The sequence below is a fragment of the Providencia sp. PROV267 genome (assembly GCF_028477825.1).
GTDB lineage: Bacteria > Pseudomonadota > Gammaproteobacteria > Enterobacterales > Enterobacteriaceae > Providencia > Providencia stuartii.
The window spans coordinates 1-57671 of record NZ_JAMPLX010000011.1 but is presented as its reverse complement, the minus strand read 5'-3'; the positions used below and the strand labels follow the sequence as shown (position 1 = coordinate 57671).

The window sequence follows — 57671 nt, the reverse complement described above, 5'->3', positions numbered from 1 at the left end:
CCATTACTAAGGTACGAGTTATCTTAGCGTTTTTTATAATCTTAATAGTTTCTCCGCAACTTCCTGTCGTTAACATTCCCTTATTTTCAGCGATGGGGTTATGGGTCATCGTACAACAGATCGTGATTGGCGTGGCTATTGGACTGACCATGCAGATGGCATTTGCGGCTGTGCGCCATGCCGGTGAAGTGATTGGTTTACAGATGGGGTTATCTTTTGCAACGTTCTTCGACCCAACCGGTGGGCCAAATATGCCTATTTTGGGGCGTATTCTAAATTTAATTATGTTGCTGCTTTTTCTCTCATTTGATGGGCATTTATGGTTAATTTATATTCTTATTCACTCATTTGAATTGATCCCAATTCAAGTTTCCCCTCTTAGTCGAGATGGCTTTTGGTCATTGGCTCAATTTGCGAGTAGCATTTTTATTAATGGATTGATGTTGGCATTACCATTTATCACGCTGTTTCTGATACTTAACCTTGCTCTCGGTATTCTTAACCGAATGACTCCGCAGTTATCGGTGTTTGTGGTCGGTTTTCCACTGACTCTAACTATCGGTATCAGTATGCTTGGGTTAATTATTTCGATTCTTCCTCGTTACAGTGAACGACTGATTCATCAAGCTTTTGAGCAGCTATCCTTGATGTTTGGGTTACTTGGGGGGTGATTCAGAAGATGCGAATTATTGAAATATTCATGGTCATGAATAATTAAGTAGGATAGAAACATCCTACTTATGTTCTTTTATTGAGTTATCAAAAAATACATTTTCAAAAGAATGATAACATTATCCGCAATAACATCTCTTTTAAATAAAATATTATAAAAATTTCAATCATCATAATTATCCCTCGTTTTATACACTGCACCAGACAAGGGAAAATAGTAACAGTAAAATTACCGAGGTATTATTCACAAAAAATAACACACAGAGATAAAAATCATAATTGAATTTTAACTAGTCTTAAATACTATTAAGACAATAAAAATCTAATAATGGTTATTCTAAAAGCTGCTCATATAGCAGTGAACATATATAAATAACAGTAAAATCACCGATTTCTAAGCTGACCTACGTCAGTAACTATGTTATTCCCCAATAATTCAACCTAAGCATCAAAATGTATATTTATGGCTATCTCAGTCTATTCTCTAATTTAGTATTAAAAACAAAAAAGTAAAATCTTTATTTAAAAAAAACTCATCAGAGAATTATCATAATTTGTTAATCTATATTTAGGATATATTTAATTTTCAAACCACCTATACAACAATATAGGTAGCCTACTGACTTGTAATCAAAAAAAGTGAAGCGACAGCGTCTGCTTTTCTCCGAGGTCAGTTATCGATGATGGCTTTTTAGCCCATTAACTTAGCTAAGCCTGGTTAGGTTGGGCTTCTTTTGACGGTGCAATCCAAAATATCCCTAGTCCATTGATTGGTGCTCTTATCAGGTACACGTTGTAATCTTTCGATACTACAGTGTGATTCAGAGGCTGAGTCGAAAAACGCTAATGGCGATATTGAGGTGTTTCGAGTTAATTCGAAAAAAGAGCTCCGCTTAAAAGGCGGAATTTTGCCCTATTCTATTTATGATCAGCTGTCCGAGGTTGACCAAGGGCTATCGTTGATAATAAACGCTTAGGCCGCACATTAGAATTGATAAAATTGGTTCAGGATAAATGGTAATACGCGTTCTCAAGGCGTTCCTCCGGATAATGGGCCATCTAACGGACGGAAAAGAAGCCTAAACGCACACTCAATCATGATGATATACTTGAAGCCTTAACTCAACTTCAAACTCGCACTGAGGAAATATTTGTTTTATTTCAGTAGGATGCTTATCTCAGAACTCAATTGATAATCGTTATCAAATTGGTCATAAAGATGAAGTCTAAGTGATTGGGGCTAACTAATATGGTTCTTTTCGTGAGCAAAGTACCTCATATAAACCAGTTGTATTTACAAAGTCGATTAATAAATCCTCGCCTTTATTATCGGTGACTTTGGACGAAAATAAAGAATTAGAAGCGACCTTTGTATTTTATAGAACAAGCCAAAATGGTCACCTTGAAAAATATTATAAAATCAGTCAGATGTTTCATTTTTCTAAGCTGCCTATACGGCAGTGAACAACACATTGACTCGGGGGCTCGTATTGATGAAATTTCTAAGCTGCCTATACGGCAGTGAACCAATATGAAAGATTTTAACTTCAAAATATTCTTTTCTAAGCTGCCTATACGGCAGTGAACACTTTTCAACGCTTGCTGATGTGATGGCATATTTTCTAAGCTGCCTATACGGCAGTGAACAAGGCTTACTTCAATGAAATTACACCTATTGATTTCTAAGCTGCCTATACGGCAGTGAACGCCACTGATTTGGGGAGATTTTGAAGTGCTTGATTTCTAAGCTGCCTATACGGCAGTGAACAAGTAAAGAGCTATACGCTTCAACTGGCGCGTTTTCTAAGCTGCCTATGCGGCAGTGAACTCAACGTTGCGGATAAAAACGGTAATATCAAATTTCTAAGCTGCCTATGCGGCAGTGAACTACCTGATAAAGATTCCCCCTTTGCGGTGGAATTTCTAAGCTGCCTATGCGGCAGTGAACATTTCTTTGGATTTGCAAGTGGTGGCTATACTTTTCTAAGCTGCCTATGCGGCAGTGAACCCACGGTTCCAGCACGTAAAGCGGGGATTAATTTTCTAAGCTGCCTATGCGGCAGTGAACTTCGTAGACCTTCAATGACAATGAAATCGACATTTCTAAGCTGCCTATGCGGCAGTGAACATTTCACACCTTTTAATCGTTCTGTTTTACTTTTTCTAAGCTGCCTATGCGGCAGTGAACATTGGCGAACCGCGATATTTTCCGCACTCAATTTTCTAAGCTGCCTATGCGGCAGTGAACAATTTTTGTGGTCATCGCCATAACCTGCATCTTTTCTAAGCTGCCTATGCGGCAGTGAACTTCATAAAATCTAAGATAGAGAAGCATCTAGCTTTCTAAGCTGCCTATGCGGCAGTGAACTATAGCGTATCAAATAAAAAATAAGTCACAACAAACAGTTAAAGCTATTTTTATCAAAATACCTTCTTTTTTACAGTCTGCTGCAACTTATTGTTTTTATGTTTAATTTTTAAAGAGCAAAAAAACAAGGGTAAAAAAGGTCAAAAATGTGGAACGGTGGCAACCTCTTCGCCTTTCCCCATAGACTGACTTAACCCATAACAATTAAACGTGCCTGCCTTTGCTTCCTTCGCAGCAACACACCGAATAAAGAGTGGAAATGGACGATGCCCATCGCCTTCTGTTTTAGACTTTGTTTGCTGACTTTCCATCCAAATAAAAGGTAAACGACTACGCGTTTGAGGCTCTTTTATTGCGCTTAAACAGACCTCAATAGGCTGCCCTGATTTTACTGAATACAATTGAGCTTTCTTATACCTATCCAGTTCAAGACGCTTTGCACCTTTTACATGTTGACGCACATAACTAATTGGCGTGGCATGCTCTGGCACCGCTTGAATCGACTTAATATGCACATAATCCGCTAGCCTCATTAGCCAGTGACTGATATTTAACTGAGTCAGCGTTTTTTCAGTCTTTGCGAGCAAACGCAATTTTTTTCCTAACCGGAAGCCAACACTTCCATATTCAGGAAATGCAACCGCAACTTCGCTATCACCGGCCTCAGACTTATTTTCTACCAACGCAATATGTATTTGCTGATAGACCTTTTGCCATAAAAAGTCCAACGGTATCGTCGAATCAGGCAGTAATGTGATCTCCTGATAATAGTCCATAGTTCACCTTATTTGTCACTTTCCCCAAAGACACCACCACGCACCAAGACCGCCATAACATAGTGTTCATCTTCGAGTCGTGCCAATTTTTCACCACGAGCCCATTTATCAAAATGCGTATAAAAGTCCTGTTTATCGCTAGGAGTTCGATATGCACGACCAAGGTTAGTCACGGCCCCATAAGGTTCAATAGCAATTGCCCCCGCACTATTAACTTCATCGTTATAATCAGGATACCAAGTATCGATAGAGCGTAGAGCATTGCCTATTTTTTGTGAATGCATCGCCGCATGACCGTTCACATGATAAAGGATCTTACTTTTATCACCTTTACCTTTATCCAATACCAACTCTTCACTAGGATAAACTTCCTGAGACTGCCCGAGTTGGGCATAGGTGGTAATTTCAAGAAGTAGTGCCCCTTCACTGTTTGCCAGTGCAGCAGCAATTTTAGCACCTAACTCATTCACTTTATCATCTTGCTTTTCAAAACTACGAATGCTGTATTGTGTCGCATCAAATGTCCATTGCTGCTCTTGCCCTTTATTTAATACTTTCACTTCAACTTCAATTTTTTCAGCGCCCACGCGGTTGCGCCATAAGAAGCGTGCATTAGCAATATTATGCGCATAACGGCGACCAAGCTCACGGAAACCTTCCCTAGCAATATATTCTTTTGCCGCTTTAGTATAACTTTCTTTAAAAGAGGCATTATTACAAGCAGATGGCGTCTCTACACCCCCCAAAATTTTGAGTGTAAATTGATGCTTTAACGTATCTTGTTGAGTGCCTAATGCACAAGCATCAACTGTTTGTAAGTTGGCTTTTTCTACTTCAGCGTTCAATTTTAATGGGTCGTTTTTAACCGGACCTTTTAAACGATTTGAAATGGTACCTCGGACTGACTTTTCTTGTAGCACGAGCGGTGTACATTGTGATTTATGATCCCAACTCGTACCATAAAAATAACCATCTGAAGGAACTAATTTTTTTTCAAATGCCAGTACTGATGCTACATCATTATTCTTCGCCATTGTTACTCTCCGCTCGTAAAATATTTTGATTCAACTTGTTGGCATAAATAGAGACTATTTTCTAAGTTATTACTGTATTTCCATAATATTTCATTGGGATGGCCTATCTTATTGACCATGACAAATTGACCAAGCGTCACAAGACTTTCCGCAAACCGATGGGGAACGTTTGGGTCTCGTTGATTTTTAGCCTGACCTAATGGGGAAATACCTTGGTAACCTGTCGCTATTGGTACAATCCAGCCCGCTGTTTTACGCTGAACTTTCCACTCATAGTGTTTGTTTTTTGATTCATTTTGAATGTCTACTTCAACGCATTGATTATGGACAGTCACATAGTCTAAAAGCGCATCCATAGCATCTTGACCATCTTCCATTGCAGATACCATTAAGTCTCTACGCTCAATCAAAGCGTAGCCGGGCATTAAACTATTGAATAAGCTACGTCTATATTTCCCCATATCATCATTGGCAGGCAAATAATGCATCTGAGGCAGATCCACAGACAAAATATCGCCACCAGCCAGTTTCATCATTGGGATTAGCTCATAAATCCGGTCAACGATTGATTTATCCGTTAACACATTACCGTACTCATCATTTCTATCTGAAAATTCAATCAGTAATGAAACGTCTAAATGACACCGGGCTTCTTCAATAAACGCTGAACGGTTACCCTCTTTATCGAGTGGGTTACCCGTACCGACGATTGAACTTACAAAATCACTAGGACCTTTATACGTTTGTAAATTACATTCGTGGCTGATAACCGCGATTGACTCGAGTTGTAATTCTAAAAAGCCTATCTTTCTTAATTTAAGCTCTAGCGCATGCATAAACCCTAGCCATGCTGTCATGGCAGGAAAACCAATAGTGAATGGACTTGATAGTGCATTAGCATTATGTACTTTCAGATGTGAGAGCTTTATTAGATTCATTGAATTGTTCATCTCAATAATTCCTTATATCTCGCAACAACATCAACAATGGCATTAAACTCATCGTTACCTAAAAATAATGCTTTTTTGCCATTAACTACCTTGTAGCCTGCAATAAATTGACGAGCAATTTCTGGAATTAATATTTCGAGCCAGTCATCCGTATTATCTCGTTGTTCTTGATTATCTGGAAATAACCATGTTTTTTGATAGTTGGAAATCTTATTTGGTAATGTGATATTTTCCTGTTCCAAAGCACGGCGAACTTTCCACATCATGACGATAATATAATCCACATATTCTTGAATTCGGTTATCTCGGTATTCAATAAAGCGGTTACCTCGTTTATCTTTCGGTAAATTAATTAATCCATGGAAAGCTTGAAATGTTTCCTTGGTGTGCCATGGATTTATCGCGTCAGTAAAAAAATTCGTTTTTGGTAAACGTGTTTCTCGAATATTCAACACTGGGGGCAAAGAAAGCAATAAATGGGCTTTCCCTGCATTTTGATTATTTAAAACTGAAATATTTTGTGGTTTAGTGCCACCAAAACCAATGGTTGTGAGCCCATAAATCTCTTTAAAACCTACCTCGCTATATTCCCCTTTACGTTTTAGATCACGTAATGTCTTAGTCTGTTCAGAAAAACGAATATCATCAATGCGGCGGCGCATTTCAAACAACAATCCTGAAGGGGTTAAAATAGACAATAAGTGATAGTCTTCGTCATCAAGCCACACCGGAAAATAGACTTGTTTGATTTTTGAACTCGTCACCACCGAATCATCCGTTGCGCTCATTGCCAAAAAACCATTTCTTATCTCTTGATAAGACTCGTTATTCAGAGTTAATAACGTTTTTGCAAGTTGCGTTTCCGCTTCAATATGCGCTAATAACGTTGCCCCATCTTGCACCTGTAATGTAAGAAATTTATAGACATCTAATGCCGCTGCATTACCTAATGCATCAGGCTCTACAGCAACATTGCTTGAGCGTAAAAAGCCATCATTCGCTTGCTTTGCATTAGCGATAATTGCACTAACATAGCCATTTTTATTTTTACGTGCGCTAGGATGGCTAAAGGTACACGGGTGAGTCGAAAGCGATATTTGCCCTGCTCGTTTTGCCGCATTCGGTAACCATTGCGATAAAGCAAAAGTATCTTCACACTGTTGCTCTATTTGTTGCACTTCTGCTTCACTCATAGAAGCTTTTAGATTCTTTTTAAGCCAGCCTTCTTTGCGCTCAGCAAAAAAGGCTTCTATTGCTGGATCTAACATATTTTGGCCCTTGTGACTTAACTTATCTATTAATCTAGCTTATACACAGATAGTTCCCCACTTATCTCAAGCTATATCCTATTTCCCCATCTGATAAACATCACGTTCAAAAATAAGTATAAATACTCATTTTTTACTAAGTGATGCAAACTACCTTTTTATTGGGTATACCCCCATCTGGTCATCATAACGATATCCATCATGTACATTTAAACATTTTAAAAACGTTATCTCGCCATAAAACCGTGAAAGTGAAGTGATTTGTTCCGCTTCCTCTGTCTGGGATTCGAGAGATTTCGCATAATCCCGAACTAACCAAAGCCTCTTTTTCATTGACTCAGGGAACTCTATGAAATGAATTCCATTCTGAGCCCCCACATTAACCCAACCATTTTCGCGATGATATTCACTAAATTGCATTTCCCCTCTTGGTAAGATTTCCAACACCAATCGAAAAGAAGGGGCGCCGCTACGAAAAGATGCTATCTGTTGAGATATTGCTGTCATCCACCAATTACCATGGGTATAACCCCAAATATGAGATGCTGCATTACTGGGTATTGTTTGATGATTTGAACGTCGAGTGGTTCTTCTTGATGATGTTGCTGAATTTTCTGCCCGTTTAGGCGGGAAAATATGCTCAATTTTAAATGTATACTTTATCGCTGCATGCTCTAAACAGGCCAAATTAGTGTGTTTTTTACTTTCATAATTTGCTTGCTTTTGTATTCGAGGGATCGCATCAACTGATTTGTTCAATTGTTGTTCATCAACCAGTTCGTAAAGATCATGAGTCGATAACCCTAAATTAATATATCTATTTTCATAGCCGGGTCGAGAAAATGGATTATCATTGCCTTCTTCAAACCCTTTTAAGTTGTATTGCAATAACGCCATATTAGGTTGTGCCACTTCCCCTTCTCGATGACGACGAACACGCCCAGCAATTTGAATAATAGAACGCCAGGATGAAGGCTCTACCACCGCCCAATCAAAATCATGATCGCGCCCTACTTCTTCTACTGGTGTAGCAACTAGAATAAATATCAGATGCTTAGCTTTCCCCTCTGCACTGACTTGTGCGAGATGTTGGCGAATGATCGCATCATTTAGCGCATCAGGTTCTTCTCCTGATTTTTCCTTACGTTTTAAAACACTATCTAAATGTTGTTCCTGTTCATGCCGTAGCAATAGAACTTGCTGGCTATGGTAAGCCATAGTGCGGATCTCAACCTCATCAGGGCACTCACACTCAAGTAAGAAACGCGTTAGATCAATACAAGGTAAAATATTGGCAACACGGATTACGCCAAATGAAACTTGGATACCCGTGCGTTTATCAAGAAAAGCATGGTAATGATGTTGGGTTAATACAGCATTGAGGATGTGATTAAAATAACATTGCTGACTCTCTTGCGTATTATCCTTTGGTGTAGGAACTATTAATGCCTTACGGCGTGCAGGTTGCTGCCCTAACACTTTGGCTCTTTTATCAATAAACTTGCCATGGTACTGCTGATAAAAGTAAGGGGTATTTTCATCATTAGCCACAAGCGTAGCAGCTAGCGTTGAAGATTTACATTTCTCTTTTACGGGGTCATATTCCCCCTCATCAATCCACATACAACCAATCTCTAAAGACTGTTGACGGCTTTTTGCATGAGCATGCCACCCAGATTGATAAGCGTGAAAGTAAGCTAAAGCAGTATCTGGGGTTATTGTAGCGGAAGAGATCATCACTTTACGCCCAAGTAACCCAACCATATGGATCAGACGCGCGATGGCTGCCGAGTCAGCCTCAATAAAGTCATCGACCTCATCAATCACAAGATCTGAAGACATTAAACGTAAACAAGGCAGAATATAACGGCCGCCACGAATGGTTTCAGTAGCCCCTATAATATGGTCGATAGTACAAGCTAATACAGGAGCATAGAGTAAAGCCCTATCTTTCTCCCTTGTCAGTACGGTGGATAATACTTCTTCTGGCAAAATACCTGACCATTTATTCTCATCCCATCTGAGCATTTCTTCATTTTCATCAAATAACATTTCTTGTGATTCAGAGCCAGTTTGGTGAGGCTTCAAATCATTTGATTCGCTATTAGTCTGATGTGAAGAGGTGTCATTCGAGGCTTCTGATGCATTTTCATTCTCTTTTGCATTCTGATGCAGTTGAGCCACCGCTTTAGAGCCAATTAAAACCGCAAGATCCCTTTCGCCTAGCCCAATCTTGTTTTGATCTTTATACTCATCCCCTGTTTGTAACGTTAATGTGCGTAACCCTAACGCTAAAATATAACGTAGACTCTGCTTATCTTCAGATAATGCTTGCATGATTTTGGCATTAGCCCGCGTTTTACCGCAGCCAGTACTCGCCATATTGACAATAAAATAACCTTTAATGTCATCATTACGCTCTTTGCGGTATTGATAAATTGAATTAACCGCATCTTCTTGCCAACTAAATTTCCCTGTGCTGTTTTTATCATATGCAAGCTTTGGAACATCACTAGCAAACGGCGGTTCACTTTCAAAATAAGGTAATGTTTCTGCAATATCTCGAGCAGTTTCAGCGACCTTGACGAGATGTTCATCAAGTTTCTGTTTAAATGTAACTTGCGGAATATTGTTAATATTGCGGATTTTGTGTGTGTTGGCATAAAGTGCAATATCACTGTGCCATTGTGGGTCATTCCCTTGAGATGAGTAATTATGATCTCCTAGCATTAAGCAAAGGCGAGCATAGTGAGCGATAACTCGCCAACTCCCATCTGCCATTGCTTGTTGGAACAAAGGGAGTTGATTTTTTAAATCAGTTGCCGCTTGTTGAACCGCTTGGACCCACGCTTTGGAGTTACTCAATAAGCCATTAGGGAATTCAAAACACATCTTGATGCGTTGTTGAAATTGAGCATCGTCATTCCCGTTTCTATAGCCCCAACTTTGTTTTATCTTAGCCAATAATTGAGTATGCAAATTAATGGCTTTGTCCTGCCAATTACAAAGCTCTTGCTCATCTAAGAAAGGTAACTTATGGTGAGTTAAAATTAGCCAAGTCAACAACGCTGCCGCATCGGGTAATTCAGCGAGTGGATTTGATGCTAAACAATTATCGTTTACGCATTGCTGTAGCTGTGATTCATCCCATTCTTGGTGAATGAGCGCATCAAGCCATTTTTCCTCACTCCCTTCCGCTGAATGGATTTTAACCAATGAACTAAACAATATTGAGGACACCCACTCATGCCGAACAGGGTCACCTTTAAAAGGCATTTTAACGGCTGGATTCAGTTTATCTTGAAATAAGCGGGATGCTTTCCCCCAGTCATGGAATAAGGCTGCTAACCTAGCAACAGCGGCAATTAAAGAGAGATATTTCCAATCATTTTCAAACTCGCTGCCTAAAAATGATTTTTCAGTACGGTTCACCGGAACATGCCCCTGTGAATTAAATTTATTGCGATTCCCGACGACCCATAAGAGTTGAGAGCGTGATCGAGAGCGTATCCAATGACAGCTTACAGCAGTATTGCGACTGGCGCTTTGCCTCAGCATTTTTTTGACTGTTTGTAAGCCGTCTTCAGTGATGAGGGTTTGCCATGTGTTATCACCAATACGGTTAGCAAATGCATCCAATACACGTCGTGTTCTTTTTAGTGCATGTTTTTCACATTGCGAAACAAAAGTGACCATCATAATTTAGGCTCCTGAATTTGTTGCTCTGAGCCGGTTTGTAACGCAATCGTTTTAACGGTATCAAAAAGAAAGTCTAAGGCGTGATTATCGATGAAAGATTGTAAGATTTGCTGGCGGAACTCTTGCTCTGAGGCTCCCTCTTTAGCGCAAATAAAGGACCAAGGGAGAACGATGGCATCTTTAATTAAATCTGCGACATCAAATACCAGCGCGCCGCGTCGGGTTTTGCCATGCATAACCGCAAAACCGTGAGGGATCCCGAGTACCCATAAGCAACTCGCTGCCAAACCATATGCCAAATAATTACCGTGGTTTAAAAAGGCATTCGCTTTATCCATGGCTTGATGTTGACGTGTGAAATTTTTTTGCCCCGTGTTATTTGCTGCATATTTATAAAGTGCCTTCGTTAATTGGGCTTCTGTGAGTAATAGCGTCTGAGGGTCATCCGCCGCCTCAGTTCGTGTATGAAAGGTTTCTAAGGCATTTTGGATCAACGTATCATTATAAATAAACCCTTCATTCTGCAATTCTCGGGAGCTTTGCCAAGTCTTCTGTAAATAGCTGATGCGAGATCGTTGTAACGTTTTAGCGGCAGCTAAACGCTTTTTATCATCGAACCAAAAACGCATCCAACCTTGCAAATATTCGGTTGGCCGATATTCACTTTGTGGTGTTAACCATTCTACTTCCGTTGACATATATAAAGGTGTGCCACCGCCACCACAAAAACCAACCAGTACCCCAGCCTGTGAAAGCATTCTCATCGCAGCTTGAGTAATAGAGGTGCCAGTGCCTAATAGCAAAACTGTTGTATTCGCAATGGGAATATTGAAATAGAGGTTTTCATTTTTCGCTTCGGTGAAGTAGAGAACTCGACCATCTTTTTGCATAACGCGGCAATGCTCTAAATAGTACATATTAGCGCGCTTGGAATGAAGGATAGTTTTTAAATCAGCGGGAGAAAAGTCATCCATGTTGAATTAGCCTTCCATTGACTTGGTTAAATCATATGACTATTTAAATACAGTTTAACTTAAGTGTTGTCTATAGCTATTCATTGTTTGTAAAGAGTACATGGTGATTTTGGGAAGCTGATCGCAAAGCGTTTTATCAAAAATAACTTATTGATTGTATTTAAACGTACATGTTAATACTTGTTTATTTAATCTATATTAATAAATGGATAACTGCCTATACGTTTATGTATGTGACCTACGGCCTTCTAAGCCGTTGGCCTTATGTCTAATCTTCCTATACCAATGTGAGTTTTATTTTCCCTTTATTACTGCGCTGGCGGGAGTTGAACCCGCGTCTTATTTCTAAGCTGCCTATACGGCAGTGAACTAAACGGGATCAGGGTTTCGTCATACTTCATATTTCTAAGCTGCCTATATGGCAGTGAACACTTACCGAAACGTAATTTGCTTAATAGTGATTTTCTAAGCTGCCTATACGGCAGTGAACATGGGAGAATTGTTTTACTGGTTTTCTTTTATTTTCTAAGCTGCCTATACGGCAGTGAACATTCGTCTTGAGCAAGCGGGTAAATACTTTGATTTCTAAGCTGCCTATACGGCAGTGAACACGGGATCATTCGGTGCAACACCGAGCATGCTTTCTAAACTGCCTATACGGCAGTGAACGGGTTTTTTTCTCGAACATAATTTTTCTGTAATTTCTAAGCTGCCTATACGGCAGTGAACCTTAGTGCGGTTTTTTTGTATCCAAAATTCGATTTCTAAGCTGCCTATACGGCAGTTAACATACAGGTAGGGGGGGTAAATATGACCCTGCTTTTCTAAGCTGCCTATACGGCAGTGAACATTGCCTTGCTGGTCTGCGAAAATTAGCCACTTTTCTAAGCTGCCTATACGGCAGTGAACGCATTAACTTCCTGTTATCGTCATGAGTAATATTTCTAAGCTGCCTATACGGCAGTGAACCGAGACGGATCATGGGGTGATATTGAATTCTATTTTCTAAGCTGCCTATACGGCAGTGAACAATTAGCTTACCAAACAAAATCCCTAAATAACAATTCGTTAGCCTATTTTTTAGAAAAATACCTTCTTTTTTATGACACTTAGTAACTTATTGTTTTATTGGCTAATTTTTTAAAGAGCAAAAACAAAGGGTAAAATAAAGAGTAAATCATCTTAAGAGAAATGCAATATAGGATAAGAGAAAAGAAAATAATTGTAGGGAAAAATAACGATACGGTAATTGCGCCAGCCTCAAATGAGTTGAGACTGGCACACGTCTTAGCGACCACCAAATAATGACATGCTATTTAAATCTTTAAAAATATCTTGCGATGCTTGGAACATAGCCATTTCTTTATAATAGTCTGTTGTGACTCCAGTCCAATTTGTATCCAACAACTCACTTATGCGCTGACTATTTTGAATACTTCTTGTATCTGCTAGAAAGTTTAATTGGTCAATTTCTTGTAGCTGCAACCCCTGCTTCGACTCAATATTTGAGATTTTATCTAGCGCTGATTTAACCGCTGTATTGGCGCTATCTAATGCTTTTTGAGCTGCCTCTTTTTCGCTTTGTGTTGCTTGGTCTTGAGGCGTTTTCAGCGCAGCAATGCCTTCATTTAACGCTTTGAAAACATTCACGACATTATTGCTATCCGTTGCAAACACTTGTGCGCCAGTAAAGTAAGTGGTCATTTCGCGATCGCTGGATACATTCTGCATAATCGCTTTATCGCCGCCTTTGTAAATCACATCGCCCGCAGCATTCACCTCAAATGGTGGCTTGTCAGATTTATAACCTGCAAAAATATAGCGACCATTACCATCTGTCGTATTGCCTAACGCTACCAGCTGATCTTTCAAACCGCTTAATTGCTCCGCAAGTGACATTCTGTCACTATCACTCAAACTACCTTGGTTTGAAGCTTGAATAATTGTTGTATCAATCTGAGTGGTAACCTCTGTCATCTGGGTCAACACGCTCATCTGTAGCAGCATGCCTGTTTTGGCAAAACCTCGACTTGCCACATATTGCTGGTTACGGTTTTCAGATTGATTAACACGCACCGCCTGCGATGAAGCTTGGGGGTCATCCGACGGCTTGCTGACACGCTTACCGGATGCCAGTTGGCTACCCGCATCCATCCAACGCGCTTGAGCATTATTCATATCTTGCAAGCGCTGGTGATAAATCATATTCGTACTTAAACGCATAATAGAATCCTTTTAAATGACTAGAATTTAGAACGCTCTCATTAGGGCATTAAAGAGGTCATCTACAGTTTTTAGCACTTGCGCATTCGCATTAAAAAACTGTTGGATTTTTTGCATTTGAATGCTTTCTTCGTTCATATTGACGCCCGAAACCGCTTGCTCTTGCTGATAGAAACTTTCTGTCATTTTGTTTTGTGTTTCAGAGTCAATCTGTGCTTGCTTGGTTTGGTTACCCACATCATTGACGATAGTGGCGTAATAATCGGAAAACGTTGATGTGCCCCCAATTAATTTTTGGTCTTGAAGCTTAACCAGCTCTTTTAGGTTATCATTATCACCAGGTCCGCTCCCTTTCTCACCCGCCGCCGCAAAATTTGCCGCATCGCTTATCAAAGATTGCATGCCATTGATGACGCCATTAACTGGTTTGACTAAAAACGAATCACCACTTTGGGCATTGTTTTGGGTAATTTTCAGCTCGATACCATCAAACTTCAATGTATCTGGGGTTGAGCGATCAACGGTAACGGCAAAGCCTTCAGGTAGTCGAGTGACATTCCACTCTTTACCATCAAAACGCATCTCATAATTATTGCCTGTGACTTGAGAGACGTCGCTATAGTTAAAATCAAATTCTGCTTTACCGCGGTTAAAGGTATTACTGACTACATTACCTTTGCCGATTTCGAAAAAGTCCTTACCCGGATTACCATTGGCATCAAAGCCTTTCTTATGTACTTCGTTGAATTTACTTGCGAAGACCAAGGCCAATTTATTGAGTTTTTGGTATGCAGGATCAATGACCTCTTTGCGAGAGCGTAATACGCCGCTGAGCTCACCACCACGAAACGCATCGTCTGCAATTTCGCGCACTTGACCATTAGCACCAACAAAACCAATACTAAAGCGGCTGTCATCCTGTGAGGAAGGAACGGCCTCAAGGCGGTTCGCATTTTCTCCAGTCACCAACGGTAAACCATTTGCAAAAGTGACGTTGTAGTTTCCATTTTGCTCAATCACTTTTACGCCAATCAATGAGTTGATCTCACTGACTAGGCGATCACGTACGTCCAGCAAATCATTAGGCTCTGAGCCGCTCACAGAGCGCACCCGCGCTATCTGTTGGTTCAAACCAGCGATTTTCTCTGCGTAGGTATTGATGTCTTTCACCTTAGTTTCAATTTGGCGATTAACATCACGCTCCATTTCTTGTAATCGTCTATCTGCTTCCTTGAACTGCCCTACCAGTGCATTTGATTTACCTAAAAAAACATCGATTAATGTTTTATCACTCGCATCACTGCTTGCGGCATCAAGCGCTGTAAAAAAACTCCCAATATTGCTCGAAATATCTTCAATATCATTAGTGAGTAAGTCATCGACTTGGCTGCTGTTTTTCGCATAAGCTTCATACTCACCACTACGAGCGCGTGATTGACCATATTGCTGGTTAATAAACTCATCAAACTCACGGCGAACATGGCTAAAATAGGTGCCGTTACCAAAATAACCGTTAGGTGTCATTGTGCCGGGATTCTCCCCGAAAACAGCACTTTGGCGATGATAGTAACCCACACCTGCGTTAGCTAAGTTATTTGAAATCACACTTAACCCACCCTGTGCGGCATTCACACCACTAAGTGCATTATTCATTACATTGTTCAGCATAAGCTTTTCCTTTATCTGCTGCTTATCGCCATGGTTCATCGATAATAACCGTCGCAATATCAACCCGAACTTTTTATTTATATTTCAAATAATTCGAGGTGCAGTTAGGTAACAAATCACTGTATCCTTGCAGCACCAATAAGCATCATCAATCGTGCTGTCACTTGAAATATGACGAATATAGTTAGTTATCGGAAAGATGCCGCAAATGTTTAGTGTTTACGGCACCTTTCAAGATGAAAATTTAAAAAATATCACTCAGATCGACGGTATAGGCTTGAACCGCTCGTGACGCCGCTTTGTCTGCCGTCTGATAGCCACGAATTTGATTGATCAGCGTAATTAATTTATCGGCATAATTAGGGTCTGTCGCATAACCTGCTTGGTGTAAGCGACGCGCCGCTACCTCAGGGGATTGCGCGTGTTTAACATCACGATAGCGTGGGTTCTCAGTCAATAAATTAATGTAATCGGCTATCGCTTCTTCATATGAGCCATACACACGGAAATCGTCTCGCATTTTGATGCTTTTGCCATTAATCACTTCCGTTGTCATAATATTGGTTACTGGCCCTTGCCAACTTTTACCCGCTTTAATACCAAACAGGTTATGGCTGGTTTTGCCTTCCGCCGTTAAAATTTCTCGACGCCCCCAACCACTTTCTAATGCCGCCTGAGCAAGGACCAAAAGGTGCGATATACCACTTTTCTGGCTGGCAACTTTTGCAGGCTCTATTAGTCGACTAATAAAGTTTTGACTATTTAAAGAGAGGGATTTGACCTTCTGCATGGATGACGATAGAGCATCTCCTAACGGAGCAAAACGACGGACAATCTGCGCCATTGCTTGGTTAGGTAGAGAATCTATCAATCGATCATCCATGTTAAAGGGCTTCACTGGTACGTCTTCTGAAGATGTATCACCTTGCATTTGAGTTAGCTGCTGATACATCATTTCACCAAAGCCTAACCCTTTTTGTGACAGGTCTTGCGCAATTTGCTGATCATACATACTGGTTAGCATACGCGTCTGATCGGAGGAAAAAAGACCATCTTGCGGTAGTGCATCACGCATGCTTTTTAACATCATTTGTACAAACGTCGCTTCTAATTGCTGGGTGACTTGACGCAACCCTTTATCTGGCGAATCAGTTAATTCCCGCTTTAAATGGCTGAGCGACTGCAAATCAAATGCGGCACCTTGCATTAATTGCATATCATTCATCAGATGATCTCCAGCTTAGCGCGCAAGCATCCAGCGCTTTCCATGGCCTGTAAAATCGACATTAAGTCGGTTGGCGTCGCCCCTAAAGTATTAAGTGCTTGTATCACTTGGTTAAGTTGTACGCTGGCATTGACTTTTTGTAATGCGCCGCCTTGCTCCCTCACCCCAATATTCGTATTACGGGTAACGACGGTTTGCCCGCCTGCAAAAGGCGTGTTCGGCTGACTGACCTGAGTTTGCCTCTCTACCATCACCGATAAACTGCCGTGTGCTACCGCACAGCTTTCTAATGTTACACTGCGATTGATCACAACTGAGCCTGTTCGCGAATTTAAGATCACTTTGGCTTCGGCAATTGGCGTACGTACATTCAATTCTTGAATTTGTGCAAGAAAACGCACCTGATCACTATTGTTCATTGGCACACGTAGCTGAACTGTGCGTGAATCTAATGGTGTTGCGGTGCCTGCACCACGTAATCGGTTAATTGCATCACTAATATCTTGCGCTAATGTGAAGCTATCATCGTTCAGTTGTAAGTTAATGATGCCATTTTGACCAAAGCTAGTAGGTAGCTCACGCTCAATGGTCGCCCCTCCAGTGATCCGCCCACCAGCTAATTGATTGACTTTAATACTGCTTCCCCCCGCACTCGCGCCAGCTCCACCAACTAAAATGTTACCTTGTGCCATGGCATAAACCTGCCCATCAACGCCTTTAAGTGGGGTCATTAGCAAAGTACCACCTCGTAAGCTTTTCGCATTCCCCATCGAGGAGACCACCACATCTACGGCTTGTCCTGCGCGAGCAAAAGGTGGCAATTTCGCGGTAACCATCACGGCTGCCACGTTTTTCAACTGCATGTTAGTGCCAGGTGGCACGGTGATCCCCATTTGAGATAACATATTGCTCAAGCTTTGAGTGGTAAAGGGTGTTTGCATGGTTTGGTCACCGGTGCCATCCAGCCCTACTACCAATCCATAACCAATTAACGCGTTGTCACGTACACCCTGCACTGTTGTCAAATCCTTGATACGTTCGCTATATGCCGATGTAGCAAATAGACAAAGCAGCGTTAGCAGAAGAGTCACTAATTTATTCATTCGATTATCTCTATGGGTTTACAGCTCAATTTCTACCTAAATTAATAAGGCGAAACGTTTAAGAAAAAGCGTTGCAACCAGCCCATGGTTTGCGATTCATTAATATAACCATCACCAACATATTCAATACGCGCATCCGCCACTTGTGTGGAGCTGACATTGTTATCTGCGCCTATTGTGCGAGGGTTTACCACGCCCGAAAAACGAATCGACTCCGTTCCTTGATTAATCGCTATCCGTTTTTCGCCCACTACATGCAAGTTACCGTTAGCTAAGAGTTGATCGACCGTGACGGTTATGGTGCCTCTAAAGGTATTGTTGGCATTGGCCCCGCCTTTCCCTGAAAAATCACTACTGCCTTTCACATCCAGCTCTGTATTACTGCCGCCCAGCCAACCTTGCATAAAACCAGGCAAGATTGCGGCTAAGAACCCCGTTTTACCGCTGCGATTTGCATTCGCGGATGAGTTCTTACTGGCGCTCACATTCTCTTGCAAATTAATGGTTAAAATATCGCCTACATTGCGAGGTCGCCTATCTTCAAACAGTGGTTGGTAGCCGTAATAGGCGGGCTGAGCACTTTGAAAAATAGCGCCATTGGGTGCGGGGGCTGTGGGTGCTGTCGGTAACGCACTTGTTTGAGTATCCACCAGAGGACGAGGTTTGACATAAGCACAACCACTTGTGGCTAATACCAAAGCAATCACCAAAACCTTACTCGGTGAAAAGAATGAATCGCCCTTAATTTCAGGGGTAAAACCGTTTTTCGTCATCATGGTACTCTTTTGCTGCTGTGTCTGTTTTATCATCACATCAAATGCCTAGTTATCACCAAATGACAACTTACCTTCTCGGGCAAATTGTCATTTGGGATCAGGCCGCGCGTTATGCCATCAAATTACAGTTGCGTTAAGCGTTGTAGCATCTGGTCGGAAGCTGAAACCGCTTTACTGTTAATTTCATAGGCGCGTTGGGTTTGGATCATATTCACCAATTCCTCAGCCACATTGACGTTCGAGGTTTCAAGCATATGCTGATACAGCAAACCAGCACCATTCGTGCCCGGCGCGCTTTCATTTGGCGCTCCTGAGCTAGCGGTTTCCATGTACAGGTTCTCACCCATACTTTCCAAGCCCGCATCATTAATAAATGTTGTTAGCGTAATTTGCCCAATTTGCTGTGGTTGGTTATCCCCATAGACCGTGATTGAGACCGTACCATCACGTGCGATGGTGAGGCTATTGGCATTATCAGGGATGGTGATGGCAGGTACGATTTGGTAACCACTCGAAGTGACTAGCTGACCATCTTGGTTTGGCTGCAAAGCACCGTCGCGTGTATATGCATCTGTACCATCGGGCAACTGCACATGTAGGAAACCTTGTCCTTTGATAGCAATGTCGGTGGTGTTTCCGGTTTTATTCAACGCACCTTGGCTATGAATACGCATTGTCGCCACAGGGCGTGACCCTGTACCCAGTTGTAAACCTGATGGTAAAGAGGTCTGCTCAGAGCTCATTGCCCCCGGTTGACGAATATTTTGATACAGTAAATCTTCAAATACTGCACGTTGACGTTTGAAACCATTTGTACTGACGTTTGCCAAGTTGTTGGAAATAACATCAAGGTTGGTTTGTTGGGTATCAAGCCCAGTTTTAGCAATCCATAATGAACGGATCATCGTTATTCCTTACTGAAAATTAGCTAACGGCAAGCAGTTGGTTGGCTTTTTGTGCATTTTCATCGGCACTACGAACCACTTTCATCTGCATTTCAAAATACCTAGCGTTGGCAATCATCGACACCATCGCTTCTGCGGCATTGACATTGCTGCCTTCAATCACCCCAGATGTCACGGAAGCTCGCTCACTTTGTGCAAGCCCATTACCATTCGCCGCCGCGGCTTGTGGTGATAGATGAAATAAGCCATCTTCACCGCGAATTAAATCTTGCGGCTGAGCTTCAACCACTTTTAAGCGCCCTATCTGCCCTAACATTGTTGGCGGGTCGGTCGCCAATAAGGCCGTCACTGTGCCATCTTCACCGATGGTCAGTTCCGCATTCGGCGGCACATTGATCGGGCCACCATCTCCTTGTAGACGGCGCTCACCAATCACCAATTCACCGTCAGGTGAAATTTGAATGTTACCGTTACGGGTATAAGCTTCACTACCATCTGCAAGTTCAACGGCTAGAAAGTGTTTGTCGTTTAATGCCACATCCATTGGCCTGCCCGTATAGTTGAGCGGCCCTTGGCTCATATCCGCTCCGGGCGTTGAAGCAACCACCAACGTTCGTGTTTGCTCGCTATCTCCATGAATAGGAACAGCCCGCATCGCCGCTAATTGCGCTTTAAAACCCGATGTGGAAACATTCGCAATGTTATTAGAAACAATCGCTTGGTTTTCAAGCGCATGTCGTGCGCCTCCCATTGCGGTATAAATGACATGATCCATAGCCACCCTCTACACTTAGCGTAAGTTAACCATCGTTTGCAGCATCTGATCTTGGGTTTTGATCGTCTGTGCGTTCGATTGGTAGTTACGTTGCATCACAATCATGTTGATCAGCTCTTGGCTCATATCTACGTTGGAAGATTCCAGCGCACCGCTCGTTAGCTTACCGAATTGACCGACGCCCGGTACGCCATCCATCGGGTTACCAGAGGCATTAGACGGTGCCCAAACGTTACCACCTTGTGATACTAAGCCATTCGGGTTAGCGAATGCTGAAAGTGCCACTTGCCCAACAACACGTTTTTGTTGGTTTGAGTAATTCGCCACGATCAAGCCGTTATCTTCGACTTTGAAATTGGTGTACTCACCTGCCGGATAACCGTTAACATCAATCGCACTCACCGATGATTCGCTGACTTTTTGCTGGCGTGTTTTATTTAGGTCAATCTGCAACGTACCGTTATTGGCACCATTTAGACCTTGATAATCAAACGCAAAAACGGCATTAGTTGGGCTATTTAGGCGGCCATTTCCATCAAACTCCATATCTCCTAATTTCTTAGCCACTTTATCGCCAGCATCTTTTGCATAAGCCGTCCATTTGTTATCGTCTGTTTTGACAAAGTAAACGGAGATTTCATGGGTATTACCTTGGCTATCAAATGCGGTCATGGTGGTACTGAAGTTATAGCTGCCAGTATCATCTGGGTTATTGATATCAAAAGGTTTGGATTTAACTTTGTCTTCAGAATTCAGGTTGATAGTCAGTTTTGCCAAATCAGAGGCTTGAGCATCCATCATATCTGTTGGGATATTTAGCCCTTGAGGAACACCACCACTTTGAACGACCACATTACCATTCTCATCCAAACCAGCCGGATAACCTGTCACTGTCATTCCTTGGTTGTTGACGAGGTTGCCGCTTTTATCGCGAATAAATTGCCCATCACGGCTATAAAAAATATCACCGTTTTGGTCTTGCACACGGAAAAAACCATTTCCTGAAATGGCCACATCCGTCGGTCTGTCAGTACGAGTGATTGGGCCATCTTTAAAGTTTTGGGTTACCGCGGCAACGTTAACCCCCAGACCTACACCTGAACCGGCAAACATATCGGCAAAAGAGGTGGTTGCACCTTTAAAACCATTAGTTGCGGAGTTGGCAATATTATTACCAATCGAATCAAGCCCCGCTGAGGCAGCATTTAAGCCACTAACTGCTTGTGAAAAAGACATGTTTTCTCCATGACGGTTGGGGAAATAAAATTAAGATGATGGATAGACTTTAAAAATGCTGCTAAGCGGCACACTCTGTCCTATACCAACATCCAATAAAGGAGCATCTGTACCCGGCGTGACACCATTAACTCGGGTATATCCCAATTTGGTGACTTCAATTTCTGCGCCGTTACTGACAGCCCTTACATCAAAGAAGTATTTGCTGTTCGTATCAGCAACGAGTTTTCCATTGTCATCGCGCCCATCCCACGACATGTCATAAATGTCAGGTTTCACTTCTGTGTCGTAAGAGATGGTACGAATAATGGCTCTATTTTTATCGCGTATCGTGATCTCAACGCTGTCAGCCATTTTGGGAAGGAAGAAACCAAACGGCGATGAGATATAATCCCCTTGGGACGCATCATCATCTCCGCCATTGTCATTGGCTACGGACAACGCACGGCTAGTTTCATCATCAGGTAATGGATTTGTTGGTTTAGAAATAGCCGTATTATCACTGTCATTTTGCGTTTTTAATGGCGCAAGAACGATTTCATTACGCGGTATCAAAACCCCTTTTCCGACCAATTGAGTCGCTTGCAATGATTGACCAGAACCAATTTGGCTTGAAATTCCGCTGACTTTATCACTCAGCTTATTCATACTTTCAAGGGTCGCGATTTGTGCAAGTTGGCTGGTCAACTCTGCGTTTTCCATCGGCTTAGTGGGGTCTTGATTTTGCATCTGCGTCACAATCATTTTTAAAAACGTGTCACGCATATCATCCGTTTGACTCTTATTTTTATTTGGAATATTACTTTTCAGCGGCTCTGGGCCTGCTGTGGTGTTATCCAAAGAGTCATACATGGTGGCTGCTATGCCCATTTAGCTTCCTCGTTACCGGCCTATGGTTAAGGTTTTCTGAAGCAGCGTTTTAGCTGTATTCATCACTTCTAAGTTTGCTTGGTAGCTACGCGATGCCGAAATGGTATTGATCATTTCACCGACCATATCGACGTTAGGCATACGCACGTACCCCTTCTCATCCGCCAATGGGTGACCGGGTTTGTATTCCATACGTGGTGGCGTGGGATCTTCAATCAACTGGCTCACACGAACACCGCCAACGCCATTACGGCCTTGAGGCGTCATTTGGAAAACTACCTGTTTAGCACGAAACGGTTCGCCATCAGGGCCTACAACACTTTCCGCGTTCGCCATATTGCTAGCGCTCACGTTAAGACGCTGTGATTGCGCGGTCAGTGCGGATGCTGAAATATCAAAAATACTGAGTAACGCCATTTTTATTACCCCTGCTGTAACACGGCCAACATACTTTTGACGCGGCTATTAATAAAAGTGAGATCTGCTTGGTACTTCAATGTGTTATCTGCGAATTGACTGCGCTCTATATCCATATCGACGGTATTACCGTCCATTGAGGTTTGATATGGAACACGATATTTAAGATCCAATTCGGGCTGTTTCATGTTTCGACCTTCGATATGGCCTTTTGATGTCACCGCCAAAGCAACGCCTTTACCTTTTACAACGCCATTTTTCATGGCTTGCTGTAACTGGCGGCTAAAATCAATATCACGCGCCTGATACCCCGGTGTATCCGCATTAGCAATATTTGCAGCTAAAATAGTTTGCCTTGCCTCGCGTATTGATAACGCCTGTTGCTGAAAAGCAAATGTGGCATTTAATTTATCAATCATGTTCAACCCCAATAAATTTTGCTTATCTCTCTCTTATCGTTATCACGATAAAATAAGCACCAATGCGTCACGCCATTCGCTAACTGTAATTTTCAAAGAATAGCAATGCAGAAAACGCTGAAATTTAAAATTCGACGCGCTTATATTAGCCGTATAACAAAAAATCTAATGGCAAGATAAAGGCAAAATTATTGACCTATTTGACCCATTCATTATTGATGAGATGCGTAAACTGCGAGCAATTAGAAAAGTATCTTTTGATGAGGAGGCAACTCAATGAATGGTTTTCATACAACGCTATTTGGCTCGTTAATTTTACTAACGACAACAGCGCAAGCCTCTTTACCGCAAGACATTAATAACTATTTTCGTAAAATACACACCAAGCCGAATCAAGTCTCTATTGAGATAAAAACACCTATAGAACGTTGGCCTAGTTGTGAAAAGCCCCAAATTCTTCCTCCTGTCGGTAGTCGTAATATGGGAAATGTTTCATTACCGGTGCAATGCGGTAAGAAAAAACAGTTTATTCAGTTAACCGTTAATGTCACCGGACAGTATTATGTGGCAACACGTAATATCGCTCGTGGAGAAAAAATTGAATTTGTCGATATTGGCACCCAAAAGGGGCTACTCCATAAGCTACCTACAGGGGCTGCCACCGATAAAGTTGCAATACGCGGCAGCATCGCATTGCGTGATATCAATGCAGGTCAAACATTGACACAATCTATGATGCGTCGACCTTGGGCCGTTAAAGCAGGACAAAACGTTTATGTCTTTGCAAATGGCCATAATTTTTCGGTTAAATATGAAGGACGAGCCATCAACAATGCCGCCACCGGGGAAAACACGCGTGTTCGATTAATCAACGGTCAGGTTGTTAATGGAGAAGCCTTAGAAAATGGCAGTGTGCGGGTAGCGCTAAAGTAGCGAATTTTGATTGAGACTCAATAAGATAATCGATATTATGCGCCTACTCATATCGAAGGGTATCATTATCATTCTCAAGCATTAGAATAGTCTTAAAGATAAGCATTAGATTAAAGAATTGGTAATTAACGCCGATATTCCATTTATAAAAATACTGGAACAGGAAAAACACTATGGCTATCGAGCAAACATCTGCAATTTCAGCGCTAACGCAAGTGACAAACCGTGACCCACAGGATCCCACGGCGCCCCTTCGTGAGAAAAAAGTATCAGCGACTGAATCCGTTAAAGAAAGTACTTTTTCACCAAGTGAACTAAAAAAGAAGTTATTGCAACCTCAAGCCAGTGATATCAACAGTGAAAAAGTTGAACGAATTAAACAGGCCATTAAAGATGGTACATTGCAAATGAATACCGAGAAAGTTGCCGACGGTATTTTACGTGATGCCCATGAATTCATGCTATCAATGAAGTAAGACAATGAATATGAATGATGATTTGTTGACGTTGCTAGAACAACAGCTCACTCATTTACAATCACTGCAAATAGTGATGAAAAATGAGGAGTTACTGTTAGGCTACCATCGTGTTCCCCCATCACCGTTTCAAGAAGCCACCGAGCAAAAGCGTTATTTGGTTGCCGCTATTGGACATGGTGAAACACATCGTCTACGCCTTGAGCAAGAAATGGGAATTGTGGCGCCCTACGATGAAAACCCTGCGCTTCATAGCCTGTGGGGTGAAATCAAAGCGCTGACAACAACATTAAAAGAGTTAAATTACCGTAACCACCAAATGTTGCAGTTACATATTGAACTGAATAACCAGCGTCTTGCTTTTGTCAAAAAACATAATAACCAATCCACTTATGGTGCAGACGGTTTAGAAGAAAAGCGTCCAGTATTAGGTAAGAAAATTTCTATTTAGGCGACGGTGATAAACAAGATCACCGTTCTGTTCGGTAACGTGCAGTCATGCGCTTGTAAGCCATATTGAATATAATCTTTATCTTCTCATGTTTTTCGACTAAATAAATCACGCCATTTTTATGTCTATAAAAGAAAAGCGGTCACCTATATCCACTATCGCATTAAGTGAACATAGATGACCGTTATACGAAATGATTAGCTAGCGCTATCCAATATCAGCCTGCCTTTTGTAACCTTAATGAAGTGCTAGCGTAGTTTTATCACCCAAGGCAATTTAGCTCATCAAACAAGATGAGGCTCTGATTTTTATTCCTGTCATTTTAAGCCCAAAAGCGCAATAACCACAGAGCAGTGTGAATTAAACGTTTCATGCCTCCACTACGCTATTAAAGCGCTCAAAACAGTAAGTTAAAAAAGATAACCCGCTCTCTTATGCATCAAAGCAGTTGTATAACAACTGCTTTGATATCCGTATCAGGAATGCGTTAACGCTTTGCTTGTGCATGATAAAAAGCGCTTCTTACGGCATCGCCCATAAGGCGAGACTTTAACTGTTACTTCTGCAATTTTATGCAAAATAACGTAATAACCACAAAAAAGTGTGAATTAAGCGTTTCATGCCTCCACTACGCTATTAAATCGCCCAAAACGTTAAGTTAAAAAAGATAACCCACTCTCTTATGCATCAAAGCAGTTGTATAACGACTGCTTTGATATCTGTATCAGGAATGCGTTGACACTTTGCTTGTGCATGATAAAAAGCGCTTCTTACGGCAAAAGCGATAAAACCTCATTCCTATACTCAGCAACTTAGTTACCACTGATCATCGATGTCATGCGAATTTTCCGGCGATCGTTTAGCTCAAGATTCGACATTACCACCAGTTCAGGTAAGCTTCTGCGTAAAAAGCGAGATAAGATCAAACGTAGTCCATGATTGACCAATAATACCGTCGGTGCGCCCATCGCCTCTTGGTGCTTCACGGCCTCTTCGGCTTGCGTCTGAATAAATTGCGCAAGGTTTGGCTCTAAGCCACCACCATTTTTGGCCGCTTGTAATAAAATCTGCTCAAGCCCCGCATCTAGACCAATGACTTGTATTTCATCCGCATTGCCGAACCATTGCTGAGTGATTGCCCGCCCTAATGCGATACGTACCTGTGATGTTAGATAATCCGTATCTTTTTGCTCACCATTTTCACCCGCCATTTCTGCAAGTGTTTCAATGATTGTGCGCATATCACGGATCACAACATCTTCCATTAATAGATTCTGTAATACCCGATGCAATGTGGTCAAAGAAATGGTATCCGGTATTAAATCATCAGCCAGCTTCGGCATCTCTTTCTTCACTCGGTCATAAAGCATTTGTGCTTCTTGGCGACCAAACAATGTGCTTGAGTTTTGTAGCAAGATCTGATTAAAGTGCGTAGCAACGGCAGTGCTTGCTGAAACCACGGTATACCCTTGGATTTGCGCTTGTTCACGCAAATCATCATCAATCCAAACGGCAGGTAGGCCAAAGGCTGGCTCTTTGGTTGCATCTCCGGGTAGCGTACCTGCGGCATTACCTGGGTCAATCGCCAAGCTTCTTCCTGGTTGCGCCTCACCATGTCCGACAACCGCACCTTTAATAAGGATACGATATTCACAAGGCGCTAACTCTAAGTTGTCACAAATATGCACTACAGGTGGCAAGTAACCTACCTCTTGCGCAAATTTCTTGCGTAAGCCACGAATTCGTCCAAGTAATTCACCTTGTTGGTCATTATCTACCAGTGGAATTAAGCGATAGCCCACCTCCATGGCAAGTAAATCTTCAAGCTGAACATCATCCCAAGTGGCTTCAACGACCTTATTTGCCTCTTGGAACTGTTTCATTTGCCCATCATCTGCCTGACTTTCTGGCTGTTTAGCTTTGCGAACCAAATACCAGCCTAGCCCTGCTAATGCGGCAGTAAACAGTAAAAATACAAAGTTTGGCATACCTGGGATTAAACCGATTAACCCCAACACACCGGCACTTAGCCACATCACCCGTGGGTTATTAAATAGCTGAGTGACCATCTGCTCACCGACATCTTCATCGGTTGCGACTCTGGTCACAATCACCCCTGCCGCCGTTGAGATAATCAAAGCTGGGATCTGAGCGACTAAGCCATCACCAATCGTTAGCAAAGTATATGCACTCGTGGCATCGCCCAATGTCATATTATGTTGGCCAACACCAATAATTAGCCCACCGACAACGTTGATCACCATAATCATGATCCCCGCGATGGCATCCCCACGCACAAATTTACTTGCACCATCCATTGAGCCATAAAAATCGGCTTCTTGGGTCACTTCAGCACGGCGCTTTTTGGCTTCATCATCATTGATAATGCCAGCATTTAAGTCCGCATCAATTGCCATCTGTTTACCTGGCATACCATCAAGGACAAAGCGTGCGCCTACTTCGGCAATACGCCCCGCACCTTTGGTGATCACCATAAAGTTAATTAACACTAAAATGATGAAAACCACTATCCCTATGGCAAAGTTTCCCCCCACCAAAAAGTGACCAAAGGCTTCAACAACACGCCCAGCCGCATCAGGCCCAGTATGCCCCTCCAGCAGAATAATGCGCGTTGACGCAATATTTAGTGATAGACGTAATAGTGTGGCAAACAGCAAAATGGTTGGGAAGGCTGCAAAATCAAGGGTACGCTTAGTGAACATTGCCACTAATAGCACCATGATCGATAAAGCGATATTAAAGGTAAACAGTAAATCTAAGATAAAAGCCGGTAATGGCAGTACCATCATCGACAAGATCAGCAAGATGAGAACAGGCCCAGCAAGAATTTGCCATTGCGTTCCCTGTAAGTTTTTAGGCAATTTTAATAATGCAGCCAAATTAGCCATCGCGATTGTTTTCTCCAGCAAAATCCAGCGCCGGTGGCACTGGTAAATTTTTCGGTTTTCTTGGTTTTAATCCACCCTCACGCCGCCAGCGACGTAGCTGGTAAACCCATGCTAAAACTTCTGCCACCGCAGCATATAGCGCTACAGGAATGCTTTGCCCGATTTCGGCATGACGATACAGTGCACGCGCTAATGGGGGAGCTTCTAATTGTAAAATTCGATGTTCTTGGCCAATTTCTTTAATGCGTTGAGCTATCACGCCTGCGCCTTTAGCGAGTACTTTCGGTGCTCCCATGCGTTTATCATCATATTTCAGTGCAACCGCATAATGAGTTGGGTTCGTCACTATCACATCCGCTTGAGGTACATCAGCCATCATACGATTCCGCGCAATTGCACGCTGCTGTTGGCGGATTTTGGCTTTTATCTGAGGGTCACCTTCTTGTTGTTTAAACTCATCTTTAATTTCTTGGCGACTCATGCGTAATTTCTTCAAATGTGAACGAAATTGATAAAAAACATCAAATGCCACCATTGGGATCAGCAAAAATACGATTAGGTATCCAGCAAAAATCACTTTATGCATTGCATTCCCTAAAGCGGTTACGGGAGATTCAGTCACAAGATGCAAAAGTGATGACCAGTTTTGCCAGAGAAAAATAGCTGCCCCTAGCCCGACAAAGAGCGATTTCAAAATGGCTTTAAATAATTCAGAAAGCGCATTCATCGAAAAAATTCGTTTTAATCCACTGATAGGATTAAGTTTTTTCAAATCAAATTTAATTAATTTGCTATTAAATAATAACCCTCCAACCAGCGACGATGCAGAGATCCCAACTAACGCCAATCCACCAATAACAGGTAATAAAGCAAATAGTGCTTCGCCCACCATGCGCCCAAAGTAGCTCACCATTAACAAGGTGTTTTGTATGTAATGCCCATCGAAAATAAAACCTTGACGAAAAATTTGCCGTAGTTCATCAGCAAGATGCCCACCACTGAGCCACAGGAGACTGACCCCTGCTAACATCATCATGAGTGAACTGAGTTCTTTTGAGCGAACTATCTGCCCATCATCTTTCGCCTTCTGTTTTTTATGGGGCGTGGGTTCTTCTGTTTTTTCTACATCACTTTCGTCGGACACGCCGTTTCCTTGCTCGTCAGCAGATTAGAAGTTTGTGCTATAGCATGACAGAGTGTAAAAAAATCAATGCAAGAAAATAGACGAAGTTCACAAGGGTTATTTGCCAATTGAGTAAGATGACATCCGTTTTGCGAACCGTTACGTAACGCCTAGTAATAACACCACGCCGAGGTGGCGGTAGGGGAAAAGATAGGCTATTTTTCCCTGAGAATGAGTCAGAAATAAATACACTAAATCCTATTTTGTTAGGTAATTTCAAAGGGTAAGCTACCTACCCACTCTTTAGCTTAAAGGTCATAAATATATGGATAGTTGTCATCTCGTCGCCCCAGATGTTTCAGTAGAGAATGCAGAAAAAGAAGCGGAACGCATGCTGAACTGGCTCAAGCAACAAGGGATTATCGACCCTGATTACCAACTCATAGAAGATGATGAGGTGATATATCGCCCCACCCCTGAGTATAAACAGCCTATCCTCTATATTATTGATGACAAAATTGTGCCCACTCAGTTACCGGAACATATATTAAAAAACTATCTCACCATTACCACTCAACGTACCGTATTTCATGCAGGTGGAAATGGTCTTGGTATCTACTGCCCTGTTTGTAAAAACGAACAAAGCAAACAAAGTGAAGATTGGAGCGATGCTGTAACTGCATGGTATGAAGGTAATCCGCATGATTTGTCATGTGTTAATTGTGATTATCGTGCGCCAATTGGCGACTGGCATTATGACCCAACCTGGGCATTTGGCGAACTTGGTTTTAGCTTTCATAGCTGGGATATGAGTGATGCGTTTATTCAACAATTTACCAAAGCATTTGGGGGGAGAATCATTGATGTCTATCAGCATGACTGAGCATCATCGCCTGATTACACCGATTAATTTGCAATTCGCTCTTGACCCCCTGCTTTTTGGCAAGGGGGGAACTTCAACAAAGATTTAAAAACCTAGCTCGTCTAATAAATCATCAACTTGTGATTGTGATGCCATCACATTGACACCTTCCTTGTTAATTTGCGGGCCATTTAGCAAACTGTCATTTTGTTGCTTCACTCGCATCTCTGGTGGCGTATTTTCCATAAGCAGTGCCAACAGCTGTTTTTCTGCCTCTTCAACCACTTCCATCATTTTTTTAATCACTTGCCCAGTTAAATCTTGAAAATCCTGAGCCATCATAATTTCAAGCAACTCGGCTTTCGTCGTACAGCTGTCATTAATCACACGCCCCAAAAAAGCATGGGTTGATTGATGGAGTTCAGGTGTGATTTGATTCGTATTCACCCCTTCCCATTGCTGTTGTAGTTTGATTGCCTCATCATGCATTTCTACTTGAAGTGGCTTGATTATATCAATACCGTTTAGGGTTTTTTCTGCCGCTTGAGCCGTCATTTGGGCGATATAACGCAAACGATCTTTACCATCAGGAATGCTAGCCACCGCCTGCTGAACACTTTTTTCTAAACCGAGTTCACGCATGCTTTCGCGTAGCGTTCTCATCAAGGTGCCAATCCGCGTAATGACCTGTTTTAAATCTTCATTACCTGTAGGATTGCTCGTCGTTACTATTTGCTCTGTCATCACACTCTCCTTTTACAGGTTCGTTTATTGCAATCCCATTTTTTCAAAGACTTTATTCAGTTTCTCTTCCAATATAGCCGCGGTAAATGGCTTCACGACATAACCACTCGCGCCCGCTTGTGCCGCCGCAATGATATTTTCTTTTTTCGCTTCTGCCGTTACCATCAAAACAGGAATGTGCTTCAACGCTTCGTCGCCACGGATCGTTTTCAGTAGTTCTAAACCATCCATGTTTGGCATGTTCCAATCTGCTACGACGAAATCGATATGGCCCGCACGAATTTTTTCTAATGCATCAACGCCATCTTCTGCTTCTTCTATTTTATTAAAACCAAGTTCTTTTAATAAGTTACGGACAATACGTCTCATTGTGGAAAAATCATCAACAACCAAAAAACTGAGATCTTTAGCGGCCATAACCACTCCTTCAAAAATACAATAGTAAATTCTGTAACCGCTAAGCGGAAACAGATGAAAGTCGAGCCAAAACGCTTGGGGCAATTTTGGCGATATCCTGAATTTCGTCCACGGCATCCAGCTCAATAGCGGCACGTGGCATGCCAAATACCACGCAACTACTTTCATTTTGTGCGTAAGTCACCGCACCTTGTTGGCGCAAGTTGAGCATACCTTTGGCCCCATCCATCCCCATTCCGGTCAATAGAATGCCAACACATTTACGCCCCACACATTTCGCAACAGAATCAAATAACACATCGACAGAAGGACGATGGCGATTAACCGGCTCGGTTTGTTGCAAACGAATCTGATACCCTCGCCCGTTATCAACCACCAGCATGTGAGAGTCACCCGGCGCAATATAGGCATAGCCCTTTTGTAAAGGCTCATTGTGCTCCGCTTCTTTTACCGTCAATGAGCATAACTTGTTTAGTCTTTCTGCAAACGAACGCGTAAAACCCGCAGGCATGTGCTGAGTGATCACGACTGGCGGACATTCGCGAGGCAACATTTCTAAAAATTGACGGATGGCTTCTGTTCCTCCCGTCGAAGCGCCCACGGCAATCACTCTGCTATGGCAAACATAAGCAGATAATGGCTTAGCGATATTGGCTGGCTCTGGAGTTGCTTTTTCTGTGCGCGCAAAACGGTTTCGATGTGTTATTTTCGACATGGCGGCAGCACGAATTTTTTCACCAATCACATCTCGATAGCTCATCATTGTTTCACGAATACCAATCTGTGGTTTGGTAACAAAATCAACCGCGCCCAGCTCTAACGCTTTTAATGTAACCTCTGAGCCTTTAGAAGTTAATGTTGATACCATCACGACAGGTAATGGGTGTAAACGCATCAATTTCTCTAAAAAATCAATTCCATCCATACGTGGCATTTCAACATCGAGCGTTAACACATCGGGTTCATGTTGTTTAATTAAGTCACGAGCTACATAAGGATCAGGCGCTGTGTCAACTACCATCATATCGGAGTGACTGTTAATGATTTCACGCATGATTTGACGCATTAGTGCTGAGTCATCGACACAAAGCACTTTAATTTTTTTCATCACCCCCTCCTCGCCGGTTGTAGGCTGTAGACGGTTTGTCCTTTAATTACAAATCGTTGTGATAATTGAGATAAATTTTCTGAATGGCCGATAAATAACAGTCCATCCGGTTTGAGTAACGGTGCAAATCGTTCTAATAATTTGATCTGCGTGTCTTTATCGAAATAGATCATGACATTACGACAAAAGATTGCATCGAAACGGTGTTGAAGCTGCCAATCGCTATCACTGAGATTTAAATAACGAAATTCAATCATCTGCCTAAGCGTTTGTTTCACTCGCGCATAGCCTTCAAAGTCGCCAACGCCTTTCATAAAATAGCGTTGACGTTGCAACGCGCTGAGGGCTTTTAACTCCTCGATACGATAAACACCTTGTTTTGCTTTACTTAACACTTCGGTATCAATATCACTCGCAATAACTTTGGCATTCACCGCTTGTGAACCGAGCACATCACTTAATGTCATCGCAATGGAGTAAGGCTCTTCACCGGTAGAAGAGGCCGCACACCAAATATTGATATTGCTACTTTTACGAGAGCGTACAAAGTCAGCCAATGTCACGAAATGGTGAGGCTCTCGGAAGAAGGCGGTTAAATTTGTCGTCAACGCATTGACAAATGCTTGCCACTCTGGGTGTAAAGGCTCGCGCTCCAGCATACGTAGGTATTCAGAAAAATTATTGACGTTACAATCACGTAGTCGTTTTAGCAGCCTGTTATACACCATGCTTTTTTTATTCATGGTAAGAACGATGCCTGATTTTTTATGAATAAACCGGCAAACCCGACCAAACTCTTCATCGGTCAATGGTTCTATTTGTGGTGCAAAAAGCATCGTACTTTGTCCTATTTGATAAAAACCCAGAAGCAGCCGGTTATCGGCTGCTTAGTCTTAACAATAATAACTAGCTAACCTGTGCGGCTTTTGTTTCTGACACTTCAAAAAAGGCAACTGTATCGACTAAGTTATTTGCCTGATCTTCCAAGGCAGCTGTTGCACTTGTAGATTGCTCCACTAACGCAGCGTTTTGTTGCGTCACTAAATCCATTTGGCTCACTGCGGTTGCGACCTGTTCGATACCACGACTTTGCTCATTAGAGGCAGAGGCGATATTGCCCATCAATTCGGTGACCTGATTAACTGCCGCCACTAATTCATTCATGGTTTGTCCGGCCTCATTAACTAATTGAGATCCTTGATTAACACGACCCACAGATTCATCAATTAGTGTTTTGATCTCTTTTGCCGCTTCTGCGCTACGCTGAGCTAAAGCACGTACTTCCCCTGCCACCACGGAGAAGCCTCGACCTTGCTCTCCGGCTCTTGCCGCTTCTACTGCCGCGTTTAAAGCCAAAATATTTGTTTGGAAAGCAATGCCATCGATTACGCTAATAATGGCGCTAATTTTTTGCGAGCTATGTGAAATTTCCGTCATGGTATCAATAACATCAACGGTAATATCGCCGCCTTTTGTTGCTGTTTTTGATGCTGATATTGCTAGCTCACTGGCTTGACGTGCGTTATCTGCGTTTTGTTTCACCGTCGCTGTGAGTTGCTCCATGCTAGCCGCTGTTTCTTCTAGCGACGCAGCTTGCTGTTCGGTGCGAGATGATAAATTATTATTACCCAACGCAATTTCACGAATACCGGTATACATTTGGTCGGTATTGGTACGTAAATTAATGACGGAGGTCGCCAGTGATTCTTGCATTAATTTTAGTTGCTCAAAGACCTCACCAATTTCGTCACGTGTCGTCACTCGAATATCTTGGTTCAACTTACCTTTCGCCAATTTCATAAAGTGATCGCTCATGCTCATCAATGGATAAATGAGTTTTCGTTTCATCCAAAAATGGGCTAAGCCAGAAACCGCTAAAATAATAAAAGTCACCGCAAAGAACATGAACCATGCCACTTTGTTATAAAAATTGGCGGAATCTAATGAGTTTTGGCTATCGGTATTCAATAAATTCAGGTATTGATCGATAACTGCGGCCATCTGTTCTTGATGTTGTTGTGCAGGTAATGCGACATAACCAGGAATATCATTTTTATCAATTAACGCTCTTAACTCTTTTAAAATCGCTAGAAACGCTTGATATTTTTCGTCAATAACCGCGAGGTTTTCGTGTTCACTCAATAATGGCTGAGCTTTAAATTTTTCGTAGTCGTCAGCAGCTTGTTGTAAAAATTGCTCAAAAACCGCTTTTGCGTTATTAATACTCGCGGTATCCGAGTCCACTTTCATATGCACGACAATTTGAGTCAATGTGCTACGAGCCTGCATCAAATCTTCATAAGTTGTTTCGAGTAAATCACGTTTTTTCGAACCAAGATCGATACGCTCTAAAGAGGAGAGCTCACTTGACACTATCCCTAATGAGAGTGCGCTCGACACAATTTGCATCCCACAAAACATCACGAGAAGCAGATATAAACTGACTGAAATCCGTATACTCTTACCAAACATATTTTATCCCCACATACGCCAGCCAAGATTTCCATGCGTTACAGTCACTATCGCAGTGATGCACAGAAACGCTGCCAAGTGTAAAACTTGGCAGCGCTAAGCTGAGCTGAGTCTTTAGAAAGTTTCCCAATTGTCATCATCTTGATGATTTTTCGATGATATTTTATTTAGATCCGGTGTCTTCACGACATTTGAAATGGTTCTTGCCGCAGGCTCAGTTGTTTGTAACTCTTTTTGTTTCATTGCAGGCAAACGGAAAATAGAGATTAACTGAGCAAGTTTTGCGACTTGTTCTTCCAAAACATTTGCCGCAACCGCTGACTGTTCAACCAATGACGCGTTTTGCTGTGTGACTTTATCCATCTCTTCAACAGCAATGCTGACTTGTGAAATGCCTTTGCTTTGTTCATCTGAGGCCAACGCAATATGCGACATGATGTCGGTAACACGGGTCACTGACTCGACAATTTTAGTCATTGTCTCACCTGCATCTTCTGCTTGGCGCGCGCCTGTATCCGTTCTTGATACAGAATCTTCGATGAGTGCTTTGATCTCTTTGGCTGCATTTGCACTACGTTGTGCCAGATTACGCACTTCATCGGCAACAACTGCAAACCCACGACCATGCTCCCCAGCGCGAGCAGCTTCAACCGCCGCATTTAGGGCTAATATGTTGGTTTGGAAAGCAATACTATCAATGACAGCCGTGATATCTGAGATTTTTTGCGAGCTTTCTGCAATATTCAGCATGGTATTTACCACGTTGGATACCACTTTCCCGCCCTCTTTCGCAATCGCTGAAGCTTGGCTTGCATATTCGCTTGCTTGGTGAGCGTATTCTGTATTTTGCTTAACCGTCGCCGTCAACTCGCTCATACTTGCCGCGGTTTCTTCTAAACAAGCCACCTGTTGTTGAGTGCGTGCAGAGAGATCATTATTACCCGCAGCAATTTCGCTGGTGCCTTGATAAATAGTCTCACTACCATCTCGAACGCCGCGTACGGTGTTGATCAGCTCTTTTTGCATATGCTCTACGCCACGCGCTAATTCACCAATTTCATTTGTTGCTTTAGTATCAACACTTGGGGTTAAATCCCCCGCAGCAAAAGTGGTAATTCGTTGAATTAAAGCTCTTAATGGTTCAATGATGCCTTTGCGTACATAGCGATAACTAAAGAAGCCAATCAGTGCTAATACGATTGATAAAACAATAATCATATAAAGTGATTCGCGATAATTTGCTTCTGCACGTTTCACTTCACTTTGGAAATCTTCCGAAATATCCGCAAAGTAAGCATTAAACTGTTCTTCAAATTTAATTTGATACCCAGATGTACGGTGAGCATAGAATTCATCTAACTGCCCTTTTTGAGCATATTTTCCTAGCTGGATCAGAGCGTCCCGATAAGTTTCATAGGTGGAAAAAAGCTGTTCAAATTTCGTTTTATCATGGCTCGTTTCTGCCATCAGGTTGATATATCGCTGATAAGCAGCATCTGCGGCTTTGAAATTACGCTCTGCCGCTTTAATTAAATCTTCGGCAGAAGCATCATCTTGGTAGGTACGCCCTTCCAATAAAAAAGCATTGACCGAGCGATTTAAATTAGAGCGAGCTTGTAATAAATTAACCCAACTTTCGGTTAATACTTGTCTTTGGCGTTGGAGCGAATTCAAATATTTAATACTGTCACTATTATCCCCAAGTTTATTGAACATCAAACCGCTGGATATTAATTGCAACAGAATAAAGATAACAATGACGGACAAAAGTCCTGATACGATTTTAATTCGGCTATGCATGATGTTTTACTAACATAATGTTATTGTAATTTGGATATCGGTCATAAGGCTAAAAACTTTAGCCATAGTAGATAGAATATTTGAGGCCAAGTTATTACTCGGCCATGTTGTCAATCAGTGCCATCTCATCACTGGTTAAAAGCTTTTCTATATCCACTAAAATCAGCATTCTTTCACCGACTGTACCTAGCCCTGTCAGGTACTTAGTAGATAATGTCACCGCAAAATCAGGCGGAGCTGCAATTTGTTCTTCGTTTAAAACCAATACATCGGAAACACCATCAACAACAATTCCAACAACACGATCTTTTAAATTCACCACAATAACGACGGTATTATCGTTATAAGTGACATTTTGATGAGAGAATTTCACACGCAGGTCAATAATAGGGATAATCACACCTCTTAAATTGGTCACCCCTTTAATAAAGTCTGGCGTATTGGCAATACGAGTCACTTGTTCGTAACCTCGGATTTCCTGTACTTTTAATATTTCAATGCCATATTCTTCTTCACCTAAAGTAAAAATGAGATAACCTTCCCCATTTTTTTCTTCATCAAGTTTATTTAAATCATCATCCAACATTGACATGGTGTTTAGCCTCTATTTAGTGCATAACGGGTTGTGCAATTTGCTGCTTCTTTTTGAGCAGAATGCTGTTATTCATTTGTTGTAGCTCGGCAACATCTAAAATCAGAGCGACCGAGCCATCCCCCATAATGGTGGCGGCGGAAATACCGGGGATTTTTCGGTAATTACTTTCAATATTTTTAACAACGACCTGCTGTTGCCCAATTAACTTATCAACCAACAGTGCAAAACGGTGTCCGGCATGTTGAATAATCAGCACAATACTGTTGGTTAAATCACGCTCTGCGCCTGTGATGCTAAACACTTGATGCAACTCAACTAATGGCAAATACTCACCACGAACCAATAACATTTTTTCCTCACCAGCAAGGCGATAAATATCTTCTTGGCGTGGTTGCAACGTACTGATAATGGCACTTAAAGGAACAATAAAAACATCCTCTGCAACTTTAACCGACATACCATCGAGGATAGCCAATGTGAGAGGCAGCAAAATGCGAATAATGGTTCCTTTTCCTTCGGTAAAACCAATCTGAATACGGCCCCCCATATCTTGAATATTGCGTTTCACCACATCCATGCCAACGCCGCGTCCAGAAACATCGGTGACCACTTCGGCTGTAGAAAAACCAGGCGCCATAATTAACATGGCTATCTCTTCATTACTCATGCCATCATGAACATTCATGCCTTGGGAGCGTGCTTTCGCCAAAATGCGTTCACGGTTAAGCCCCGCCCCATCGTCACGAACTTCAATACAGATGTTGCCACTTTGATGTGATGCAGATAAGGTCAAAGTCCCTGTTTCCGGTTTACCATTTGCCACACGAACTTCTGGTTTCTCGATACCATGATCGAGGCTATTACGTACAAGATGGTTAAGTGGATCTACAATCCGTTCAATCAAGCTCTTATCAAGCTCTGTCGCACTTCCTTCCACCTTCAGCTCTATTTTTTTGTTAAGCTTAGTGGCGATATCTCGCACCATTCGAGGGAAACGACTAAATACATAATCCATTGGCATCATGCGGATCGACATAACAGACTCTTGCAACGCTCGCGAGTTGCGCTCTAGCTGCACAATCGAACTCAATAAGTCACCGTATTCGTTATGGTCAAGCTGCTGGCTATGTTGTGTCAGCATGGATTGAATGATCACCAGCTCGCCGACTAAATTAATCAGTTGGTCCACTTTTTCCACGGCAACACGAATACTACTGGAATCCGCTTTCGCTTTTGCCGGAGGCGCCTTACGAGCTGTTGCCGTAGGTTTCGATTTCGTCGTCTCTTCAGCGTCTGTTTGTGGAGCCTTAGGTTTCATCGCCGCTTCAGCTACTGCCGTGGTAGCAACATCTTCGGCAGGTGACTTGGCAGCTGGCGGTAAATGGGCTAAACAAGTTTGAGCATCAACCACTTGATGTGTAATTTGTGATTCATCGACCACAAAACAGAGCACCCCACAAATATCGTCAATCACGGTATTTGTTCCAAGCCAAGCTTTTAAGCTATCTGCCGTTTTTTCGGTGTCATAAAGTGTGCCAAATAAAGCCAATTCTTCTGCTAATAAATCGACTTCATTGGCTTTTAGCTGACTTAGCGTGATAACAAAGTAATGGGTATATTCATCACTTGCCGCTATTTCAGTTACCGTCGGCTGTTCAATCGGAGTCGGTGCTTGGATTGGAAGTGCCTCAGTGACCACTTCTTCTGCTTTTTGTTCAACGCGGCCAAGCACCTCACAAATATGTTTAAATGCCTCTTCATCAGGTAACGAGTCATTTTTATAAGCTTCAAGTTGTGATGCCATCACATCTTTAGCGTCTAAAAAAACATCAATAATATCTGGCGTTAAAGTCAGTTCATCGTGACGTGCTTTATCGAGCAGGTTTTCCAATGTATGCGTGGTGTTTTGCAACTGTGTGAAACCAAAGGTCGCAGCGCCCCCTTTTATTGAATGGGCACTACGGAAAATGGCATTTAACTGTTCGCTATCTGGGTCGAAAGGATCGAGCTCAAGTAAATGTTGTTCCATATCCCTAAGTAGCTCATCAGCTTCATCGAAAAACGTTTGATAAAACTCGGTAATATCCATGGTTCTTATCCAATTTAGCTTAGGTTTCACTTAACGTTGTAAGTCTGTTTTTAAGTGTCACAACGAAAATTAATTTGAAGGCGTTAATACTGCTGCTGAATGAGTTGCCCCATCCGCCTTTTTTTCTGCATTCTCTATTGATGATGCCTCAGCGTCTTGCTGCGGTTTGTTCAATAGTTCATTCAGTGGCGTTGCACCATCGTATTCATGCAATATCTGTTCAGTCTCAGTTTCATTTAATACAATGATGCTAATACGGCGATTGACTGGCGCTAATCCATTGTTTTTATCCAGATGAATACTGGAAGCCATCCCTACAACACGTAAAATTTTGTCTTGGTTTAATCCCCCAGCGATAAGTTCACGACGCGAAGCATTTGCCCTATCAGCTGATAATTCCCAGTTGTTATAGTTGGCTCCATTCGCATACGGCAGATCATCGGTATGACCTGATATGCTAATTTTGTTTGGAACATCATTGAGTAAAGGTGCTATGGCACGCAAAATGTCACGCATATGTGGCTCAACATAGGCAGAGCCCACCATAAACATTGGGCGATTTTCACTATCAACAATTTGGATGCGTAAGCCATCATCAATCATGTCGATCAGTAGATGAGGCTTCAGTTCATTTAACCGCGGGTCTTTTAGAATCGCTTGCTCAAGCGATTGCTTTAGTTTTTCAAACCGATAATTGGATTGATCTTCTATTTTGTTATTCGGCTCAGGTAAGATATCCCCATCACGAAACACGATATCTTTCCCCCCGCCCGGAATTGGATTGGTGGCATCACCACTTTTAGTGCCTGAATTAATGGCTGTTTTTAATGGGGTACGAAAATATTCGGCAATCTGTGTCAATTCTTGTGGGCTAGATATGGAAATTAGCCACATCACTAAAAAGAACGCCATCATCGCCGTCATAAAGTCTGCATAGGCAATTTTCCAAGAGCCACCATGTCCATTTTGATGGCTTGCAACGCGCTTTTTGACTCGAATAATATGGGCGTTATTTCCTCTCATTGGCTCATTACTCCTCGCTCTGTGCTTGTGAACGATGACTAATTTTGACTTCGCGAACCTTATCTTCTAGTTCCATGAATGAAGGGCGATCAGCGCTGTACAAGACTTTACGACCAAATTCGACAGCAATTTGAGGGGCATACCCTTGTAACGCGGAAAGGAATGTCACTTTTATACATTCCAACATTTTTAATTGTTCATTGGTGCGTAAACGAATCAATGCAGCCAGCGGTAAAATAAACCCATAAGCCACTAAAATACCAAGGAAAGTACCAACCATCGCATGCGCAATTAATGCGCCTAGTTCACCCGCAGGGCGATCGGCTGATCCCAATGCGTTAACCACACCCAGTACGGCGGCAACGATACCAAAAGCCGGCATTGAATCCCCAACCATATTTAAACCAGAGGCAGGCACCTCACTTTCTTGGCGAAAAGTCTCAAGCTCTTCATCCATCAAGGCTTCAATTTCATGACTTTGTAGATTGCTTGTTACCATTAGGCGTAAATAATCCACAACAAACATCAGCGTTGTTTTATCTTTTAATACACGGGGATATTGCGAGAAAATTTCACTCTCTTGAGGGTTTTCAATGTCTTTTTCAAGCGCCAGTAAACCTTCTTGACGTGATTTATTTAATAACTGAAATAGCAATGCCATCAAATCCATGGACATCGCTTTGTTGTATGAAGAACGGCGGAACACGCGGGGTAACACTTTGCATAAGGCGATAATCGACTTACCACTGTTACCAACAACGAATGCACCGAAACCGGCACCTAGAATAATGACAAATTCAGCAGGTTGGTAAAGTGCCCCTAAGTGGCCACCAAGCATCAGATAGCCGCCGATGACTGTACCTGTAACAATGATATATCCGATGAGTATTAACACAATATTCCCTTCAACTCAGTTATGTAACAGATGGCAGTTAAAGGGAATATTAGGAAGGACAGATAATTTATTATCTGTTTACCACATCAATCCAATTACATTACCGCTTTAGTAATGCCATCCTGTCGATATACCGTAATATCGGCGAGATGTTCGGAAAGTTTACGTTTTTTTATTGCCCGTGATGGCGGCTGGCATAAACTGCAAGTAAAACTATTTTCTGGTATATGAGCATAAGTAATAAATGAGCCATGACAGCAGCTACACACCGAGCTTTGCAACATGCCACTCTCAACGAAACGAACTAGTGTCCATGCGCGTGTTAAAGCTAATAATGGTTCTTCTGATTGCGGTGCGCATTGTTCCAAATATAGACGATAAGCTTTCACAATGGCATCAACACCCTTGCAGTGCCCTGTGTTAATTAAAAACTGATAAGCGTTATAAAACATGGAAGAGTGAATATTTTGTTCCCAAGTCATAAACCAATCAGTTGAAAACGGAAGCATACCCTTTGGTGGTGGGCATCCTCTTAACTCTTTATATAAACGGATTAATCTACCTCGGCTAATTTGGGTCTCACTTTCTAACATTTGGAGACGAGCGCCTAAAGAAATCAGTTCCATCGCAAGGCGAATATCGCTAGCTTCTTTAACAATACTTTTTTCAGTAGTGCTACTCATCATTTTCTCGCTGTTTCATTGTCATGTGCCTTGTGCGTTTGCAACAAGTGAGTTGAAAGTAATATACCTGTATGAATTTGTTGTAATTCATCCACCCTTGAGTCACGTGTTAACTTCTCTATCGTGTCACTATTTTCAAATCTAAATTGGCAGATAAGCTGGTTTGTTTCTGCTAATTTAACTAATTGAGGCAAGGAAAGATCTGCTAATGTAGTCGCCATTGATTCAGAAATACCAAGACGAAACATCGCGGAGGCCTTTTCTTGAGAGATAAGTTTTTGAGCAAGCAGCAGATAGGAAAGATTAATATCGTATATATGCTTCAGAAAATCAGTCGTTGAGGTCATTTTTTTTCCTTTTAAATATTATCTACATCTGTGTGCAAATAGGACAAACATGAAGTTTAAACGTACCGCTATAACCTAATTTTTAATAATAAGAAAAATATACTAGGCGACAGTCTCCATTACCGATTCATGCCACTCATTAAGCGAATACCTATTAAGGAGTATAAAATACGTGAAAGTTAAAACTTAAATTAAATCTATTTCCTAAATACTTACAAAAAATAATGAACCAACTAAAATCTTTATCAAATGTAGGAATTTGCCGATATCAATTTTAGTCGTTATTTATTATGCACCACAAAATTAACTATTCAAGATGCTGATGTTTCTTTTTACCCTATTAGAACGATAATCCGTCGATTCATAAACAATTCTTCATTATAACTATATCTTCTACTTCCATATCTCAAATAACCACGACATATAAGTTTGACATAACCCAAATTGCAACACCTTAGATAACCTTTCTACTCATATTTGTTTAAAAGTCAACTAAAAAGACCAAGCATAATAGACAAAACAGGATATTGATCTATATCAAAGAAAGTTATTGGGAAACTCTTATCTATTTTAGGTAAACGTTCAAATTGAATGAGAAACAGATTTAATTTTATCCATTAAATTTCAATTAATTCAATAAAGTAAATATTATTCATTCAAAATTCCTCAACCTCAATTGTTTGTTTTTTATACTGCAATTCAAATGATGCATTATAAATCCCACTTAATATTTAATAAGTTTCATTAATCAATTAAATGATATTGATTATTATTTACTCTTTCGCTTTACTGGTAATTTTTTCTTAACAAAATACAATTTATTTTTTCAAAAACCGCTATTTTTTTATCTGAGAAATAGCAATATCAATTAATGTTTAAAGAGAAATTCATTATTTACCTCATTTATTCTTTATTGGTTGGGCAATAATTTTACTTTTGGCAATTTGTCATTGGCGTCTATTTTTTTTAATAAAATGATCAACCTACATTTCCAACGTCGCAAATAGTGAGATCAAGAAAATAAATTATTCGGGTTATAAACATTATTTTTCTATTAATTTATTGTTTCAATATTTAGAGATTTAGTTGCATAAAAACATAAAAATTCAAGCATTATCTGATTACTAATTTTCTTTCAGAAAGGTAAAATTTTACTCCCTTCTAGGTAACAATTAGTAACATTAAGTTATAGTTTACAACTGATACTATCTATTTTTATTTTAACAAATTGACTATTTTCAATAATCGACATAAGTAAAATTTCTTAGCAACTGCAAAATGGATCCAGCTATCTCCTCTTTTCATTTCAAAATTTCATTTCAAAAATAAAATAGGATCTAATAGCCAATTTGTTGAATTTATGAGCAAAAATAGAATCTCAAAAATGAGATAAACATCACAATTAGTTTCATACTTTCTGAAAGTTTTCCAATTAATGGGATAGTTTCAAATAATGCCGCTGAATAGAGCTTCATCAAGTTATATAAACTGTTTTAAAAGTAATCACTTAGCTCTTTTCTATCTCACTAGCTTAAAAATTTTTTTTCATTGCCTACCCACCTTGATAAAAAGGCGATAAAGCGCCGAAAAAACCGCCTTAAAACGATAAAAAAGTCCTTGCTTTGACTTTGTTTACAACATTAAACAATTGATTAACTTTATGATAACAAAAATAACAATCGCGACTATTCGAAGATAGTGAGCTATTTTCCATCCAAAAAAATACCAATATTATCAATAAATTAAATCATTCCTCATATATTAACCATCTCAATAACAAAAAATAACAGATAATAATATTGCTTTTATTCTTTTTATGATGAATTAATTTATACGTTTTCGCTGTCAGAAAGTAAAAATTCAAGATTAATATAACGATAATCCCTACACGAGGTTCCTATGATACCGACAGTGAAGAACGTATTTCTTCTAACTATTGGCTCCTATTCAATGTCATCCAGTCTTAATGCAGCAAACTTAGCAACAACCACTTTTCAAGTTTTAATGACGGTAACCAGCTCCTGCCAAGTGAGTGTTAATTCTGATATCAACTTAGGCTCCGTCAGTTTAAACACTAGCAATCCATCGTCGAAAACCACATTGAGTGTGACCTGCTCGAAAAACATTCCTTTTAGCATTGGGTTGTCACCTTCGGCGCTGAATAGTGGTACGGATGATGGCACAGGCACTTTATCTTCAGTGACTAATTCAATAAGCAACACCGATAAAATTCCTTATCAGCTCAAACAATCATCTGCAACAGGAAGTCATTGGGGAAATACCGCAACATCGTTAACGCAAGGAAATGGAATTTCCGGAACGGGCAATGGAGAGGTGCAAAATTTTACAGTTTATGCGGTAGTGACAAACACTAATTTCACGCCAGATACCTATTCTGACGTTGTCACTGTTAACGTCAATTATTAAGGCTTCGTCATTTCAAAATCACTATAAGGAAGATCAAACGAATGGCATGCAGACTTTCACCATTATTTATCTGTTCATTCATCTGGTTATTCTACTCAAGCCAGCTTTATGGAGGTGGGTTACAAGTCACACCTGTCACACTGACATTTAATCCCCAACAGAATTCCGCAGGAATTTGGCTAAGTAATAATGGAAAAGAGCCGATACAAGCGCAAGTGAGGACATTTCTCTGGTATCAAAAAAATTCAAGCAATGAGCTAGTGGCTACCAGAGACATTATTATCAGTCCTCCTATGATCAAACTGAACCCCAATGAACAACAATTAGTCAGAGTGATCCGGAACAACAATATAATGGGGAGTGAAGAATTAGCCTATCGCCTTTCAATAAATGAGTTGCCTACCGGGCAGAATAGCAGCAATAAATTACAATTTGTTTTGCATTATTCACTGCCTATTTTTGTACAACCCTTAAATATGTCGAGTACTACCGTTTTCTTAGAATGGCAGCTCATAAAACATCCATCTAAAAACACCCTGATTGTACATAACAACGGCAATAGCCATGCCCAACTATCCAATATTCACTTCATTGACTGCAAAGGAAAACATACGATCATCAATTCCGGCTTGTTAGGATACGTATTGCCGCGCTCAACGATGCAATGGGAAGTAACACTGCCCGAAGTTTGCTCCAAACCAAACAATACAATAAAAGCTTTGATCAATGGTGAACAGCAAACCTACCCTATTTAATATTTGTTACCTGCATTTATTAGCAGAAATTTCCCTGCTATTTGCTGCTTTTTATCCTATTTTGGTTACCGCTCAGCTAAATGCTTACCCAACTTCCTTTGAACATTTGATTGATGATACTTCATCGCTACCCGGCACTGAGCTTTATCTTGAGGTCATCATTAATCAAACGCATTTTGGTATTGCTCGCTTTGGTTACCAAGATGACACACTGTGGGTAAGTGCTGAAACATTAAAACAATTACATTTCAATCTCCCCACACAACATAAAAGCCTTATCGGCTTGCATGAACTAACCGAGATTAGTTATCGCTATCATGCCGATCAGCAGAGATTGATTATTGACGCCCCACTTTCATTATTAACTCTTAACGCTACCACTATTGACTTAATAGCGTCAGAACAAGTGCAAGCTCACGCCTCAAAAGGCGCTTTATTAAATTATGATTTGCATCTAGCGAAAAATATCACCAATTCATTAAGCAGTTTTTCTGAATTACGATTATTTAATCCATTTGGCCTATTGAGTACGACACAGCAAAGCCACAATACACTGGGACACCCTGAATTATCCTCCTCATTGACGCGCATAGATACTGCTTGGCGCTCCTCATTTGAAGACAAACACCTATTTTTGAATTTAGGGGATACCGTCACTCGTGCTTTAACATGGTCACGCGCCACACGGATTGCAGGGTTACAAATAGCTACTGATTTTTCCTTACAGCCATATATGCCAACTGCACCATTGACGACTTTTTATGGTTCGGCAACGGTGCCATCAAACGTGGAATTATATATTGATGGTATTAAACGCTATAGCGGTGAAGTGCCAATCGGTCATTTTGCATTAAATAGCTTACCGACGGTCAGTGGTGAAGGAAAAGCGCAAATTGTGTTAACTGATTCATTAGGTAGAGCCACGACTCAGAATATTTCATTTTATAATGACCAAACATTATTACGTGAGGGGCTTGTTGATTGGTCAGCTGAAATTGGCTTTATACGTGAAAATTATGCTATTCGCTCATTTGATTATGCTAGCAAGCCCGTTATAAGCACAACGGTTCGTTATGGGGAAAATAATTATTTAACAACCGGCACTCATGCCGAATTGGCAACCGATTTGTTCAATTTGGGGATTGAAAGTCATTGGATACCACAAATAGGAGGAGGAACACTTTCAACCGCTATCGCGATAAGCACTGACTCTCGCACTCCAGGTTGGCTCTATTATGCGGGTTATCATTGGGCTAATAATCTCATTAATTTCAGCGCCTCAACCACCATAACCACACCTCAGTATCATGATATTGCAACAAATTATTCTGCGCCACCATTGGCGTTTAATGGTAATGCTGTTTTTGGCTATAATTCGGAATATCTTGGTAGTTTTAGTCTGTCCTATTTTGGCTTTCGCCCCCATAATGATCCGACAATAGGTTATTTGGGTGCTCATTGGTACAAACCTATTAACGATACGCTATCTATTAGCGCCAGTATTAATAAAAAACTTACCGATGATAAAGAAAGCATTATATACCTAGCAGCCACCATGCTACTCGGGAATAAGCAAAGCATTCGCATCACGAGCCAAAAAAATCAGAATGCTCAAACGTACCAGATAAATGCAAACCAATCGGCCCCTTCTGAGGGAGGGTTAGGCTGGAATATTACGGCAAGCAAGCAGGATAGTGAAAATAATCACCAAATCGATATTAATTATTTTACCGATAAAATACATCTTAGCTCAGGGTTTAATAATCTAAACCAAACCCACTCACAGTATATTGGTGCAAGTGGTGCTATCGTCGCGGCTAATAATCACTTTTTTATTTCAAAGCCAATTATGAATAGCTTCGCCATTGTATCAACAAATGGTATCGGCAACCTTCCTATTCGGTTAGAAAATAGCGTTATCGGTACAACAAATCATGATGGGTTACTTTTAATTCCTTCACTTAATAGTTACCAGCGAAATGTGCTAACGTTAGATCCAACTCATTTACCTGCCAATATTCAAGTTAAACAGACCCAAATAGACGTTATCCCCAAATATCATTCAGGTGTTCTCGCTAAATTTGATTTAATTAAAACGCACCCTGCATTAGTGATCCTCGCTGACCCAAATGGTGTGCTATTACCCGAGGGAAGCCAAGTTGCATTAAATGGCCAAAAAGAGAATTTAGTGACAGTGGGATACGATGGCATAGCCTATTTCGATACCTTAAAAACTGACAACCATCTGCTGATCCATTACCCCAAAGGAGAATGTACTGTCACATTTACCTATCCAAAAACCGATGAGCTTATTCCTCAGATTGGCCCATTACACTGCCATCCTGAGTCATCCCCTTATTTAGATTAAAATCCGTCAACCAAGGATCAAATAATGTCTATTCACATTACCAACAAATACAAAACGCTGAGCTTATTATTCACTTTCTTTGCAATATTTCTCAATCAACCTCGCCCCGCTTATGGCTTAACTTGCTCCATTTTAAATATCGACACACTTAATTTCGGCAACATCATGCCCTTAACTAATAATACTGCAACTACCTCACTCACTATTCACTATAGTTGTACGAAGGAGTTACTCGATACGTTTCTTGGCGCCACACTATGTTTAAATATAGGTAATTCCAGTACCTCTAGCCAAATCGTTTCTCGGCAAATGTCCCCCATTGGAATAAATGCCCCCATAAGCTATCAGTTATATCAAAATGCAAATTATAGTCTTATTTGGGGGAGCCAATATATTTCTGACACTAGCCCTGTCATGATCAAACTGAATATCGGTCAAGGGTCAACGCCAACAACAGGTTCGGTGACCGTTTATGCCCAATTATCGCTCAATCCATCAACCGTGATCCCTGCCACTTATATTGATACCTATACCTCATTGACTGCTAGCTCAACTTTAAATATCGGTCTGCTCAGTACGCCAAATAGTTGCGGTTCCATTATTGGCCCCACTTTTCCTTTTACTGTGACAACCACAGTTAATAAGCAATGCATTGTTTCCGCCAGCGGCGATATTCATCTCGGTAATGTCAAAAGCCAGACAAGCAACACCACAGCTAATGGTAATATTTCTGTTACCTGTACAAATACAACCCCTTTTAGTATCGGTTTACTACCTTCAAATAATAATTTGCAAGGTGCAGGTTTCTTGCAAAGTCCAACAACAACCGATCAAATACCTTATCAACTAAGCTCAACACCAGGACCCAATGGGATAATATGGGGTAACAACCTCGTTAATTTGGTTTCCGATATAGGCTCTGGTATCGCTAAGCTTTACCCCGTGTATGTCACTGTTCCTTCTGCTAACTACCAACCCGGAAATTACAGCGATACCGTGACAGTTAATGTCAGCTATTAGTTTTATGGCAAAACAGAGTTAGTTAGACATCATCAAGATATTCCTATTTTGATAAGAGCTTAGAGCTTGTTCTAATTCATTTTCCCATATCATATGCTTTAAAATTCATTAAGTAATAAATAAGGTGTGAAAATAAAATATAAAATTCATCAATATCTTTTAATTAAGACAATCGCCCTATGAGTACAAAATTCCACGCTGGGAATGATCTTTGAAGATTTGCTTATTAAACAATGCATGTAACTATTTGTTATTATGGATAAAAATTAAAACAATCAGAATAATTATTTTATAGGATATACTTTTTTAGCATTAAAATTTACAACTAACAGACTTTATCCTCTACTTAACAAGCATTCTAAGTGTAAGATTTTTTATCATTGTAAAACAATGAGTTAAAGAAATTAAACGTTAGGAATTTTCTGGAACGTTTTTTCGCTCAATGTACATAGATTTTTTCTAATATTTTCGATAGTTAAGCGTTTTTCATCAAAATAACGAACAAAAGCGAAAACATTTTATACTGCTTAAATACTAAAAATGGCAAAACGAAAGCAATAAATATCGATATGACAATTATTTTACGCTGAGTCACTTATCCTAGGCCGTTCGGATTATTCCGATACATTTACATCCCCACCCTCGGCATATATTATTTTTCCTAACCGAAATCACCATGCGCATTGGCTGATATTAATGATATTGAGCAAGGAATATATTGCTCTTATTGCAATAAACCATCGTTATTAATCACCTGACTTATTATGATAACTCAGGATAATAAAAGGACATATTATGCCAACTCCATGTTATATCTCTATCGAAGGAAAAACGCAGGGCAACATCACTGCGGGAGCATTTACCCCTGAATCGGTCGGTAACATCTACGTAGAAGGTCATGAAGACCAAATGCTGGTACAAGAGTTTTCCCATATTGTGACCGTACCAACTGACCCCCAATCCGGTCAACCTTCAGGCCAACGTGCTCACAAGCCATTCCGTTTTACTGTGGCATTAAACAAAGCGGTACCACTGCTGTATAACGCACTGGCGTCCGGTGAAATGCTGCCAAAAGTGGAACTGAAATGGTACCGCACGTCTGTTGAAGGGAAGCAAGAGCACTTCTTCACCACCACACTGACCGATGCGACTATCGTCAACATCGATTGCCAAATGCCACACTGCCAAGATCCGGCCAAAGCGGATTATACGCAGCTGCTCGAAGTATCACTCTCTTACCGTAAGGTGGACTGGGAGCACACCGTAGCAGGCACTTCTGGTGCTGATGACTGGCGCGCACCGCTGGAGGCGTAATCGCTTCACTCGACGAGCCTACATAGGCTCGTCTTTCTCTATTTAATGTCATGACGCCTACCCGTTAATTCGGAGCCTATTTATGTTCTCAAAAGACCCCAAAAAACCATCTATAGATCCGATAGCCTCGATTCAAGACGAAGTCATCAATCAAGCTAAAGATGCCTTAATTTCTCAAGCGTCCGCCAAAACTCAACAAGCCATTAATGCGGCGCAAACAGCGTTATCTGTAGCCTCTAATATGACCTCACGCCTTGATGGTGTTTCTGCTGCACTCACACCCGGCGGTGGGTTTACTGGTGGACTACAAGGAGCAATATCTTCAGAAACAGGCGCTTATAGTGAGATGGCTGATAAAGCACAATCCACACTTCTCAGTGCTCTAGGACTCAACCCTGATCCAAGTGGATTAGTATTTACCTGTGAAATCGGATTATTACCTCCGGGAACATTACAAGTTACCGATTTTTCATTAACGGAAGGGCTTTCTTCACTCTTTAGCTTGAGCATTAATGCCGTCAGCCTACTCCCAGTGATAGATTTCCAAGAACATCTTGGTCAAGTTTCATCACTTACCGTCAAACGTGACGGTAAAGTTGTGCGTACCGTAAAAGGTATTCTTGCAGGGGCTGCTCAAGGTAATACCGATGGAGTGAAAACGTGGTATCATTTTGATATTCGTCCTGAAATGTGGATCATGACCCTCAACCAAGACAGTCGTATTTTCCAAGACCAAAACGCCCCCACCATTTTAAAAACCTTATTAGACGAAGCGCACGTCAAATCAGACTGTCTTTTTTACCGTGAAGCTTTACATCCGGTACGGACCTACACCACACAAAAACGGGAATCCGCTTATGACTTTTGGTGTCGCTTAGCCTTTGAAGAAGGGATTAACTTCTGGTTTGAAGATGAAGAGATGTTCTATAGCGATGAACATATGGGAATGACCGCGGGGATCCACCTCACCTACAACCCACAAGCCGATACCGATATAACGGATAGCACCGTTTCAACATGGCAATACGGTGAATATCTATGCTCAGATGAGACGATCCAAAAAGATAATAATTATGTTCGACCTTCCTACCCTCTGATGCATAAAGGGAAATTAGAAAAAGGAGGGCAACATAGTGTGTTTGAAAGTTATGGTCGTTTCCAATTAGATGCGGAAGGCGAACCTTTAACAAAGGTCCGATTTGAGCAATTACGTAGCGGTAGTCGCATGGGGAATGCCACGACTAACTGTTTTGCCTTACGTCCGGGAAAAATTTTCACCTTACAAAATCACCCAAATGCGCTGATGAATGACAGTTGGCAAGTCATCACTGTCACTCACCATGGCGTACAACCACTCGCCGATAACGGGGGTGGTGACGGAACTCAACTAAGTAATAGCGTTACATTTATACCTGGCCGTGAAGAATGGCGCCCGCCTCATCATTACAAACCAACTGCCGATGGTGATGAATTAGCCACCGTAGTTGGTCCTCCAGGAGAAGAAATTTACGTCAACGAATATGGTGCCGTTAAAGTCCATTTCCATTGGGATCGCTATGGTAAGCCTGATCATGGCGCCTCCTGTTGGGTGCGTGTTGCTATGGGATGGAGTGGCAATGGCTACGGTTTTTCTGCCGTACCTCGTATTGGCACTATTGTGCAGATAAGCTACTTAAACGGGGATATTGATCGCCCCATTATCACGGGATGTACCTACGATGGGCGTAATGCACCACCAATAAAATTTCCTGAAAATAAAACGCGTACGACCTTCCGTACGAAAACCCATAAAGGAAAAGGTTTTAACGAGCTACGTTTTGAAGATGAGGATGGCAAGCAGGAAGTGTTTATTCATGCCCAAAAAGACATGAATACGAAGGTGCTCAATGACCGTACTACCCATGTATTACATGACCATATGGAAGTGGTTGATAACGACCAAGAGATGCTGGTGAAAGGCAATCGCACTGAAAGCATTAATAAAGACAATACAGAGACTGTTGGGCAAAGTAAAACTATCAATGTTACCAATCAATTATCCATTAATGTCGGTGATGTCATTGAACTCCGCTGTGGAGCCAGCGTGTTGCGGATGGATAGTGCAGGCCATGTCACAATTAATGGACATAAGTTTAATTTTGAAGCATCCGGACCTGTACAAATTACCGGTAAAGATGTGGACTTAAACTAGAGGATAAGAAATGGAATTTCGTAATCTTACGCCTTTTTCAGTTCTTAATTATAAAATGCTCAATGTGGAAGATATTGAGCACCATGTAATTGCTATGAAGGTTGGGTACGCTCTGGTCCCAACAGAAAATAAAGGGGAATATGTTCCTTCTTTACTGACTGATTTAAATTTTGAGTTTGAAGATCAATTTATTAGTAAACCAAACAGTTCATCTGTTCTCGTAGAAAGTGACTTAGCCCCCTTCAAACCTCATTGTGATGTACTAATCAATGGCATAGCGTATGCACCAGACAACACGCCCGCTGAATCCATTACTGTCTCTTTTACCATGACAAGCCGAGATAATAAGGTACTAATTGAAAAATCCCTACGCTGTTTTGGGGCTCGTCAGTTTGTACTCGATGAAAAGTCAGGTGAATGGAAGTTAACTTCTCCTTCTCCCATACGGCAATTGCCGATTGATTATCGTTATGCATTTGGTGGTGAATGTAAGGTCTATGAAAATGAAAAACTGGCTAAGCCTATTCCCGATGAAGCGTTATTTCCTGAGGCGCTACGTGCTGAGCATCCTGAAAAGGATTTCGCACCGATAGCACACAGTACCTATGAATACAATCCGCTAGGACAAGGATTTATCACGCCATGGTATCAACAATCTAAAGAAATCACTGTACTTCCTGCCCCACAAATCGAATCATTAGAATATCCAATCACCACTGAATGGTTGACGTCACAATTAAATAATGAGTTGCAACAAAATCCTGTCGCTGGATTTGGGGCGATTGGTCGAGCATGGTTGCCTCGGCGCTTGCTTGCTGGAACCTATGATGAAACTTGGTTAAACCAACGTCATCCTTATCTCCCCAGTGATTTTGATTTTGGTTATTGGAACTGTGCACCAATCGACCAACAAATTACTTACCCAAAAACTGATTTTTCACTAATACTCAAAAATTTAACACCAAGTGGTGAACTCAACACAACATTACCGGGACATCGGCCTTTTGTTTTATTGCGCATGTTAAATGGCCTTTTTATCCCTCTACATCTCAATTTAGATACGCTGTTAATTGATACTGAGAAATTACAACTGTCCTTAACCTATCGCTTAATGTTTGAAGCTGATTTACCTATACGTGTATGTGAAGCACGATTTGAAATGGATCCAAATGCCCCATTAGTTCGTCTTGCTGAAACTCAAGAGGAGTTGAACCATGGCTGATAATTATTTAGCTCGCCAACAAGGTGAATGGTTGGTGATTAGCTTAACCCCTGATGTCTGTAAAACGCCTATGGGTTCATCAACACCGCCAATTCCATACCCTGTTATTGCAAAATTAGAAACTGCAGTCTCTGTGGTGCCATCCGTCAAAGCCAATGGTCATCCTGTTGTTGTTTACGATCAAAGCTATATTCCAACCACTTTAGGTGATGCGCCAGGAGTAGCTAATGGTGTGAAAAGTGGTACTGTCGGCGGCAAATGCTATCCCATCGAGCATTCAAAGAGTGTTCGAGTAGGAAAAAAACCTATATTGCGTCATGACGATAAATTTTGGATGAATGGGAAATAGGGATAATAAATGTCTAATCACCAAGATAATGTAGATGCAATGCTCGTAATTGGTTCGAGCCCACTAGCTAAGCCATACCCACCATTTGAGCAAGTCAAAGATAAAGTTGCTGATTGGAGGTTATACAGTAATGCCAGATTTGATGACACTAGCGAACGCCTTATTTATATCGAATTTGACGATAGCTCATATAATATAATTTCAACAGGAAAATATTCACATGAAGAATATGAAATTTTTCGCCAGCAAAACCCTTCACTCAATTTACCTGAATTAAATTCGGATGAGAAAGGTTACCCTGAATCTGGGTTTATTAGCAGCCGAGAGGACGAAATTAAGAAACATTCCAACATTTCTGCAAATGGTAATACTCAAGGTGTCATTACACACCAAGCAAAACCTTCCTCTGCCCCTGTAGAAAATGCTAATCCCATTGTTAAGACAGAAACACCCGCAGAAAAAAAAATGTCAACACGGCATCCAGTCTCTTTATTGACAGCTGAAGAGGCTGAAAATGTCCGTCAGTGGGCTGAAGAACGAAAACAAGATTTAACCAAATGGGCAACTCAAACTAGTCACGAAGTATCAGCAGCTATTGACTCTCCTTTTGAAGGATTAAGCGGTGCTCTCAAAGAAACATGGAATGTGGTACCTGATGTACTCGACCTAGCTTATACTGGAGCTCAAATTATTGAAATTACAGGGAGTGTTCTTGGCTCAAAAATTGCTGGACTATTCAATGCTAAGTGGCAAAAGCAACTGGAAGATCATGCTCAGTTAGTTCGAGATCAATTTGGTGAATCTCCATTTGATGCTATTCGATTTACAGAATTGTCAGATGCAGAAAAAGGCGGTGCATTTCTGATGATGTTCACCCCAGTTGGTTTGGTAAAAAAAGCTGGAAAAAAATTGGGGAAAGAGCTCACTCAAGAAGCGGCTGAGATTATCGGCAAGACTTCGCGAAAAACATCTAATGAAGTAGCAGATATTGCTAATAAAGCACCATCTTCTGGCGGAACAGTTAAACCAAATACGAACTCGCCATCAAATAAAACCTCCGATACTCCATCAACTAAAGTCAACGAAGACACAAAAAAAACCCAAAAAAATCAAGATGGAAAAGGAAACGATACTGATAAAGTAAATACCTGTGGTGACCCCGTCGATATAGTGAGAGGCGATCTCATTCAAGCATGGTCAGTCATTAATATTCCGGGTCTATTACCTATCGAACTAACGCGAACCTATTACTCTACTCAATCCCCCAATGGTATTTTTGGAAAGAAATGGGCAGATAACTGGTCAATGTATCTGCTAATCAATGACAACACAATAGACTTTCAAGACCCTGAGGGGAGCTTATATACTTTTACCGCTCCTAACGATGAAGTGCGCTCCCGAAACTTACGAGCTCCACATTATCTACTATTGGGTAATAAACAAACAGGGCTACAAATACAAGATAATCGCCGTCAACGTATCTATCACTTTGATACATTATCTTTATCTTGTCGTCGATTAGTTAAAATCACTAATTTGCAAGGAATTGCACTACACTTTCATTACGATGATAAACAGCAACTCAGCCACATTTTACGTGATGATGGTTTTTTGGTTCGACTCCATTATCAACACAACCAACTAACTCATATCAATTATGAGCATGCTCAGCAAATACAACGGTTAGTTACGTGTCAATATGATAATCATGGTTATTTAAGTGAATGTGATGCTTTCCAACAAAACCACTTATGGCACACTTATACACCTGAAGGTTGGATGACCTCATGGCGAGATACAGATCAAACAGAACTCACTATTTGTTATGATAAACAAGGACGGGTCATTCAAACTCATTCAGATAGTGGGTATTGGTGCGATCGTTTCTTATATGATGACACATTACAGATTAACACTTATATAGACGGTGAAGGAGGTCATTACCGCTATTATTACAATGAAGATCAATTGGTCGTGCGTACCCTTGGCCCTTTAGGTCGAGAAACTCGCACACAGTGGCGTGATTTTCAAAAGATCAGTGAAACCAATGATACTGGTGAGACTACACACTATATCTACCATGTCGATGGGTTACTGGCACAGATTCACCTACCAGATAAACGTAAAGTGGGTTATGAATATAATGATAATGGACAACTCACTCGTTACATTGCCCCAACAGGCGACGAATGGCAGCTAAGCTATGATACGCAAGGAAACCTAATAGCCATCATCGACCCACAAGGCCAAATACAAACTTACGAATATAGCCAACACGGCGAACTGCTCAAAGCCATTTCTCCCGATGGTGCACAGTGGCAATATGAATACAACGCCGCACATCAACTGATTAAGAGCACTAACCCATACCAAAATAGCACTGAATATCAGTTTGATGAACTCGGTCGCTTACAAGCTTATACCGATGCACTCAAGCACACTACCCGCTACCGTTATAGTCAAGAGCATGACGGCGTTAACGGCAGTGTCAGCGATGTATTATTACCTGATGGCACCCATCAACACATTGAATATGACAGCGAGCGCCGCGTTGTTGCGGTCACCGACGGTGAAGGTCGCACTACCCGCTATCGGTATGGCCCGTTTGATTTGCTCATGGCAATGGTACGCCCCGATGGCAGCGAAATTCATTTTGAATATGACGCATTAACTCGTCTGAAAAAAGTGATAAGCTCACTCGGTGAAACATATACCTATGAGCGTGATGCGGCTGGGCAAATCATTCGAGAAACCGATTTTACTGGACGCGTACTTGAATATCGTTACGACCGCTTAGGCCGACGCATTGCCACTCGTTACCCCGATAACCACGAGCTTCGCTGGCGCTATGCCTCCTCGGGAGTCATCATTGAACAAAGTGAATGGGTCGACGATGGCATTAACACGCAATGCCTCTCCACCACCACCTATGAATACGATACCCATTTACGCCTCGTTAAAGCCACTAACCCCGATTCGGTGGTCGAGTTCGAATACAATGCCCACGGCCAGTTAACCTGCGAACGCATTAATGGCCGTGAGGTACACCATCAATGGGATGAAGCTACACATACCCTCACCCAAACGCGCTTTGGTGAACGTGAACTCCATTACGCTTTCGGTCAATTGGGGGAATTAACTTCCCTACAAGTGGGTCAGCATGCCCCCTTACGCTTTAGCTACAATGCCGTGGGGCAAGAATATTTACGCCGCAGTGACGCCGGCTTTGTGAACTCCAGTCACTACAATGCAGCCGGTTTATTAGCACACCAACGCGCTGGACGCGGCTCCGAGAACTTCTTACGTGCCATGCAAGAAGCGCCGCATCTGCCTCCGGTCTGTACCGATGTGCACCGGTCATTCCACTATGACCGCGCCCATAATGTCGTGGGTATTGAAGATACGCGTTGGCAGCGAACCCAATACCGTTATAACGCCAATGACCAAATCACAGAAACCCAATACAGTAATCAGCACCGTAGCCAATACGAGCGTTTTCAGTACGACGCTAACTTAAACCTGATTGAACACACTGTCGTGCCTGAAGGCGCTCAAGTGGCTCTCCATCAGTTATCCCAACAGCAACAAGCCGGACGCGTTATTCGCCGTGGATTACCTCGTGGCTATCAAGACTACCATTACGATGTGAATGGGCGATTGGCTAAGAAAGTGGTACATCAACACGGCTATCGCCCTCAAGAGTGGCGCTATCTGTGGAACACCCAAAACCAACTTATCAC

At 41.4% G+C, this 57671-nt stretch carries 45 protein-coding genes, 1 pseudogene and 2 CRISPR repeat arrays (1 of these 48 running past the window's edge); of the genes and pseudogenes, 15 read left to right on the top strand and 31 right to left on the bottom strand.

The window, feature by feature from the left end; translation table 11 throughout:
• Positions 1-671 carry the 3' portion of a flagellar biosynthetic protein FliR gene (gene fliR, locus PR709_RS08840; protein ID WP_004918654.1) on the top strand. The gene continues 112 nt to the left of window position 1, outside the view, so only the last 671 of its 783 coding nucleotides appear in the window; its start codon lies off the left edge, out of view; its stop codon occupies positions 669-671.
• Positions 672-1947: 1276 nt separating this feature from the next.
• A pseudogene (locus PR709_RS08830) lies at positions 1948-2082 on the top strand (type VI secretion system tube protein Hcp); the annotation flags it as partial.
• Positions 2083-2110: 28 nt separating this feature from the next.
• Positions 2111-3040: a CRISPR direct-repeat array (repeat unit 28 nt; unit sequence TTTCTAAGCTGCCTATACGGCAGTGAAC).
• A 140-nt stretch (positions 3041-3180) separates the two neighbouring features.
• Here the strand turns inward: PR709_RS08830 and cas6f are convergent.
• The 17 genes from cas6f to flgB form a co-directional block, all read right to left on the bottom strand.
• On the bottom strand, positions 3181-3816 hold the full coding sequence (cas6f, locus tag PR709_RS08825) for a type I-F CRISPR-associated endoribonuclease Cas6/Csy4 (protein WP_004918644.1): 636 nt from the start codon (positions 3814-3816) through the stop codon (positions 3181-3183).
• Positions 3817-3824: 8 nt separating this feature from the next.
• On the bottom strand, positions 3825-4850 hold the full coding sequence (gene csy3, locus PR709_RS08820; protein ID WP_004918643.1) for a type I-F CRISPR-associated protein Csy3: 1026 nt from the start codon (positions 4848-4850) through the stop codon (positions 3825-3827).
• A gap of 2 nt (positions 4851-4852) precedes the next feature.
• Positions 4853-5800: a type I-F CRISPR-associated protein Csy2 gene (gene csy2 / locus PR709_RS08815; protein ID WP_004918642.1), complete on the bottom strand. Its 948-nt coding sequence runs from the start codon at positions 5798-5800 to the stop codon at positions 4853-4855.
• On the bottom strand, positions 5797-7068 hold the full coding sequence (locus PR709_RS08810; RefSeq protein WP_272570866.1) for a type I-F CRISPR-associated protein Csy1: 1272 nt from the start codon (positions 7066-7068) through the stop codon (positions 5797-5799). Before PR709_RS08810 ends, csy2 begins: the two co-directional genes overlap by 4 nt.
• Before the next feature lie 150 nt (positions 7069-7218).
• On the bottom strand, positions 7219-10767 hold the full coding sequence (cas3f, locus tag PR709_RS08805) for a type I-F CRISPR-associated helicase Cas3f (RefSeq protein ID WP_004918638.1): 3549 nt from the start codon (positions 10765-10767) through the stop codon (positions 7219-7221).
• Positions 10764-11741, bottom strand: coding sequence for a type I-F CRISPR-associated endonuclease Cas1f (gene cas1f / locus PR709_RS08800; protein WP_004918636.1), 978 nt, complete (start codon positions 11739-11741; stop codon positions 10764-10766). The genes cas3f and cas1f overlap by 4 nt, the downstream gene beginning before the upstream one ends.
• Positions 11742-12083: 342 nt before the next feature.
• Positions 12084-12771: a CRISPR direct-repeat array (repeat unit 28 nt; unit sequence TTTCTAAGCTGCCTATACGGCAGTGAAC).
• A 257-nt stretch (positions 12772-13028) separates the two neighbouring features.
• Complete coding sequence (gene flgL / locus PR709_RS08795; RefSeq protein WP_014658063.1) at positions 13029-13964, bottom strand: flagellar hook-associated protein FlgL; 936 nt, start codon at positions 13962-13964, stop codon at positions 13029-13031.
• 27 nt (positions 13965-13991) lie between these two features.
• Entirely contained in the window at positions 13992-15632 is a 1641-nt protein-coding gene (gene flgK / locus PR709_RS08790; protein ID WP_014658062.1) for a flagellar hook-associated protein FlgK, read from the bottom strand.
• 244 nt (positions 15633-15876) lie between these two features.
• On the bottom strand, positions 15877-16857 hold the full coding sequence (gene flgJ, locus PR709_RS08785; protein ID WP_004918619.1) for a flagellar assembly peptidoglycan hydrolase FlgJ: 981 nt from the start codon (positions 16855-16857) through the stop codon (positions 15877-15879).
• Positions 16857-17960, bottom strand: a complete 1104-nt coding sequence (locus PR709_RS08780; RefSeq protein WP_004918617.1) for a flagellar basal body P-ring protein FlgI — start codon at positions 17958-17960, stop codon at positions 16857-16859. The genes flgJ and PR709_RS08780 overlap by 1 nt, the downstream gene beginning before the upstream one ends.
• Before the next feature lie 41 nt (positions 17961-18001).
• Entirely contained in the window at positions 18002-18769 is a 768-nt protein-coding gene (locus PR709_RS08775; protein WP_004918615.1) for a flagellar basal body L-ring protein FlgH, read from the bottom strand.
• Positions 18770-18858: 89 nt separating this feature from the next.
• Positions 18859-19641: a flagellar basal-body rod protein FlgG gene (gene flgG / locus PR709_RS08770; RefSeq protein ID WP_004918612.1), complete on the bottom strand. Its 783-nt coding sequence runs from the start codon at positions 19639-19641 to the stop codon at positions 18859-18861.
• A 19-nt stretch (positions 19642-19660) separates the two neighbouring features.
• Positions 19661-20416: a flagellar basal body rod protein FlgF gene (locus PR709_RS08765; RefSeq protein ID WP_004918610.1), complete on the bottom strand. Its 756-nt coding sequence runs from the start codon at positions 20414-20416 to the stop codon at positions 19661-19663.
• A gap of 15 nt (positions 20417-20431) precedes the next feature.
• A complete protein-coding gene (gene flgE, locus PR709_RS08760; RefSeq protein WP_004918608.1) occupies positions 20432-21652 on the bottom strand; it encodes a flagellar hook protein FlgE in 1221 nt (406 codons plus the stop codon).
• Positions 21653-21682: 30 nt separating this feature from the next.
• On the bottom strand, positions 21683-22522 hold the full coding sequence (locus PR709_RS08755) for a flagellar hook assembly protein FlgD (RefSeq protein ID WP_004918607.1): 840 nt from the start codon (positions 22520-22522) through the stop codon (positions 21683-21685).
• Positions 22523-22534: 12 nt separating this feature from the next.
• On the bottom strand, positions 22535-22939 hold the full coding sequence (gene flgC / locus PR709_RS08750; RefSeq protein ID WP_272570865.1) for a flagellar basal body rod protein FlgC: 405 nt from the start codon (positions 22937-22939) through the stop codon (positions 22535-22537).
• Positions 22940-22944: 5 nt separating this feature from the next.
• Positions 22945-23358 carry a flagellar basal body rod protein FlgB gene (gene flgB / locus PR709_RS08745; protein ID WP_004918603.1) on the bottom strand — a complete coding sequence of 138 codons (414 nt, stop codon included), beginning with the start codon at positions 23356-23358 and terminating at the stop codon, positions 22945-22947.
• A 276-nt stretch (positions 23359-23634) separates the two neighbouring features.
• Here flgB and flgA point away from each other — a divergent pair, with 276 nt between their 5' ends.
• From flgA to PR709_RS08730, 3 genes are all read left to right on the top strand, one after another.
• Positions 23635-24291 carry a flagellar basal body P-ring formation chaperone FlgA gene (gene flgA, locus PR709_RS08740; RefSeq protein ID WP_004918600.1) on the top strand — a complete coding sequence of 219 codons (657 nt, stop codon included), beginning with the start codon at positions 23635-23637 and terminating at the stop codon, positions 24289-24291.
• 173 nt (positions 24292-24464) lie between these two features.
• The gene (gene flgM, locus PR709_RS08735; protein ID WP_004918599.1) at positions 24465-24767 is read left to right on the top strand and encodes a flagellar biosynthesis anti-sigma factor FlgM; all 303 of its coding nucleotides are present in this window, start codon (positions 24465-24467) and stop codon (positions 24765-24767) included.
• 10 nt (positions 24768-24777) lie between these two features.
• Positions 24778-25218, top strand: a complete 441-nt coding sequence (locus PR709_RS08730; protein WP_169342339.1) for a flagella synthesis protein FlgN — start codon at positions 24778-24780, stop codon at positions 25216-25218.
• An 812-nt stretch (positions 25219-26030) separates the two neighbouring features.
• On the opposite strand, the gene flhA is transcribed toward PR709_RS08730, so the two are convergent.
• On the bottom strand, positions 26031-28127 hold the full coding sequence (flhA, locus tag PR709_RS08725) for a flagellar biosynthesis protein FlhA (RefSeq protein ID WP_004918593.1): 2097 nt from the start codon (positions 28125-28127) through the stop codon (positions 26031-26033).
• A complete protein-coding gene (flhB, locus tag PR709_RS08720; RefSeq protein ID WP_004918591.1) occupies positions 28120-29271 on the bottom strand; it encodes a flagellar biosynthesis protein FlhB in 1152 nt (383 codons plus the stop codon). The genes flhA and flhB overlap by 8 nt, the downstream gene beginning before the upstream one ends.
• A gap of 304 nt (positions 29272-29575) precedes the next feature.
• On the opposite strand from flhB, the gene PR709_RS08715 reads away from it, so the two are divergent.
• On the top strand, positions 29576-30133 hold the full coding sequence (locus PR709_RS08715; RefSeq protein WP_004918586.1) for a hypothetical protein: 558 nt from the start codon (positions 29576-29578) through the stop codon (positions 30131-30133).
• A gap of 84 nt (positions 30134-30217) precedes the next feature.
• Here PR709_RS08715 and PR709_RS08710 read toward each other — a convergent pair whose 3' ends face one another.
• The 12 genes from PR709_RS08710 to flhD form a co-directional block, all read right to left on the bottom strand.
• Positions 30218-30856, bottom strand: a complete 639-nt coding sequence (locus PR709_RS08710) for a protein phosphatase CheZ (protein ID WP_004918584.1) — start codon at positions 30854-30856, stop codon at positions 30218-30220.
• A gap of 24 nt (positions 30857-30880) precedes the next feature.
• Entirely contained in the window at positions 30881-31273 is a 393-nt protein-coding gene (gene cheY, locus PR709_RS08705; protein WP_004918582.1) for a chemotaxis response regulator CheY, read from the bottom strand.
• Between the two features lie 40 nt (positions 31274-31313).
• Complete coding sequence (locus PR709_RS08700) at positions 31314-32381, bottom strand: protein-glutamate methylesterase/protein-glutamine glutaminase (protein WP_014658053.1); 1068 nt, start codon at positions 32379-32381, stop codon at positions 31314-31316.
• Positions 32381-33217 (bottom strand): chemotaxis protein-glutamate O-methyltransferase, encoded by an 837-nt coding sequence (locus PR709_RS08695; protein WP_004918579.1) that lies wholly within the window; start codon positions 33215-33217, stop codon positions 32381-32383. Before PR709_RS08695 ends, PR709_RS08700 begins: the two co-directional genes overlap by 1 nt.
• Positions 33218-33287: 70 nt before the next feature.
• Positions 33288-34853: a methyl-accepting chemotaxis protein gene (locus tag PR709_RS08690; RefSeq protein ID WP_004918577.1), complete on the bottom strand. Its 1566-nt coding sequence runs from the start codon at positions 34851-34853 to the stop codon at positions 33288-33290.
• A 114-nt stretch (positions 34854-34967) separates the two neighbouring features.
• Positions 34968-36653, bottom strand: a complete 1686-nt coding sequence (locus tag PR709_RS08685; RefSeq protein ID WP_014658052.1) for a methyl-accepting chemotaxis protein — start codon at positions 36651-36653, stop codon at positions 34968-34970.
• 94 nt (positions 36654-36747) lie between these two features.
• Complete coding sequence (gene cheW, locus PR709_RS08680) at positions 36748-37245, bottom strand: chemotaxis protein CheW (RefSeq protein ID WP_014658051.1); 498 nt, start codon at positions 37243-37245, stop codon at positions 36748-36750.
• Between the two features lie 16 nt (positions 37246-37261).
• The gene (gene cheA, locus PR709_RS08675; RefSeq protein WP_004918571.1) at positions 37262-39337 is read right to left on the bottom strand and encodes a chemotaxis protein CheA; all 2076 of its coding nucleotides are present in this window, start codon (positions 39335-39337) and stop codon (positions 37262-37264) included.
• Between the two features lie 69 nt (positions 39338-39406).
• A complete protein-coding gene (motB, locus tag PR709_RS08670) occupies positions 39407-40360 on the bottom strand; it encodes a flagellar motor protein MotB (protein WP_004918569.1) in 954 nt (317 codons plus the stop codon).
• A gap of 7 nt (positions 40361-40367) precedes the next feature.
• Positions 40368-41255 carry a flagellar motor stator protein MotA gene (gene motA, locus PR709_RS08665; protein WP_004918567.1) on the bottom strand — a complete coding sequence of 296 codons (888 nt, stop codon included), beginning with the start codon at positions 41253-41255 and terminating at the stop codon, positions 40368-40370.
• Between the two features lie 95 nt (positions 41256-41350).
• The gene (flhC, locus tag PR709_RS08660; RefSeq protein ID WP_040133449.1) at positions 41351-41938 is read right to left on the bottom strand and encodes a flagellar transcriptional regulator FlhC; all 588 of its coding nucleotides are present in this window, start codon (positions 41936-41938) and stop codon (positions 41351-41353) included.
• Positions 41938-42285 carry a flagellar transcriptional regulator FlhD gene (gene flhD, locus PR709_RS08655; protein WP_004918564.1) on the bottom strand — a complete coding sequence of 116 codons (348 nt, stop codon included), beginning with the start codon at positions 42283-42285 and terminating at the stop codon, positions 41938-41940. The genes flhC and flhD overlap by 1 nt, the downstream gene beginning before the upstream one ends.
• A gap of 1899 nt (positions 42286-44184) precedes the next feature.
• Here flhD and PR709_RS08650 point away from each other — a divergent pair.
• The 9 genes from PR709_RS08650 to PR709_RS08610 form a co-directional block, all read left to right on the top strand.
• The gene (locus PR709_RS08650) at positions 44185-44712 is read left to right on the top strand and encodes a Csu type fimbrial protein (RefSeq protein ID WP_223854747.1); all 528 of its coding nucleotides are present in this window, start codon (positions 44185-44187) and stop codon (positions 44710-44712) included.
• A gap of 41 nt (positions 44713-44753) precedes the next feature.
• Entirely contained in the window at positions 44754-45467 is a 714-nt protein-coding gene (locus PR709_RS08645; protein ID WP_053110751.1) for a fimbrial biogenesis chaperone, read from the top strand.
• On the top strand, positions 45439-47835 hold the full coding sequence (locus PR709_RS08640) for a fimbria/pilus outer membrane usher protein (RefSeq protein WP_272570864.1): 2397 nt from the start codon (positions 45439-45441) through the stop codon (positions 47833-47835). Before PR709_RS08645 ends, PR709_RS08640 begins: the two co-directional genes overlap by 29 nt.
• 24 nt (positions 47836-47859) lie before the next feature.
• On the top strand, positions 47860-48855 hold the full coding sequence (locus tag PR709_RS08635) for a Csu type fimbrial protein (RefSeq protein ID WP_088499379.1): 996 nt from the start codon (positions 47860-47862) through the stop codon (positions 48853-48855).
• 795 nt (positions 48856-49650) lie between these two features.
• Complete coding sequence (locus PR709_RS08630) at positions 49651-50169, top strand: Hcp family type VI secretion system effector (RefSeq protein ID WP_004918557.1); 519 nt, start codon at positions 49651-49653, stop codon at positions 50167-50169.
• Positions 50170-50251: 82 nt separating this feature from the next.
• The gene (locus tag PR709_RS08625) at positions 50252-52360 is read left to right on the top strand and encodes a type VI secretion system Vgr family protein (protein ID WP_272570863.1); all 2109 of its coding nucleotides are present in this window, start codon (positions 50252-50254) and stop codon (positions 52358-52360) included.
• A gap of 10 nt (positions 52361-52370) precedes the next feature.
• On the top strand, positions 52371-53582 hold the full coding sequence (locus PR709_RS08620) for a DUF2169 family type VI secretion system accessory protein (protein ID WP_004918554.1): 1212 nt from the start codon (positions 52371-52373) through the stop codon (positions 53580-53582).
• Positions 53575-53931: a DUF4150 domain-containing protein gene (locus PR709_RS08615; RefSeq protein WP_004918553.1), complete on the top strand. Its 357-nt coding sequence runs from the start codon at positions 53575-53577 to the stop codon at positions 53929-53931. The genes PR709_RS08620 and PR709_RS08615 overlap by 8 nt, the downstream gene beginning before the upstream one ends.
• 9 nt (positions 53932-53940) lie before the next feature.
• Positions 53941-57671, top strand: a 3731-nt coding sequence (locus PR709_RS08610; protein ID WP_272570862.1) for a DUF6531 domain-containing protein, incomplete at its 3' end; no start/stop codon positions are given.

What these genes read in the sequence shown, in the direction of transcription:
- cas6f (WP_004918644.1), bottom strand. Translation starts at nt 3,816, where the DNA reads ATGGACTATTATCAGGAGATCACATTACTGCCTGATTCGACGATACCG.
- csy3 (WP_004918643.1), bottom strand. Translation starts at nt 4,850, where the DNA reads ATGGCGAAGAATAATGATGTAGCATCAGTACTGGCATTTGAAAAAAAA.
- csy2 (WP_004918642.1), bottom strand. Translation starts at nt 5,800, where the DNA reads ATGAACAATTCAATGAATCTAATAAAGCTCTCACATCTGAAAGTACAT.
- PR709_RS08810 (WP_272570866.1), bottom strand. Translation starts at nt 7,068, where the DNA reads ATGTTAGATCCAGCAATAGAAGCCTTTTTTGCTGAGCGCAAAGAAGGC.
- cas3f (WP_004918638.1), bottom strand. Translation starts at nt 10,767, where the DNA reads ATGATGGTCACTTTTGTTTCGCAATGTGAAAAACATGCACTAAAAAGA.
- cas1f (WP_004918636.1), bottom strand. Translation starts at nt 11,741, where the DNA reads ATGGATGACTTTTCTCCCGCTGATTTAAAAACTATCCTTCATTCCAAG.
- flgL (WP_014658063.1), bottom strand. Translation starts at nt 13,964, where the DNA reads ATGCGTTTAAGTACGAATATGATTTATCACCAGCGCTTGCAAGATATG.
- flgK (WP_014658062.1), bottom strand. Translation starts at nt 15,632, where the DNA reads ATGCTGAACAATGTAATGAATAATGCACTTAGTGGTGTGAATGCCGCA.
- flgJ (WP_004918619.1), bottom strand. Translation starts at nt 16,857, where the DNA reads ATGAATGATATGCAATTAATGCAAGGTGCCGCATTTGATTTGCAGTCG.
- PR709_RS08780 (WP_004918617.1), bottom strand. Translation starts at nt 17,960, where the DNA reads ATGAATAAATTAGTGACTCTTCTGCTAACGCTGCTTTGTCTATTTGCT.
- PR709_RS08775 (WP_004918615.1), bottom strand. Translation starts at nt 18,769, where the DNA reads ATGATAAAACAGACACAGCAGCAAAAGAGTACCATGATGACGAAAAAC.
- flgG (WP_004918612.1), bottom strand. Translation starts at nt 19,641, where the DNA reads ATGATCCGTTCATTATGGATTGCTAAAACTGGGCTTGATACCCAACAA.
- PR709_RS08765 (WP_004918610.1), bottom strand. Translation starts at nt 20,416, where the DNA reads ATGGATCATGTCATTTATACCGCAATGGGAGGCGCACGACATGCGCTT.
- flgE (WP_004918608.1), bottom strand. Translation starts at nt 21,652, where the DNA reads ATGTCTTTTTCACAAGCAGTTAGTGGCTTAAATGCTGCCTCAGCGGGG.
- PR709_RS08755 (WP_004918607.1), bottom strand. Translation starts at nt 22,522, where the DNA reads ATGGGCATAGCAGCCACCATGTATGACTCTTTGGATAACACCACAGCA.
- flgC (WP_272570865.1), bottom strand. Translation starts at nt 22,939, where the DNA reads ATGGCGTTACTCAGTATTTTTGATATTTCAGCATCCGCACTGACCGCG.
- flgB (WP_004918603.1), bottom strand. Translation starts at nt 23,358, where the DNA reads ATGATTGATAAATTAAATGCCACATTTGCTTTTCAGCAACAGGCGTTA.
- flgA (WP_004918600.1), top strand. Translation starts at nt 23,635, where the DNA reads ATGAATGGTTTTCATACAACGCTATTTGGCTCGTTAATTTTACTAACG.
- flgM (WP_004918599.1), top strand. Translation starts at nt 24,465, where the DNA reads ATGGCTATCGAGCAAACATCTGCAATTTCAGCGCTAACGCAAGTGACA.
- PR709_RS08730 (WP_169342339.1), top strand. Translation starts at nt 24,778, where the DNA reads ATGAATGATGATTTGTTGACGTTGCTAGAACAACAGCTCACTCATTTA.
- flhA (WP_004918593.1), bottom strand. Translation starts at nt 28,127, where the DNA reads ATGGCTAATTTGGCTGCATTATTAAAATTGCCTAAAAACTTACAGGGA.
- PR709_RS08715 (WP_004918586.1), top strand. Translation starts at nt 29,576, where the DNA reads ATGGATAGTTGTCATCTCGTCGCCCCAGATGTTTCAGTAGAGAATGCA.
- PR709_RS08710 (WP_004918584.1), bottom strand. Translation starts at nt 30,856, where the DNA reads ATGACAGAGCAAATAGTAACGACGAGCAATCCTACAGGTAATGAAGAT.
- cheY (WP_004918582.1), bottom strand. Translation starts at nt 31,273, where the DNA reads ATGGCCGCTAAAGATCTCAGTTTTTTGGTTGTTGATGATTTTTCCACA.
- PR709_RS08700 (WP_014658053.1), bottom strand. Translation starts at nt 32,381, where the DNA reads ATGAAAAAAATTAAAGTGCTTTGTGTCGATGACTCAGCACTAATGCGT.
- PR709_RS08695 (WP_004918579.1), bottom strand. Translation starts at nt 33,217, where the DNA reads ATGCTTTTTGCACCACAAATAGAACCATTGACCGATGAAGAGTTTGGT.
- PR709_RS08690 (WP_004918577.1), bottom strand. Translation starts at nt 34,853, where the DNA reads ATGTTTGGTAAGAGTATACGGATTTCAGTCAGTTTATATCTGCTTCTC.
- PR709_RS08685 (WP_014658052.1), bottom strand. Translation starts at nt 36,653, where the DNA reads ATGCATAGCCGAATTAAAATCGTATCAGGACTTTTGTCCGTCATTGTT.
- cheW (WP_014658051.1), bottom strand. Translation starts at nt 37,245, where the DNA reads ATGTCAATGTTGGATGATGATTTAAATAAACTTGATGAAGAAAAAAAT.
- cheA (WP_004918571.1), bottom strand. Translation starts at nt 39,337, where the DNA reads ATGGATATTACCGAGTTTTATCAAACGTTTTTCGATGAAGCTGATGAG.
- motB (WP_004918569.1), bottom strand. Translation starts at nt 40,360, where the DNA reads ATGAGAGGAAATAACGCCCATATTATTCGAGTCAAAAAGCGCGTTGCA.
- flhC (WP_040133449.1), bottom strand. Translation starts at nt 41,938, where the DNA reads ATGAGTAGCACTACTGAAAAAAGTATTGTTAAAGAAGCTAGCGATATT.
- flhD (WP_004918564.1), bottom strand. Translation starts at nt 42,285, where the DNA reads ATGACCTCAACGACTGATTTTCTGAAGCATATATACGATATTAATCTT.
- PR709_RS08650 (WP_223854747.1), top strand. Translation starts at nt 44,185, where the DNA reads ATGATACCGACAGTGAAGAACGTATTTCTTCTAACTATTGGCTCCTAT.
- PR709_RS08645 (WP_053110751.1), top strand. Translation starts at nt 44,754, where the DNA reads ATGGCATGCAGACTTTCACCATTATTTATCTGTTCATTCATCTGGTTA.
- PR709_RS08640 (WP_272570864.1), top strand. Translation starts at nt 45,439, where the DNA reads ATGGTGAACAGCAAACCTACCCTATTTAATATTTGTTACCTGCATTTA.
- PR709_RS08635 (WP_088499379.1), top strand. Translation starts at nt 47,860, where the DNA reads ATGTCTATTCACATTACCAACAAATACAAAACGCTGAGCTTATTATTC.
- PR709_RS08630 (WP_004918557.1), top strand. Translation starts at nt 49,651, where the DNA reads ATGCCAACTCCATGTTATATCTCTATCGAAGGAAAAACGCAGGGCAAC.
- PR709_RS08625 (WP_272570863.1), top strand. Translation starts at nt 50,252, where the DNA reads ATGTTCTCAAAAGACCCCAAAAAACCATCTATAGATCCGATAGCCTCG.
- PR709_RS08620 (WP_004918554.1), top strand. Translation starts at nt 52,371, where the DNA reads ATGGAATTTCGTAATCTTACGCCTTTTTCAGTTCTTAATTATAAAATG.
- PR709_RS08615 (WP_004918553.1), top strand. Translation starts at nt 53,575, where the DNA reads ATGGCTGATAATTATTTAGCTCGCCAACAAGGTGAATGGTTGGTGATT.